The sequence below is a fragment of the Synechococcus sp. RS9902 genome (genome assembly GCF_014279635.1).
In the GTDB taxonomy this organism is placed as follows: Bacteria; Cyanobacteriota; Cyanobacteriia; order PCC-6307; family Cyanobiaceae; genus Parasynechococcus.
In genome coordinates, this window is record NZ_CP047949.1 from 1,428,838 (window position 1) to 1,484,207 (window position 55,370).

Consider the following 55,370-nt stretch of genomic DNA (forward strand, 5'->3'; position numbering starts at 1 on the left):
CGCCACAGCCCTGCAGGAACTGGGCCGGTGGCTCACCTACGAAGCCCTGCGGGACTGGCTGCCCCATCGCCGCGAGATGGTGCCCGGACTCCATGGGGACACCGAAGGCACCCTCGTTGAAGCATCGGTACCGCTGATCGCCATTCCAGTGCTGCCAGCAGGCCTCGAGCTTTGGCAGGGAGGACGATCCGTCCTTCCCGATTCCTGCCTCTGCCTGGGGTCATGCCCACAGGAGATCGAAGCCAACGCCGGGGTGATTCTGTTTGTTGATCAGATCAGTGATGGTGAGGCCTCCCTCAAACTTCTGCAGGAGCTCCAGAGCAAGGGTGTGGATGGACGGCGGCTGCGGCTGATCACTGCCCTGTGCGCCAGCCCTGGACTGAAGCTGTTGGGTGAAGCGATTCCAGACCTAACGCTGCACACCGCCTGCATTGACGAAGGCGTGGGGGAGCAGGGTGAGATTCGTCCGGGAATCGGTGACCCTGTGCGACGGCTGAACCTCAGATCTTGAGGGCATGACTAACCTTCAGGCAGGTTGATCGCACCCATGGCCCAGCAGCACGACACGGGCTCAGGCACCCTGGCAACTCTGGTCACCGGAGCAGTGCTCGGTGCTGCAGGCCTGGCCTGGTGGCTCCTCAATGAAGCCGACAGGCGCAGGCGTTACGGGGCGCAGAAGTCGATGTTGCACGCACCGCGGATGCAGGACGGTTCCGAAGTGCTGGACAGCGCAGGCAACGGACACCTCGAGGAGCGGGTGGAAAAACTCAACGCGGAGATCGCCCGGGTTCGCGCCCAACTCGAGGGACTCGGTAGCGAAGGATGAGCGCTCGGTAGGTTAGCTTGATTGCCACTGGTCCGCTCCGTTCCATGCTTCGCTCCGACGCCGTCACCAAGGGGATTCAGCGGTCTCCCAACCGCGCCATGTTGCGGGCCGTGGGCTTTGGAGACAGCGATTTCGGCAAGCCCATCCTGGGCATCGCCAACGGCTACAGCACCATCACCCCCTGCAATGTGGGGCTGAACGACCTGGCCAAACGAGCTGAGGAAGCGGCCCGGCAGGCCGGAGGCATGCCACAGATGTTCGGAACCATCACCGTGAGTGATGGAATCTCCATGGGAACCGAAGGGATGAAGTACTCCCTGGTGAGCCGTGAAGTGATCGCTGACGCCATCGAAACGGCCTGCAATGGCCAGAGCATGGATGGGGTGCTGGCCGTTGGTGGCTGCGACAAGAACATGCCCGGCGCCATGCTCGCGATGGCACGGATGAACATCCCTTCAGTGTTCGTCTACGGCGGCACGATCAAGCCGGGCAAGCTGGGCGGCTGTGATCTCACGGTGGTGAGCGCTTTTGAAGCGGTCGGCCAACTGACCAGCGGCAAGATCGACGAAGAGCAGCTCACCGCAGTTGAGAAAAATGCCTGCCCTGGGGCTGGCAGTTGCGGCGGAATGTTCACCGCCAACACCATGAGTGCCGCCATCGAAACGATGGGTCTCAGCCTCCCCTACAGCTCCACGATGGCTGCCGAGGACGAGGAAAAGGCCGACAGTGCGGCTCGCTCCGCCGAGGTGCTGGTGGAGGCAGTGAAAGCCAACATCCGCCCCCTGGATCTGCTCACCAAGGAAGCCTTTGAGAACGCCATCAGCGTGATCATGGCGGTGGGTGGCTCCACCAATGCGGTGCTGCACCTGCTGGCCATTGCCCGCACCGCCGGCGTTGCTCTGAGCATCGATGACTTCGAACGGATTCGTCAGCGGGTGCCGGTGATCTGTGATCTCAAGCCCAGCGGCCGCTACGTGACCGTTGATCTGCACAACGCCGGCGGCATTCCCCAGGTGATGAAGCTGCTGCTGGATGCAGGCTTGCTGCACGGCGACTGCCGAACGGTGGAGGGCAAAAGCCTGAAGGAGTTGCTCGCCGATGTGCCCTCGGAGCCGCCCTCCGGGCAGGACGTGATCCGCCCCCTGAGCAATCCGCTTTACGCCAAAGGGCACCTCGCCATCCTCAAGGGCAACCTCGCCAGCGAGGGAAGCGTGGCGAAGATCAGCGGTGTGAAGACCCCTGTTCTCACCGGCCCGGCGCGGGTGTTTGAAAGCGAGGAAGACTGCCTTGCCGCCATCCTCGACAAAAAGATCCAGGCCGGGGATGTGGTGGTGGTCCGCAACGAGGGTCCCGTCGGTGGACCGGGCATGCGGGAGATGCTGGCTCCCACCTCAGCGATCGTTGGTCAGGGCCTTGGGGACAAGGTCGCCCTGATCACCGATGGCCGCTTCAGCGGCGGCACCTATGGCCTGGTGGTGGGTCACGTGGCTCCTGAAGCCGCCGTTGGCGGAACGATCGGGCTGGTTCAAGAAGGCGACAGCATCACGGTTGATGCTGATCAGCTGCTGCTCCAACTCAACGTGGATGACGCGGAACTGGATCGCCGCCGGGCGGGATGGAGCAAGCCGGAACCCCGTTACCACAACGGAATTCTCGGCAAGTACGCGCGGCTCGTCTCCAGCTCAAGCCGGGGTGCGACCACCGACCACGCCGATTGAATTCGGCGCAATCAAACAGCCGGTTGCACCAGAGCCCGTAGGCGCCGACCCAATGCTTCAAGCGGGGCGGCATCCTGCGGTGCCGCACAGCGCTGCCCCGATGCGCCATCCATCCAGACCGGATGGCGCCCGTGCCAGAGCATCGGACGTTCCGGTTGGTCCCACCAGCTCAGCATCAGATTGATCTCATCGCCACTCCGATAGATCTCCAGTTCAAGATCCTGATCGGAGCAACGCTGGCCGTCACCATCACGGCATTCAATCCGCACGTGCAGATCGTCGATCTGTTCTGGAGCCGAAGGATCGATCAGAACAACAGCATGGCTCCAGGGCTTGAGGCAAACGTCAGCCGCCTTGGCAATCAACACCAAAAGGTCCATGGACTCAGGGCAAGGCGCGGATTGAACGGATCAGCACCCGGATGGACCCAGCGCGAAACCCCGGATTGAGATCCCCAGCATCGCCGAATTTCGAGTGCAACACCTGAATGCGGGTGATGCCACTGGGATCGAAGCGCAGCGGTAAGCCAACGGGCTTGGCACGCACCGTGGGTCTGAGGTCGGCGAATGGCACCACAACAGGGGTCACACCGGACGGTTTGGTCGCAACATCCACCACCCAGCGGAGACCACCGGGAATCAGTTCCGTGAGTCCCATGGCTCCATCCCGGCAACCAAGGGCAATCTTCAGGGTGCGTCCCTCACCCTCAACATCCAGCTGAAGTGCTGAATAAGGGGACAGATCGAGCGGGGGCTGCAGGCGAGGGGAGCGGCAGCTCACGAAACCACCGCCGGTCTCCACCAGCTCCCCGTCCAGCACGAGTCCGTCGGGGGTCACGCGGCAACCGGCACGGGATCGGCCGCCCATGATCGTGTCGTTCAGGCTGGCCCAGTCAGCAAAGTCGCTGCCCTGGAAAAGGATCTGTTCAGAGGCCGGCGGCTGCATCCTGATCAGCAAGGATCAGCACATCACTAGCAGGTTGAACCAGCCGAGCGGGAGTGCGATCGTAGGATTCGGAGGGATCAACCAGTCTCCGGAGGGCCTCCTGTTTACCGGCCCCACTGACGAGGAAGATCACCTGACGAGCGGCACTGAGCACAGGAGCCGTCATGGTGATGCGATCCAACCCCTTGCCGCGCCCGATGGTCGTCCAGCGATCCGACACCGCTGGAGCCTCGGTGCCGGGGAACAGGGATGCGGTGTGGCCGTCATCCCCCAGGCCCAGCAGCATCACATCGAACACCGGTGGTGCTCCTGAGCACAGCTGAGAAAGCTGGTCAGCAAAAGCCTGGGCACTGGCCTCAGGGCTCTCCAGTTCCACGGTGGGCACGGGATGAAAAGCGGCTGAAGCTCCAGGCCCTGGGGCGAGAAGGGTGCGGCGCAGCATGCCGGCGTTGCTGGACGCATCGTCGGCAGCCACCCAGCGCTCGTCACCCAGAACGACGTCCACCCGGTCCCAGGGCAAACGTTCCTGACCGAGCAGGGAGTAGGCGCTGGCGGGCGTGCTCCCACCGGAGAGAGCGATCTGGCAGCGGTCCCGTTGATCCAAGGCCAGATCAATTTGGGCGGCAACAGTTTCACAGACCTGACGGGCGAGGTCCTGAGGATCCTTCGCCCGCTCGATGCGGTAGTTGGTCATCGCTCAACCGCTCAGCTGAGCCATTCGGTGTGGAACGTCCCCTCCTTGTCGACCCTTTGGTAGGTGTGGGAGCCGAAGCAATCCCGCATCGCCTGAACCAGGTTCTGAGGAAGGCGACCGGAGCGGTAGCTGTTGATGTAGTCGAGGGTGCTGCTGAAGCAGGGAACGGGAATACCTGCCTCGGCGGCACCGGCCACCACTTGAGCCAGTCCGGGAAGCCGTCGGTTGATCTGTTCAGCGAACCAGGGATCAACCATCAGGTTAGGCAGCTGGGGATCCGCGTGGAAAGCATCCTGAATGCGCTTCAGCAGACGGGCCCGAATGATGCAGCCACCCTTCCAGATCTGAGCGATCGACGGCATGTGGAGTTCATAGTCGAGATCCTGGGAGGCGATTCGCAGAAGCTCCATGCCCTGGGCATAACTGGCGATGCAGCTCAGCACCGTGGCATCCATCAGCGGAGCCATGGCATCGTCAGGCGTTCCCAGGTCAATGTCCTTGATGGTTGGTCCTTTGAGGATCGATTCGGCCGCCACGCGTTGGGGCTTCATCGAGCTCATCACCCTTGCATTGAGAGAGGCATAGATGGTGGGAACAGAGGCACCCATCTGCAGTGCCGTCACCACGGTCCAGAGGCCCGTGCCCTTCTGGCCAGCCTGATCGGTGATTTTTTCCACCAGATCAGTGCCATCGACGGGATCCTTGGTGCGGAGACACACCTCGGTGATTTCCACCAGATACGACGACAACTCTTCTGTGGCGTTCCATTGACCGAGAACGTCGGCCATCTGCACACCGGTCATTCCCTTGACCCGCTTCATCAGGTCGTAGCCCTCGGCAAGGATCTGCTCAATGCCGTATTCGATCCCGTTGTGGACGGTTTTCACCAGGTGTCCTGACCCGCCGGGACCGATGTAGGTCACGCAAGGTCCGTCTTCGACCTGAGCCGCCATCTTGTTCACAAGGCCCTCGATGGCCTCGTAGGAGGTCTTGGTTCCTCCGGGCATCATGCTCGGCCCCTCCAGGGCACCTTTGGCGCCACCGGACACACCCATACCGATGAAACCGAAGCTCTTGCTCTCGAGTTGCTTCACCCGACGTTCGGTGTCGTGGTAATCGGAGTTGCCTCCATCAATCAGCAGATCGCCTTCTTCGAGATAGGGGGAGAGCTGATCAACAACAGCATCCACTGCAGGCCCCGCCTTCACCATCATCAAAATCCGGCGGGGGCGCTCCAACTTGCCAACGAAATCTTCGAGGTCAGTGGCGCCCTGAATGTTCTTGTCCTTGCCACGCCCCTGGAGGAAGTCTTCGGTTTTGGCGTAGGTGCGGTTGTAGACAACGCTGGAGAAACCGTTGCGTTCCGCATTCAGGACGAGGTTCTCGCCCATCACGCCAAGACCGATGAGGCCGAAGTGAGACTTGGACATGGCCTGAAGGACCACTGAGGACTGATCTCAGTGTGTTGATCTCGGTTGGTCTCGACCGCAAATCAACCAATAAATGTCAGGAATGAGCCATCGGCAGCAAGACGTCGGCTCATTCCTTAAAACGGTTGCTGCCCTCAGATCACCGTTCCATCAGCGATGGTGGCGTTTTTCTGCACCACCACAATGCCGTTGCGGATGTAGAAGCCCTGATCGGAACGGTCGGCTTCTTCCACGTTGTCCTTATTGATGATCGAGACACCCGAACCAATGCGGGTGTTCTTATCGAGGATGGCGCGTTTCACGGTGGTGCCCTTGCCCACGCCGAGCGGAATGCCTCCGCGCTCTTTCAAGACAGCGCGTTCATCTGGAGATTCGAAGAAGTCGGCCCCCATCACCAGCGTGTCCTGAAGCACGCAGTCACTTTCAATGCGACTGCGCACCCCGAGAACACAGTGGTGGATGCTGCAGGACTTCAGGATCGAGCCTTCGCCAACAATCGAGTTGGTGATCTGGGCGTCAACCAGCTTGCTAGGGGGCAGATAGCGAGGACGGGTGTAGATGGGGAATTTCTCGTCGTAGAAGCTGAAGGGGGGCGTGGGTTGTTGGGTCAGCGCGAGGTTGGCTTCATAGAACGCACCGATGGTGCCGATGTCTTCCCAGTAGTCGTCGAACACATAGCTCTGAAGCTTGTCGCCCCGCGCGAGAGCCTCGGGAATGATCTCCTTGCCGAAATCCTTATGCCCGGGATGCTTGTCGAGCAGATCAAAGAGGGTCTGACGGCTGAAGACGTAAATGCCCATCGAGGCCAGATAGGGCCTTTCCTTGGCTGAATCGGCACTGAGGCCGAAGCGAGAGGTGTCGACAGCCATCTCCAGCAGCGAATCACCCTTGGGCTTCTCGCGGAACTCCTTGATCGAGCCGTTTTCATCGGTCCGCATCAGACCGAAAGCCTCTGCCTGCTTGGGATCAACGGGAAGGGCAGCAACGGTGAGATCAGCACCTGAGCGGCGGTGGTGCTCGATGAAGAGGCTGTAATCCATCCGGTAGAGCTGGTCGCCGGAAAGGATCAGGTATTCATCAACATCCCATTCCTGGAACAACCACTGGTACTTGCGTACAGCGTCTGCAGTGCCTTCAAACCAAGTGGGACTGTCGGGGGTTTGCTGAGCTGCAAGCACCTCAACAAAACCGCCACCAAAGGAATTACTGAGGTTGTAGGTCTGACTGAGGTGACGGTTCAGTGACGCACTGTTGAACTGCGTCATCACGTACATCTTGTTGATGTCGGAGTTGATGCAGTTGCTAATCGGAATATCAATCAGTCGATATTTGCCTGCCAGAGGGACGGCCGGCTTGGCGCGCATTTTTGTGAGCGGATACAGGCGCGTGCCTGCACCGCCGCCCAGAATGATGGCCAAGACCCGCTTCATGCCGCTGTCCCAAATCGGCGTTGCCGCAAGAACTTACCGGAGTTTTTGGCTTCGCAACCGTCTTTCGGAAGAATCAGTCGAGATTACTGGGATTCAGATCGCGACTGAATCGCTCAAGAGCTCAAGAAGCTTCCAAATCGAACAGTCGTTCGACAATTCGGAGGGCCTGTTGGCGATCCTGACGGGTCTGGGGAGCCCGCAGCTGGGTCACCGGCGTGTGGAGTATTTTGTTAATAATTCCTTTGCTCAACGCTTCGACAACCTTGCGTTCCCGGGCTGAGAAATCAGGGCCCATTCGGCTGAGGGCTTTCTGGAGTTCCTCCGAACGGATCGACTCCATCGACGAGCGCAGCTGGTTGATGGTCGGCACAGCCTCAAGGCTGTCCCACCACTCGAGGAACTGCTGCGCTTCTTGCTGAAGCAACTGCTCAGCCTCGCGGGCCATGGCCTGACGGGCTTCCTGGTTACGGGCAACGACCTCTTGCAGGTCGTCCACATCGTGGGATTCAACGCCGTCCACATCGGCAGCATCCGCAGCGATGTTGCGCGGCACACCGATATCAATCAAGCGCAGCTTGCTGCGCCGGTTCAGAGGAGCCAGACGTGCGGCATCAATGATCGGATCATCGGCGGCGGTGCTGGTGAACATCAGCGAGCAGGTGCTCAGGTACTGATCCAGATCCGTAAGGGGCCTGCACTGAACAGGAAGATCAGGGAAATCAGCCGACAGCTGCTCGGCCCGTTCAACGGTGCGGTTGAGCAGAACAACACCCGAGGCACCTTTGGCCTGAAGGTGCTGGAGCAACAGACGACTCATGCGCCCTGCACCAACAACGGCGATCTGCTCGCTTTCCAGGGTGACCAGTTGATCTAGACCTCGGGATTGACCGAGCTTGAGCTGGGCGAGCTCAACGGCAGCTGAGCTGATCGAAACAGCACCCGTTCCGAGGTTGGTTTCACTGCGAACCCGTTTGCCGGTGGAAACAGCCTGGGTGAGCAATCGGTTCAGGATCGGACCCAGGGATTTGTGCTCCTGGCCGAGCCGCATCATTTTTTTCACCTGGGAGAGAATTTGACCTTCCCCCAGCACAAGGCTGTCGAGACCTGCTGCCACCCGCATTAGGTGGTCGACAGCGTCTTCGTGGTGGTAACTAAACAGGTGGGGCGTCAGCTCCCCTGTCTCAAGACCGGAGTGACTGCTGAGGAAGTCGCTGACAGCAGACACGCCGAGGTCCGGATTGCGGACCAGGGTGTAAATCTCAAGGCGGTTACAGGTGCTGAGTATCGATGCCTCGAGCACCTGCTCATTGCCGCGGAGGGATTGAAGGGACGTCTCCATGGTCTGCTCAGGGATGCTGAGCCGTTCCCGGATCTCCACCGGTGCCGTCCGATGACTGAGGCCGACGACGGAGATATGCATGAAGACGTTCCTCTCAACCAGTTGATGACGATCAGCTCAGAGCGATGCTCTGGGCGCCGTCTTTGATGTGCACGGTGTTGGTGAAGCGACAGGTGTTGTCCAGGTTGCTGATCACCAGGCTGCTTGTGCGGGTGCAGTCCTTTTCGAACTTAACGCCATCAAAGAGCAGACCATCCGTGATGCCGCTGCCAGCGAAACAAACATGCTCGCCGCAGGCCAGCTCCTCAGCCTCATAGACCTTGTCGGGATCGGCGATGCCCATCTCAGCGAGACGCGCCAGGTTGCCCTCTTTGGTCATGTCAGCCCACTCGGAGGTCTGAGCAATCGCAGGGTCATACACCAGTTGGCCCTGGAAGTGACCACCAAGAGCGCGCATGGCAGCGGCGGAGATCACACCTTCAGGGGCAGCACCGATGCCCATCAGGCAGTGGGTTCCGGTACCAGCGAAACCGCAGGCGATGGCGGCCTGAACGTCTCCATCGGAGATGGGCTGGATGCGAGCGCCGGTGGCACGGATCTCAGCGATCAGGTTCTTGTGACGAGCGCGATCCATCACCACGATGTTCAGCTCGTCGACGGGGAGACTCAGGCACTCGCTGAGGATCTTGATGTTTTCAGTGGCTGATTTGCGGATGTCCACCTTGCCCTTGGCTGCCGGAGGAGCAGCCAGCTTCTTCATGTAGAAGTCGGGGGCGTTGAACAGACCGCCACGGTCGGAAGCGGCGAGAACAGCCATGGAGCCGCGCTGGTTAAAGGCGCAGAGGTTGGTGCCTTCGCAAGGGTCAACAGCAAAGTCAACGCCGGGGCCGGTGCCGGTGCCGACCTCTTCTCCGATGTAGAGCATCGGAGCTTCATCACGTTCCCCCTCTCCGATCACGATGCGGCCCTGCATCTGGATTTGGTTCATGCGCTTGCGCATGGCATCGACGGCCAATGCATCGGCTTCATCCTTCAGGCCTTTGCCGGAGAGCGAGGCGGAAGCGATGGCGGCCTGCTCGACGATCTCGAGAATTTCCTGAATGAGGGTCTGATCCACGGGACTCCGGATGAGGTGGGACGGGTTGGCGAGATCTCCTGGACGGGCAGTTGGCCGTCGCCGCAGTGGATCTCGACGTCTGAGCGCGGCTCACTGTATCAGTGGTTGCAGGAGTCCCTAAAATCTCCCGGCACTCCGCGCTCCTCATCCATGAGCACCAAGCCCCTGGTGATCTCGCCGTCGATCCTGTCGGCTGACTTCGCACGCCTCGGCGAAGAAGTGAAAGCCGTGGACGAAGCCGGTGCGGATTGGATCCATGTGGATGTGATGGACGGCCGCTTTGTTCCGAACATCACCATTGGACCGCTGATTGTTGAGGCGCTGCGGCCGGTGACCCAGAAGCCCCTGGACGTTCACCTGATGATCGTTGAGCCGGAGAAGTACGTCCCCGACTTCGCCAAAGCCGGTGCCGACATCATTTCCGTGCAGGTTGAAGCCTGCCCTCATCTGCACCGCAACCTGGCTCAGATCAAGGACCTAGGCAAAAAAGCAGGAGCAGTTCTGAACCCATCAACACCGATCGACACCCTCGAGTACTGCCTCGAGCTCTGCGATCTGGTGCTGATCATGAGCGTGAACCCCGGTTTCGGGGGGCAAAGCTTCATTGAAAACCAGGTTCAGAAAATTCGCGACCTGCGCCGCATGTGCGACGAAAAGGGTCTCGATCCCTGGATCGAAGTGGATGGCGGCATCAAAGCAGGCAATGCCTGGAAGGTGATCGAAGCAGGTGCCAACGCGATTGTGTCCGGCTCCGGTGTGTTCAACCAGCCCGATTACGCCGAAGCGATCAAGGGCATCCGCAACAGCAGCAGCAAGGAAGCCGTCCTTGCCTGATCAGCAGACCATCAGCTGAACACCAAAAGCCTGGCAGCCATGCCGGGCTTTTTTTATGAGCACTTCAAGCAAGAACCCAGCGCTTGAACAGTTTCATCATCTCCAAAGATTTGGTAGCCACAGTGATGCGAACAGGCCTCCGATAATCAATGGATGAATGATGACGTCAAATTGGTTGCCGCCTTCCTGGCGCTGAATGCTGGTGTGATCGCATTGGCTTTTGCCGGATATCTCAAAGGGAGCATGAATATCGGTTCAGTCCTTCAACATCTTGCTCAATAGTTCCGTTGACTTTGCGCATCGGGCAGGCCCAGGTTCTCTTCCCTGCCGCTTAGTTGAAATACGGATGATCAAAGCAGCTCCTCTGGAGGAGACTGGGAGAGTCGAAGTCGGAGGCGTCCAATGCGTGACGACGGTCCAACTGAGCAAGATCTAGAAGCTGCCTGACTGGTCTGACAAGCCATACAGCCAGAGGCTTCGTTCAGCTTCAAAGAACGCCAACAAGGTTTAGGCCATCCCTTTGCAGGGGTGGCCTTCCTTTTTGCCCGTTGGCTTGATGCATGTCCTGAGAAGCCAACAACAACTTGGAAGGGCATCACGCCAATCAGTGACTTGGATCACAAAACAAGACTGAAGATCATGGAATTATTAAGTAACGCGATGGACCACAGGTCACGGCGCGAGATTCACGCATAACCGGGAGAACAGCATGAGCAGACGAGGCATCCATCCACTGCTTCGGGGTCTTGATCGGCCTAAGCGGGTCGCACCTTCAAGACGAGCTGTCTTGCTGTCTGGCCTGGAATCAGCGCAGCGGAAGCGTTATCTGCGCTCTGAAGCAGAAAAGAGCGAAACCTCCCAACAAACGAACCGGCATCGCTCATCTCAGTGAGGAATGCTCCTGCAGGCCCTGATTTGTTCGTTCCTACTGCAGAGGAGAGGGTTGTGATCACAACCCAGAGTTGATTGGTGTGGGGGGAGAGTCCAAGTGGACCTCGATCCCCCCTGAGTGGTGGGGAGAGTCCGTAAGGCCTCGATCCCCTGGTGGCGGCCGCTTGCGCTGCCAGACCCACATCTCCACCATGGTTTCCTTCCACAGCTGCAGGCATGCAGCTCAAGAATCTCTTCCACTAAGGGTGGGCCATCTTCACAAACTGAACTCAGGCGAAACATCCCTGGAATGGGGGATCTGGACCAAAGGATCAATCCCTCATCTGGGGGATTGATTCGAAGAGAAAAAACTCCTTACGATAAAACCAACAAAAGCAATAAGCTCATGCCCAGATGCATCCTGTCATAGATCCAACTGAAGTTGACAGACCCTTTCTTATTCGGGAAGGCAAAATGAATCACAGAGCAACCCGTTCATTGTGAAAAAAGTTTTTTCCGGGCTTTTCACAGGAGTCGCGTTGATGACGCTCTTGAGTGAACCAGCCCTAGCCAACAAGACATATTCAAGGGCGAAGACTTGCTACCAGAATCAATATGTTGAGACTTACAATCCCGGCACCAGAGAAAAGCCTGGCTACGTCAGCAGTCGAGAAGAGAGGGTCGAACGGCCCTGCCCCAAGACCCTGCATTTCCATGGGCGCAAAAGCCACAAGCACAAGGAGGGGCATCACGCCCACAACCATTCAGCTCATCCACCGACAACGTCAGGAGGACGAAAGGTTATGGCGACTCCCGCAGCAGAGGACGACATTCTTGTTTGGAAGGAACCCTCGCTGGCGGCGTTCTAGGTGGAGCCTTGGGAGGCGCGCTTGCCAAAAAGGACAACTGGATCTGGTCGATTCCTGCCGGGGCTGTTGGCGGTGCCCTTGTTGGATGTCAGGTCGATGGCGGTTGAGCCTCTATCGAGTTCACACAAAGTGCTGTTTAGAAAAACCAGCCGTAGCTGTGCAAACCAATGCCCAGCAGATTCACCCCGATGTAACAAACAGCGATCACCACAAGGCCAACAACAGCCACAAGAGCTGGGCGTCGGCCCTGCCAACCGCGACTGAGGCGTGTGTGCAGATAAGCCGCATACACCAGCCAGCAGATCAAGGCCCAGGTTTCCTTGGGATCCCAGCTCCAGTAGCTGCCCCAGGCTTCATTCGCCCAAACAGCACCACTCACGATGCCCACCGTAAGCATCAAGAACCCAACGGTGATGGTGCGATAACTGAGGCTGTCGAGTTGCTCATTGGTGCTCAGCTGAACCGATTGCAGCTGAACAGAACCACCATTCGCGATCGAGGCCGCCTGACGATATCCACCACTGCCGATGGAACTACTCCGCAGTTCCAGGGATTGGCCGCGATCGGTGACCAACACCGCCAAGGAGAGCAGGGATCCCACCAGCAGTGCGGCGTAACTCACCATGATCACGCTCACATGCATGACCAGCCAGCTTGAGCGCAGGGCAGGAACCAAAGGAGCCGCTGACTGCAATTGATCGGGCAAGGCAAAGCTGGCGAAGGCAATACAACCAAGGCCCATGGGGGTGGCCGCAGCCGCCACGATGGGAGAAGGCCAGGCCCGTTCCACCAGCAGCTGGGTGAGGGTGCAAGCCCAGGCGAGAAAGCACAGGGATTCGTAGAGGTTGCTGATCGGGAAGTGGCCGGATTGCCACCAACGCAAAATCAGCTGAGCCGTGAACAGAAGGTTGGCGACGGCCACCAGCAGTCGCACCAAGCCAGCACGGGACTGGCTGGACACCGCCCAGAAAGCCATGGGCATGGCCAGCAGCAGCAACACAAAGCCAGCGAAACCAAGACTGGTGACCAGCTCAAAAGGCGTGTTCAGCACACCATTTCCAGAAGACACGGGGATTCTGCCTCGGCCAATCAGCGACTGGCCTGTTTCAGCAACAGACCACCCGCCCCGAGGAACAACATCACAGGCAGCCAGGCCGCCAGAACCGGTGGAAGGGTTCCCTTCACCCCGAGGGAACTGAAGCTGAAACCAATCACGTAATAGACAGCGATGATGCCGAGGGTGAGCACAAATGAGAAGCTTCGGCTGCTTCGGTAACTGGGCTGAGCGCCGAGGGTGGCTCCAAACAAGCCAAACACCAGACAGGCCATCGGTACTGTGAACTTCTCCTGGATCCGCACACGGATTTTGCGGGCTTCCTTGATGCTGCCGGCCTCTTCGTAGAGCCTCTGGGCCTGCAAGGCTTCAGCAACAGTCATGTTGATGGCGTCTTTCTCAATGCGCGCCAAGCTCACCGGACCGGAACCAAGGGGATAGACGTAGCGATCGAAATCGGCCTTGGTTGAGCTGCCGTTGGCGGCCAAGGTCAGAATCTGGCCATCCAGAAAGTCCCAGCTGGCTTGGGCCTCATTCCAGATGGCCCGATCCGCACGCAACATCTGGGTGAAACCGGATCGGGTGAAATCCAGAACCGTCACATCCACCATTTCACCGTTCTGAAACTTGCGCGAATAGAAGAGTTGATTCAGCCCCTTACCGTCCTCTTCGCCGTCGGAATCGAAGCGGGTCCCGAAACGGGGATAAATGATGTCGCGTCCTGTCTCACTGGCGAGGGAACGCCCCAATGAACGCTTGAGGGTGACCTCTGCATAGCGTTGGCTGCGGGGCACCACCACGTCGTTGAGAACGAAGGTGAACAGCGTCATCACCATCGAAAGGGCGAGGGCCGCGCTGATCATCCGAACTGTGGTGATCCCAAGGCTGCGCAGGGCGGTGAGTTCACTGTTCGCCGAAAGGCGGGTGAACACGAACAGGGATGCCATCAGCGTTCCGATCGGCACAGAGAAGGCCAACCAACGCGGAATGCTGAACAGCAGCACCTGAACCGCGATCGTGATCGGCAGGTTCTTGTCGACCATCTGCCGCACCAGTTCAAACATCACGCCACCCGTGAGCAGCAACAGGGTGAACAGGGCAATGAAGAACAGAAGCGGACCAAGCAGCTCCTTGAGCAACCAACGATCCAAAAGATCCAGCCGCATCCAGGTGGCCCGTTTGAGACGATCCAAAATCACAGTTGGAATCCCTCCCCGAGGTAATAACGACGCACCTGTGGATCAGCTGCCACCTCCTCGGAACGTCCTGCGGCCAACACCGCACCATCGTTGAGGATGTAAGCCCGATCAGTGGTGGCCAGGGTTTCGCGCACGTTGTGATCGGTGATCAGAATCCCCATGCCCCGGGAGCGCAACCCCTCGATCAGCAGCTGCAGATCCGCCACCGCAAGGGGGTCGACGCCGGCAAAGGGTTCATCCAAAAGCAGATACGTCGGTCCGTTGGCACCCGATGCCAGTGCCCTGGCCACTTCGCAACGGCGACGTTCACCCCCAGAGAGTTGGAAACCAAGTCGGTTGATGAACGCGCTGAGGTGAAAGTCCTCAATCAGCTGCTGGCGCCGATCCCGACGCTGCTCGGAGCTGAGATCGGTCTGTTCAAGAGCGATATCCAGATTTTCACGCACCGTGAGATTGCGAAACACACTCGCTTCCTGGGGCAGGTAACCCACACCAAGCCGGGCTCGCTCCGGCATGGGCAGATGGGTGACCCGCTCACCGTTCACCGTCACCTCGCCCTGATCAGGGGAGAGCAAACCGATCACCAGATTGAAGGTGGTGGTTTTTCCAGCTCCATTGGGACCGAGCAGGCCGACCACCTCGCCGGGGGCAAGCTTCAGATCCAAGCCCTTCACCAACTGGCGGCCCCCAAGGGTGATGGAGACATTCGACAGTTCCAGGGTCATGGAGTCAACGGGTTGGTCTCGGCCTGAACGTCGAGCACGGGTTGGCTGGGAGTGAGCGACCACTGACTGAACACCTGCTGGCCGGGAACAGGGCTGGCAATCGCGCGACCTTCATCCAGGAGATAAGTAAACCGATCAGCGCGGAGCTGGTTGCCATCAGCCTGGATCACATCAACATCACCACTCAGCACAATCCGATCTTCCTCCGTGAAGTACTGGGCTTGTCGGCTGGTGGCCACCAAACCACGACCGGCGTGCACCAAGCGAACGTTGCCACTGGCGGTGATCACACCCGTTCCGTTGTCGGCCGATTGCAGGTCGGACTCAATCGTGATGACGCCAGCGTCAGCTGTTTGCTGAGCCTGGGCCGACAACAGGGGCCAAAGGGCGGCCAGAAGGGGCAGAGCTAAAAGAAGCCCCCGAGAACGGAGCATTGCTTTCACTGCCACACCACCTGCCCAAGTTCGTCGAGATTACCGGCGCTTCAGCGCATGGACTCAAGAACGGGGACAGTGCATGACTCGGGATCCCCATCCTGCTGAAGCGCCTCAAGCCGCTGTTGCGCAGCACGGCACAGAGACGCAAGATCCAGGCCAAGATCCGGGGTTCCAGGACGTTTGAGACGACCCAGAGCTTCACCAAAAAGAATCGTGGCACCGCGCCGGTTGCCCCGTTGCAGGTGCAACTGCGCTACCGCCACCTGCAGGATCCCCTGAAGGCTGCGCCGTTCCGGATCAGCTGTTTCATGCCAGAGCTCCTCAAACAGATCATGAGCGGCGTACCACTCACCTGCATTGAAGAGCTCCACACCCTGCTGAAAGCGAGGGTCCCCCTGAGGCATCAGCGCTTGGACTTGGCCGGCTTCTTGCCGGGAAGTTTGCGCAGACGGATCGACTCGGGCGTGACTTCGAGCATCTCATCTGGACCGATGTATTCCAGCGCGCGCTCCAGCGTCATCTGCACCGGTGCTTGCAGCGTGTCCAGTTCCTCAGCGCCCGCGGAACGCATGTTGGTGAGCTGCTTGGTCTTGCAGACGTTGATCTCGAGGTCCTGAGGCCGGTTGTATTCCCCGATGATCATTCCCTTGTAGACCTTGGTGCCCGGGCTGATGAAGAACTGGCCGCGATCCTCGGCGTTCTTGAGGGCATAGAACGTTGCTGTTCCCTCTTCGAAGGCGATCAGCACACCGTTCCGGCGAGTGTCGAATTCACCCATCATCGGCCGGTATTCATAAAAGGAGTGGCTCATGATTCCTTCGCCGCGGGTAGCCCGGATGAATTCACCGCGGAAACCGATCAGACCGCGGGAGGGAACGATGAACTCCAGCTGGGTGCGGCCATCAGCGCTGGTTTCCATGTTCTGCATCTCGCCCTTGCGGGTGCCCAGTTTTTCGATGCAGCTGCCCACCGCAGGTTCAGGCACATCCATCACCAGAGTTTCCACCGGCTCGCAGGGGGTGCCATCGATGGTGCGGTAAATCACCTGCGGCTGGGACACCTGGAACTCATAGCCCTCACGGCGCATGGTCTCGATCAGGATGCCGAGGTGCAGCTCACCGCGACCACTCACCGCAAAACGGTCCGGTGAATCGGTGTCTTCCACACGCAGGGCAACGTTGGTGAGCAACTCACGCTGCAGGCGGTCACGCACCTGACGGCTGGTGACGAACTTGCCTTCCTTGCCCGCAAAGGGTGAATCGTTGACGACGAAGGTCATCTGCAGGGTGGGCTCATCCACCTTGATCAGCGGCAGAGCGGTGGGCTCATCGGGGCAGGCGATGGTTTCGCCGATGTTGACGTCATCAAAGCCAGCCACGGCCACCAGATCACCGGCAGACGCCTCTTCGATCTCGACGCGCTGCAGACCCTCGAAGCCCAGCAGCTTGCTGATGCGGCCCTTTTTGATGCTGCCGTCGTCCTTGATCAGTGCAGCGTTCTGACCCTGTTTGATTTTTCCGTTGTGAACGCGGCCAATGATGATCCGGCCAAGGAAGTCGGAATAGTCAAGGGTGGTGATTTGCAGCTGGAGGGGCTTCTCCGGATCACCAACCGGGGGCGGAACGTGGCGCAGGATGGCATCGAACAGCGGACGCATGTTGTCGCTGTCGGTCTTCATGTCGGGCTTGGCGAAGCCTCCAAGACCGCTACCGAACAGGTAGGGGAAATCGCACTGATCATCGTCAGCACCGAGCTCGATGAACAGATCGAGCACCTTGTCGACGGCGGTCTCGGGATCCACCCGGGCTCGGTCGATCTTGTTGACGAACACGATCGGACGCAGGCCCTGCTCGAGGGCCTTCTTCAGCACAAAACGGGTCTGGGGCATCGGCCCCTCGTTGGCATCCACGATCAGCAGACAACCGTCCACCATGCCCAGCACCCGCTCCACTTCTCCACCGAAATCGGCGTGACCAGGGGTGTCAACGATGTTGATCCGGGTGTCGTTGTAGGTGACAGCCGTGTTTTTCGACAGGATCGTGATGCCCCGCTCACGCTCCAGGTCGTTGGAGTCCATCACACAGGTGGGGACGGCCTCGTTGTCACGGAAAATTCCTGATTGCGCCAACAGCGAATCGACCAGAGTCGTCTTGCCGTGGTCAACGTGGGCGATGATCGCGATGTTGCGGATCGCCTTGTTGTTGGCGCTCATGCGGGCTGACCGTAAGAATTTGTGAAGAACGCCAAAGGCGCAGTGCGACAGGTTATCTCAACGTGAGAATCGACTGGTGCGCTCCGGACCCTTGCTGCGCAGGCTGCCGCGGGTGACGCCCAGCTGGTGGTGGATCTGCTCCTGAGACCAGACCTCCTGGGTGGCCATCCGACCCGCCAGAGCCTCGGCATAAAGGCTGACGCGCCGTTGCGTCGCAGCGGCATCCTCATCGAGAAGTTCGAGCCGAATCCTGCGCACGCCTGCCCGCAGCAGCGACGGAAGCGCTTCAACGCCCGATTGCGCCGTCCCATTGAAAAGGGTGTTCCGACAACCCAGATCAGCCCGCAGGGGATGTTCAACGCCACTGCGGTCCCGCAGGGTGACGTGGTGCTTCTCACAGGGACGACCGCAATCGGTGTGGTCCTTGCCGTCCGAGAGGAATGCACAGAACAGGCAATGCTCCATGTGGAACAACGGCATGTGCTGATGCAGGGTGACCTCCAGCAGCGCTGGATCAACGGCGGCGGCCAGATCCAGCAGTTGCTGAAGGTTGAGGTCGTAACTGGCCGTGAGTCGCTGCAGCGTCCAATGGTCGCGATACCAGTGGAAACTCAGGGGGTTTGCGGTGTTGAGGGAAAAGTCACCAATGCAGGGGGCCAGCGGCGTCAGCACCTCCAGCTGATCGGCATTTCGCACCAGGAAACCGTCAGGACGGGCCCGAATCAGTGGCTCAAGCGACCAGCGTTCATCAGGCCGTGTAATCCGTGCCCCGGCCAGCCATACACCCTCCGGCCAGCAGCCTCGACCAATCGCCACCGCTTCCCGCAGCTCCCGAGGCTGCTCGAGATCCGCCACCACCGAGCGAATCGGCAGGTCCGTGCCGGAGAGATCCACCAAGGTCTGCAGCTGCTCCAGGCTGCGCACCAGCACCACCAAGCCTGGCTTGGTCTCGCTGAGGGGAGCGACAGCTGGTGGGCACATCTGAGCCAGCAGCTCCGTTGGGTCTGCCGTTTTGGTGGCTGCAGGGACAGGCCCTGAATCGGTGCTGCAATCCCCTGTGGCCTCCAACTGCTCCAGCAGAGCCCTGCGCATGCGATTCAGTTCCGCCACGGGCAGAAAAAGATCGCCCTCCAGATCGATCTCCAGATGCTGAAGCGACCAACCGGTTCCCCCCAGGCGTCCCAATTGCTGCTCAAGCCGTTCCCGGTCAAGGGGGCGCTGCGAAGCACTCTGCAGCGGCATGGTGCTGCAGAGCTTCAGCTCAAATCCCTGGGGCTCCAGCACCTGCAACTCCAGCGGTGCATCCAGCCGACCGGACACCCGCAGCGCCAGATCCTGGGACCGAGCCTCCACCGTGCGACGGGCGGCACGCTGCCAACGGGACTGCCAATCGGGATCACTGGTGAGCCAGACCGAGGCGCCAGGTCTTAAGCCGGAGCCATCCACACGATCGGGCCCCAGGCGCAGCTTCCAGCGTTCGTCGCCCATCCGCTCACACACCATGATCCGGCCACCGATCTCCCGAGGCGGCTGCAGAGGGTCGGACGACAGCTGTTCCAGCACGAGGCCCTGCCCGGGATGCAGCTGTTCCCGACTGCGCAGATGCAACCAACCACCCCGCTCCACCCGCAGCAACTGCCCCAGCAGCGGGCCCCGCTTCTTGCTCCAGCGGCCATGCACCAGTCGGCGATGGTTCACCCCTTCAAGCCAACCGGTGGAAAGGCCTCGGGAAAAGGCCAGCTCAAGCTGACGTTGCACCTGCGGCGCCGAAGCGGGGGTTTGATCCAGGCGCTGGCGATAGGCGTCGGTGACGGCAGCCACGTAGGCAGCATCCTTCAGACGACCTTCGATCTTGAGGCTGGCCACACCGATGCGCTGCAACTCCGGCAGCAGCTCCCAGGCCGCGAGATCCTGGGGTGAGAGGAGGTAGCGCTGGTCTTCAAGGGGGTGGGGTTGACCATCCACCACCATTTCGTAGGGCAGGCGACAGGCCTGGGCACACTCACCTCGATTGGCACTGCGCTGCCCGAGGGATTCACTGGTCAGACATTGACCGGAATAGGCGACGCAAAGGGCGCCATGCACAAACACCTCCAACGGCATCGCAAGGTTCCGCTGAACCAGTTGTGTCTGCAGGCGCTCGAGATCACGCAGGGCCAGCTCACGGGCCAGCACCACCCGCTGGCAACCGAGCGCCGCAGCCTGGGCAATCCCCGCGGCACTTGTGATCGACATCTGGGTTGAGCCATGCACACAGAGGTTCGGCACCAGCCGCTGGGCCAGGCGACAGAGCCCCACGTCCTGGACGATCACCGCATCCACACCGGCTCGATCTGCAGCGATCAGCAACTGAGCCGCTGCCTCCAGTTCATCGCTGAACACCAACACGTTGAAGGTGAGGAATCCCTTCACCCCCCGCTGATGCAGCCACTGCATCACCTCAGGAAGGTCTTGCAGTCGGAAATTCTCGGCCCGCTGGCGGGCGTTGAAGGCATCAACGCCGAAATACACCGCATCGGCACCGGAGGCAGCGGCCGCCTTCATCGCAGCCCAGTCGCCGGCAGGTGACAGCAGTTCGGGAACGGTCAAGGGTCGCGCCTGGAGAACCGACTGGCCGGCTCGAACAAACGCAGTGCATCCGCATTGCCCTGGTAGCGCCAATGCCAGGGCTCGTACATCACACCCTGTTTGTTGCCCTCAGGGAAGGACAACACGAAGTGATATCTCGCCGCATGATCCTGCAACCAGCGAAAGGCGGCGGTGTCTTGAAAGCTCTGGGAGAGGTTGGTCTCAGGGAAACGGCCATCGCCCAGATCAACGGCGTAACCCGTGCTGTGCTCGGAGTACCCCGGTGGAGCTGACACCTGGGCTCGCTCTTCGGCGGTCTGGTTCCGTTCGGAGGCCACATCAAAGAAGATCGATTCCTGGAGGGCCAGAGAGCGGAATCCACTGAGCAGACGCAGATCGATCCCGTCAGCCAAGGCGGAACGCATCATCGTGTCGAGGGCCTCGGCGGCTTTCACATTCAGCTCAATCCCCGGTTCAAAGACAATGAGTTGATCAGCATCGGCCTCTTCGTAGGGAAAGTGGCCCAGGAGACGGCCATCGGCGTCGGGTCGTTCGCGAAAGCCTGAAATCTCAAGCCTCTGCGTGGGCTGGCGCCGAGACAGCAGCGTGGGAACCAGCATCACCGCAGCCAGGCTTCCGGCACAGACGAGAACGAGCCCGAACAGCACTCCAGCGACGCCATTTCCCTTGCGTTGACGCGGCTGCCGTGTTCGTCGAGCGACCGGAATGTCCTCCCGCTCGGTGCGTCGCGCAGAGGAGGCCCGAACCAAGGCGCTGATGCGTGTTGTTTCGATCGTAAAGGCAGCAGCCAGCTCAACCCACAATGGTTGTTGTGACAGTGATAGCTTCACAAAACAATCCAGCGGAGACGGGCTGAGATGTTGCGAGTTGCGGTGATCGGCGGTGGCCCCAGCGGCTCCTGTGCTGCAGAAATTCTGGCCAAGGCGGGAATTGAAACTTGGCTGTTCGAGCGCAAACTCGATAACGCCAAACCCTGTGGTGGAGCTATTCCGCTCTGCATGGTCGAAGAGTTCGACCTGCCCGACGAAATCATCGACCGCAAGGTCCGCAACATGAAGATGATCTCCCCTTCCAACCGGGAGGTGGACATCAAGCTGGACCCCCTGGGTTACGACGAAAACGCCTACATCGGCATGTGCCGTCGTGAGGTGTTCGATGCCTTCCTCCGCAACAGGGCGGCCGATCTCGGCACAACCCTGATCAACGGCCTAGTGCAGAAGATCGACACCGGTGCAGACCGTCAGGGCCCTTACACCATCCATTACGCCGACTACAGCGGTGGCGGCCCCACCGGTGAACAGAAGACCCTGGCCGTGGATCTGATCATCGGTGCCGATGGCGCCAACTCCCGGGTGGCGAAAGCCATGGATGCCGGCGATTACAATGTGGCTATCGCCTTCCAGGAACGGATCAAGCTTCCTGCTGAGGAGATGACCTACTACGAAGATCTGGCTGAGATGTACGTCGGAACAGACGTTTCTCCCGACTTCTATGCCTGGGTGTTCCCCAAATACGACCACGTGGCCGTGGGAACGGGAACAATGCAGCAGAACCAGAGCCTGATCAAGGGTCTGCAAAGGGGCATTCGTGAACGGGCCAACAAGCGCCTGTTCCAGGGCGAAGTGATCAAGGTGGAAGCCCATCCGATTCCTGAGCACCCCCGTCCGCGTCGGGTTGTAGGCCGTATGGCCTTGGTGGGCGATGCAGCGGGCTACGTCACAAAGAGCTCCGGGGAAGGCATTTATTTCGCTGCCAAGAGCGGCCGGATGTGTGCCGAAGCGATTGTGGAAATCTCCAACAACGGTGCCTCCATCCCCACCGAAAAGCAGATCAAGTCGACCTATCTCAAGCGCTGGGACCGCAAATACGGTGCCACCTACACGGTGCTCGACATCCTGCAGCGAATCTTCTATCGCAACGACGCTGCCCGGGAAGCCTTCGTCGAGATGTGCGACGACAAGGACGTGCAGAAGCTGACGTTTGACAGCTACCTGTACAAACGGGTGGTGATGATGAACCCCTGGCAGCAGATCAAGCTCACCCTCCGCACCCTGGGCAGCCTGATCCGAGGCGAGGCTCTGGCTCCATCCGTCTACAACCCTGTTCCTTCGGCCGTTGGCCGTTCCGACGGTGATTTCCTGGCGGAGGAAGCGGCCCAGCAGATCAAGGCTCAGGCTGGCGAATCCAAGGAAGAGAACTCCAAAGGTTCCGAGTCGAAGGAAAAGGCCGGCGTTTCCTGAGGGAGGCCTGCCCTCAACATCACTTCAACATCAATGACAATGCTGCTGGTTAGTTGCGCGACTCGATCGCCTTGCCAGCGGCGTCCTTGATCCGATCAATCCCCTGCTCAATGGTCTTGGCGGGGGAGGTTTCTTTCTTGGTCGTCGACCAGACGTTGATGGCGTAAACGGCGGCAGAAGCCAAGATCAGCGCCGCAATCACGCTGCCCAGACCATTGCCTCCCTGGCGTATTACCACAGGCTGCTGGGTGGTGGTCGTCTGTTGATCAGACATTGCGGCTCAAGCGGCTGGCCCCTGCTTAGCCGCAGAGGCCAGGGCTGCCTTCATTTGGATTGAATCGATTCAAATTCGGCCAAGACCGAAGCCTGATTGCGCAGGACCGCCAACAGGTTGAGGCGATTGAGCCTCAGCGCGGCATCGTCGACCATCACCATCACGCTGGTGTCACCATCAAAGAAGGCCTGGAGCGCCGGGGTTGCCGCGACGAGGGCATCGGCAAGGGCCTGATACGACCGCTGCTGAGCCAATGGCTGCAGCTGCTCCAGAGCTGCGAACAGATCCTTTTCACTAGCGGACTCGAACCGTTCGGGCTCAACCACATCGCCGGCCACAAGCTGATCGCGTGCCAGATCACCTTTTTCGGCAAGCTTCGCTGCCCGCTGCACCACTGCCTGGACGGCATCCAGCTGACCGCTGTCCCGAAGGTCACGCAACAGTTGAATCCGCTGTTTTACATCCAGGGGATCACTGAGCAGACGCTGGCTGGAGACGGCATCACCAGCCACAGCCTGCACCAGATCAGGCGCAAAACCGTCGTCTTCCAGTTGAGACACGATCCGCTGCCGCATCAGCTGACAGAGGTCGTTATGCAGTTGGCTGGCATCCACCGCAAAGGCCGGGAACAGAGCAGCCCACTCCTCCACGGCGTGGCTGAGTAAGGCCATGAGGTCTAGGTGCCAGGCCATGCCCCAGAGAATCTGCACAACACCATTGCCGGCCCGCCGCAGGGCATAGGGGTCGGAGGATCCGGTTGGTCGCTCTCCCTTCGCAAAGATGCTGAGCAGCAGCTCGAGCCGTTCCGCCAAGGCCACAACGGCTCCCGCGGAGGTTGCGGGCAGAGCATCACCGGCTCCCCGGGGCAGATAGTGCTCCACCACAGCGAGAGCAACATCGCGGGGTTCTCCCTCCTCCAGCAGGTATTTGCCCCCCATCAGGCCCTGAAGTTCAGGGAACTCACCCACCATCTGGCTAACCAGATCGTTCTTGCAGAAATGAGCGGCACGCTGGGCCGCATCCACCACGCTCTGACCCAGACCGAGTTGCTTCAACAGCAGGCCCGTGAGCCGCTCGATTCGCTCGGAGCGGTCCAGAAGACTTCCCAGGCCTTCGGCGAAGGTGACACGGTCGAGGGCTTCACGCCGGGATTCGCTGGACTGACGCCGGTCAACATCGAGGAAAAATTCAGCATCCGCCAGCCGAGCTCCAAGCACGCGTTCATTGCCGCGAACAATCAAGGACGACGCCGGGGCCAGGCCATTGCCCACCAAAAGGAACTGGGGCCGAAGCACAGCCTCAGCGGTGAGTCGGAGCGGATCAGCCTCCAGACCAGGCACCTGCAGCGGCACATAACGCTGGTGGGCCTGCATCACCGTGCTGATCACCTCCGGAGGAAGCTGCAGGAACCGCTCAGCAATGGTTCCCTCGAGAATCCTGGGGTCTTCAACCAGGTCCACCAGTTCCTCAAACAGCGACTCCGGACAGTCGGGAGTTCCGTTGGCGGCCTGTGCCGACTGGTCCAGGCTGGTGCGAATTCGTTTGGCCCGCTCCGCACGATCGACAACAACGCCAACGGCGGCAAGGGTCTCTCCAAACTGCTCCGCTGATGCGATGGAGAGGGGCTCGTCACCATGGAGACGGTGAGCACGGCTGAAACGATCGCTGCGGACCTCAGGGTCAGCGCCGCCCAGCACCACCGGGATCACCTCTGAACCCTTTAGCGCCAGCAGCCAGCGGATGGGGCGGCTGAAGCGCTGGGCTCCGGTGCCCCAGCGCATGAACCGCCGACCCTGCAACGCATCAATCCATTGGGGGATCAGCCCCTGGAGCAGTTCAACGCAGGCTTGACCGGGGGTGAGCACGGTTGCGAAGACACAAGGCCCCTTGGGAGTGTCACGCTCCTCAAGTGCTGAGGGATCAACCCCGCAGCGCTTGGCGAAACCGATCGCCGCTGGCCCTGGGATGCCGTCCTTGAAAGCCTGAGCCACGGGAGGGCCCTTGCGGTCTTCCTCAAGATCGGGTTGGCGGTCCTCCAGATCAGCAATGGAGACCACCAGACGCCGGGGGGTGCCGAACACCGACACCTCTCCATGGCCAAGCCTTGCCTCACGCAGATCACGGCTCACCCGTTGCTGCAGCTGGTCAAGCGCTTGCCTGACGAAATCGGCAGGAAGCTCCTCGGTGCCGATTTCCAGAAGAAAGGTTGCCGTCACGCCAAGGTCAGAGCCGGAAGCAACTTTATTGGAAGCCGTTTCGCTACGTTCAAATCAAGAAATCCTTTTCGGGGTGGGGGAAGGCTCCTTGGCAGTGGCGGAAACAGGAACTCAATCGCTGTCCAAGGCGGAGCAGCGCAAGCTGGACAGCGACCATTTGCGCGACCCGTTGTTGAGCGAGCTCAGCAATGACGATGTGCGCTTCACGGAAGATGCCGTTCAACTGCTGAAGTTTCACGGCAGCTACCAACAGCACCACCGCGAACTGCGCAAGACGGACAAGGTTCGCAGCTGGCAGATGATGCTGCGGCTGCGCAGTCCGGGCGGACGCATCCCTGCCCGACTGTTCCTCGCACTCGATGACCTCTCCAACCGCCTTGGGGACGGAACTCTGCGGGCCACGACCCGTCAGGCCTTCCAGATGCACGGCATCGCCAAAGCCGACCTGAAAGAGGTGATCGGCACCATCGTTCGCAACATGGGCTCGACCCTGGCGGCCTGCGGGGACATCAACCGCAATGTGATGGCACCACCAGCTCCTTTTGAGAAAGGCGGCTATCCCGTGGCACGGCGCCTGGCCGATGAAATTGCTGATCTGCTCAGCCCCGAGGCGGCCGAGGGGGCCTATCTGGACCTCTGGGTGGATGGTGACCTGAGTTATCGCTTCAAGCCCAGCCGAGCCGTTCAGAAGGCCAGAAAGCGCCAGAGCGAGGGCGGCGTTTTTTCCGGCAGCACTGAGGAACCTCTCTACGGGGACACCTACCTACCCCGGAAATTCAAGGTGGCCGTCACCGTGCCGGGGGACAACTCTGTTGACCTGCTCACCCAGGACATCGGCCTGGTGGCCTTCACCGACCCCTCCGGCGATCTGCGGGGCTGCAACGTCTACGTGGGCGGTGGCATGGGCCGCACCCACAACAAGGAGGAGACCTTCGCCCGCACGGCGGATCCTTTGGGTTACGTCGATGCTGCCGACGTTCTGGATGTGGTTCAGGCGATCCTGGCGCTGCAACGGGATCACGGTGATCGGGAGGTGCGCAAGCACGCCCGCATGAAGTATCTGCTGCACGACAAGGGAATCCAGTGGTTCCGCGACACCCTGTGCGCGACCTACTTCAAGGGAAGCCTCAAGGGGCTGCGCAATGAGCCCAAGGCCAAGCTTTTGGACTATCTCGGCTGGCATCGTCAGAAGGCCGGGATGTGGTTCGTGGGACTTCCCCTGCTCTGTGGCCGCCTGAACGGAGATCTCAAGGCAGGGCTGAGGGAGCTTGTGGAGACCTACCAGCTGGAGATTCGCCTCACCGCCAATCAAGACCTGCTGCTGTGCAACATCGGCACCTCCCAGCGAGCCAGCATTCGAACCCAGCTGGAAGCCCTCGGGTTTGAGGTGCCTGAAGCTCCAGCACCTCTCGCCAGGCATGCGATCGCCTGCCCAGCTCTACCCACCTGCGGGCTCGCCATCACCGAATCTGAGCGCGTCCTTCCGGATGTTCTGGATCGCCTCGATGCCCAGCTGCGACGGCTCGAGATTGAGAAGTCACTGCTGGTGCGGATGACCGGCTGCCCCAACGGCTGTGCCCGCCCTTACATGGCGGAGCTGGGCTTGGTGGGCAACGGTGTTAACCAGTACCAGCTGTGGCTCGGCGGCACCCCCAATCTCCAGCGTCTGGCGCGCCCTTACCTGGAAAAACTGCCCTTGGATGATCTGGAGACAACCCTTGAACCGCTCCTCCTCAGCTGGAAAGCCGCCGGTGGACGTCGCAGCTTCGGGGACCACATCGAGAAGCTTGGTGATCAGGAAGTCAGCGCGCTGTTGACGGCCTCGGCGTAGACCGCCACAGCTGCACCTTTTCGCCAGGCCCAGAGCTGATCGCCGAACGAGTAGTGCCACCACTCGTTCGGATGCTGGGCAAAGCCGGCTGATCCCATCACTTCAGCCAGCAACTGCCGGCGTTGATGCCAGCGTCGAGCTTCGGAATCCTCCCAACCGGCGTAGTGCTGCGGTTCAGACACCGCACCAATGGCATCAATCTCTCCCCCCATGGCCAGCGGCGTTCCATCGCTGCTGCTGAGGGTGAGGTCGACAGCCGCACCGGTGCTGTGAGGAGGCGGGGTCGCAGGATCCCGACTGGGAGCAGCCCAGAAGCGCCCCACATCGGCCACCACCTGATCGAAGGCGTGCCCTGAGCGTGCTTCCACGCCGCGTTCACGGCAGAGTTCCGCAATGCTGTGATCCACCATGAAGGCCTGCACGGCGATCGGCCGCCAGGCATCAAAAATGCTCAAGCGCAGGCGGGGATCGTGCTCGACCAGCTGCTGCTGAGCATCAAGCAGGCGCTGAACGACCCCCAGGCGCAATTGAAAGGGATTCCCCGACGTCCCATAGGGCGCCCCCAGCGCCATGTACGGGTGAGGTTCCATCCGCAACAAAGCGGGAGGCAGCGCTTGCAAAGGCTCGCCGCAATCTTCGATCGGAATTGGACTCCAGGGGCGCATCGAATCGCAGCAACGGGATGGATCAGTTCAAGGGGGTGCCACCGCTGAGGCGACGCTCCTGGGCCTCCAGGGTCTCGCGCAGCAACGGGTGCTGCTCAAGCGCAGGACCGTTGTTCAACAGCTCCTGGGCGGCTGTTCGTGCGTCCTCCAGCACAGCACCATCATCGGCAAGGCTGGCCAGGGCCAGATCAGGCAGGCCCGATTGTCGGGTTCCCAGCACCTGGCCAGGCCCCCGCAAGCGCAGATCCATCTCGGCGATCTCGAAGCCATCGGTTGAGCGCACCAGCACATCCAGACGCTGGCGGGCCAGGGGATTGGAGCTGCCATTGATCAACAGGCAATGGGAGGCAGCGGCGCCACGGCCAACGCGCCCCCGCAACTGATGCAGCTGCGCCAGGCCGAAACGTTCGGCATGGTCGATCACCATCACGCTGGCTTCGGGCACATCCACCCCCACTTCCACCACCGTGGTCGACACCAGCACCTGAGTCGTGCCAGCAGCGAAATCGGTCAGCACCGCCTGCTTTTCAGCACTGGAGAGACGCCCATGCAGCAAACCAACGGCCAGATCTGGGAACACCTCCGCGGCCAATTCAGCGTGAACTTCAACGGCTGAGCGAAGCTCGAGCTTTTCAGACTCGTCCACCAGAGGCAGAACGACATAGGCCCGCTGGCCCAGCTGCACCTCCTCACGGATCAACTCATAGGCCTTCTCGCGCTTTGCGGCCGTGAGCATGCGGGTGCGAATCGGTGTTCGCCCTGGCGGCAATTCATCGATCTGGCTGACATCCAGATCCCCATGCATCGAGAGCGCCAGGGTCCGAGGGATCGGTGTTGCCGTCATGGTGAGCAGATGGGGCTGCAAGCCCTTGTTGAGCAGGCGATCCCGTTGATGCACACCGAAACGGTGCTGTTCATCCACCACCACCAGCCCCAGGCGGTTGAAAACGACAGGGTCTTCGAGCAAGGCATGGGTGCCCACCAGCACCTTCAGCGAACCATTGGCCAGGTCATCCAGCAGCTCCCGGCGGCGGGGCCGCGGCGTGGATCCGGTCAACAAGGCGACGCTCACATGGAGCTGCGGCAGCCACTGACAGAGGTTGCGGTAGTGCTGCTCGGCCAACACCTCTGTGGGGGCCATCAGGGCCCCCTGCCAGCCCGAGGCAATGGTGCTGAGCAACGCTGCGATAGCAACCACCGTTTTGCCTGAGCCCACGTCACCCTGCACCAGACGGGCCATGGGTTCGCTGCGCGCCAGATCGGCTTCGATCTCCTGAAACACCCGTTGTTGGGCTGCGGTGAAACGGAAGGGCAGCAGATCCATGAACTCCCCCACAAGCCCGCTGGAACTTGATTGCAGATCCAGGTCCGGTCCCGTCCGGGAGCGCAGCGCCTGGCGTCGGCGCAACAGACCGAGCTGCAGGAGCAGAAACTCATCGAACACCAGCCGGCGGCGTCCCTGATCGAGGCTTTCGCGGTTCTTGGGCGCATGCAGAGCCTGCAGGGCCTCCGACAGTGCCGGCAGCTGGAATTGCCGCTGCACCGCGGCGGGGAGAGGATCAGGCCACGATGCCGCGAGGGGCAGGACCTGATCGATCAGGCTGCGGAACCGATCCGCGCCAACCCCCTCGGTGAGGGGATACACCGGGAGAAGCCGGCCGATGCTCGGGGATTTGACCGGAGAGGAGGGGCTGTCAAGCACCTCGATCAACGGATCCTGAAAGGTGATGCCGTAGGGGCCGTCTTTCACCAGACCACTGACGGCCACGGTGGCACCAACGGGGTAGAGACGCTGCTGGCCTTTGAGGTAAGCCGGAGAACTGAAGCGTTTGCCCGCCAGGAAACGGCTCACCTTCAGGCGACCGGTCGGGTCCTGCAGCTGGAGCTCAATGATCGCGAGGTTGGCGTTCCGTGGGCTGACGAATCCGTTGCAACGGCGAATCGTGGCGACGATCGTGGCTGTTTCCCCCGACACCAGCGCCTCAATGCGGCGCATCGCGGAGTAATCGACATGATCACGGGGGTAATAGCGGAGCAGGTCACGCACCAGAAGCAGGCCGATCGAAGCCAGCCGTGCCGCGAATTTCGGACCCACGCCACGGATCTGGGTGATGGGACTGTCGAGCTGCAGTGGTGAGCTTGCGCGCTGCTGGGGAGACGCCTGAACCTTCAGGCGTGGCGGTGCCATCGGAGCCGAGGGTTCCAGGCGATGGCGCAGCTCATGCAGCCACTGACGGGCATCGGTGACCAAGCGACGGCGGGCAGGATCAGCGAGGTCCGGATAGTCGGCAAAGCCGGAGCTGAGCTTGGACATGCGCTCACTGACCCCCTGGGGGAAGGGAACGGCCGGAGGCGCTGCGAGTTGCTGCTGCAGAAAGGCGTGAAAGCGCTGCTGGCGACCCTGCAGATTCTGAAAACCACGGTCGGCCTCCAACCCCAGCGAGCGCTGCATGGGAAGCATCCAGGTGAGGAGCAGCGACAGCTGCTCGCTGGTCAGTCCCCGCTCAGCTGCTGCGTTGAATCCGATGGGGTCTGCCAATTGGTCCGGGCCTCACGATCCAGGGAGCGACGCTGCCAATGACGCTGCTGCCGCACCATTGTGAGCAGAGCATGGTGGTGAGCGCGCAATCGTTTGCGGCACTGACGCAGACGTGGGCTGTCGAACTCCAGATCGTTGCTGCGTAAGAGCACACTAAGCACGTCCATGCCCTGGTCGAGCTCACCGACGGCCAGAGGGAGGCGCAGGCGAAGCACGTTCGTGGCGGTTGGCTGCGTTTCGACCTGTCCCTTCAGGACAGCATCCAGAAGGCTGATGGGAAGGAGGGTCTGGGCCAGGCCTGACCGCAGCATCTGCACATTCACCGCATGGGACAGGTTGCGAAGGCGTCGCTCAAGCGCCTGATCCATGGCCTGGATCCAGTGCAACAGCGCATCCGGTTCATTCGGGAGAAAGTGGTCGTTGCCGTCCACCGAAGGATCAAGAACAGCACCGGGATCAAGGGGCTGTTGGGCCTGCTGCATCGCATCACCGGCCAGCTCGAAAAGTGAGCGGAGCACGTCCAAATCGCCCGGGGATTGGTTTTCTGCCGGTTCAGGGACCGGTTCTTGGACGGGATCCTGGGCAGCGGTTCCCGGGGGGGATTCAAGCGGTGAAGCCAAGCTCAACTGAATGGATCCGCTCGGTTCATCCCGTGGGAGCTCAGACGTGGGTGGCTCGGGTTCAGGCGCACTCTCCTGGGTCTGGCGACTGAGCTTCTGCAGCATGCTTCTGCTGGCATGGGCCTGCTGGCGCCGTTGCTCTTGCTGCATCTGCCGCACCAGCTGCATCAGCTGCTCAACTGTGAGCAGAACGCTGCAGCGGTCGATCAGGTCTGTGACCGCTGCATGGAAATTCTGACGGGTCGACTCCGGCAGCCGACCAAAACGGGAGGGATCAACCTCACCGAGAAGATTGAACAGGGCCTGACGGGTGGCTCCTTCCAGCAGTTCCCGCAGCACCTGAAGATAGAGAGCCTGCTCCCTGTACAGGGCGATGGCCCGCAGCCGGCACAACCGTTGAAGGCGTGCCAGCTGTTCTGACGGGTCGTAAGCAGGCCTGACGTCCGGGTCGGACAAGGGAATCAGCCGGCGTTCTGCATGGACGCCACTTCAGCAGCGAAATCGTTCTCTTCCACCTCGATGCCCTCGCCCAGGGTGTAACGGGTGAAGCGACGAACTTTCACGTTCTCGCCGATCTTGCCAGCGGTTTGCTTGACGAGGTCAGCAACGGTGATGGAGCTGTCCTTGATGAAGGGCTGCTCCATGAGGGCGAGTTCCTTGAGGCGCTTGCCGATGCGGCCCTCAACGATCTTTTCCTTCATCTGCTCAGGCTTGCCCTCGAGATCGTCACGACCCATCTCGATCGCCTTTTCCCGCTCACGGATCTCGTCGGGAATCTCGTCGGTGGTGACGTACTCAACGTTGGGGCATGCCGCTACCTGCATGGAGACATCACGCAGCAGCGACTGGAACATGTCGCCGCGGGCCACGAAGTCGGTTTCACAGTTCACCTCAACCAGCACACCCACGCGGGCACCGGTGTGGATGTAGCTGCCGATGGCACCCTCGGCGGCGGTGCGGCCGGATTTCTTTTCAGCGCTGGCGATGCCTTTCTGGCGAAGCCACTCAACGGCCTTGTTGGCATCGCCTTCCGTGGCGGCCAGGGCCTTTTTGCAATCCATCATCCCCGCGCCGGTCTTGTCGCGCAGTTCTTTGACAAGCTTGGCGGATACGGCAGCAGCCATCGGTCGGAGCAGTGAGAAGGGAAATTGAATCGCCGCCGATTCCCTGATTGGAATCAGCGGCGTGAACTTAGCGGTGAGAGGAGATCAGCCTTCGCTGTCGCCACCACGCTGATCGTTGGAACCGTGGCGGCCCTCATTGATCGCATCGGCCAGACGGCCCAGGATCAGTTGCACAGAACGAACGGCGTCATCGTTGCAGGGAATCGGCACCTCACAGAGGTCCGGGTCACAGTTGGTGTCCAACATGGAAACCAGGGGGATGTCGAGCTTGCGGGCTTCGAGCACCGCATTCGACTCACGACGCTGGTCCACCAGGACCACAACATCGGGAAGGCGACGCATGTTCTTGAGGCCACCCAGATACTTCTGAAGACGCTCGAGTTCGCGACGCAGCACCGCACCTTCCTTCTTGGGGCGCATGGCGATGGCACCGCTGGACTCCATCCGCTCCAGATCCTTGAGACGGTCGATCCGCGCCTTCATGGTGGTCCAGTTGGTGAGCATGCCGCCCAACCAGCGCTGGTTCACGTAGGAGGCTCCGCAGCGGGCGGCTTCCAGCGCCACAACTTCAGAGGCTTGCTTCTTGGTGCCAACGAAGAGGAAACGCTTGCCGCTGCGTGCCGCAGAACGGGTCCACTTGTAGGCGTTGTTCATGCAGACGGCGGTCTGCACAAGGTCGATGATGTGAACGCCATTGCGCGCGCAATAGATGTAGCGCGACATCTTGGGGTTCCAACGACGGGTCTGGTGCCCAAAGTGGGCACCAGCCTCCATCATCTCGGCGAGGGTGACGACAGCCATGGTTTGAGGGTTTCGGGTTCGCCTCCACCTGCCAGGGACCTGAACAACCAGCAGGAGCTGGTCTCACGGTGCACCCGAAACGGGCAGGTGTGCGGAGTGAAAGGACCTATAGAAGGTATCAAAACGTTGATCAGCGAAGCCCTGCCGCTCTGGCTTCACGGAACAGAGCACGCACACCGATGCGATTGAGGGGCAAACGAAGCAGCTCCATCGCCGTTCCGGGATAGCCATGCCGGATCAGCCAACGGAGCAGCGGGCGAAGGCTGGAGGGATTGATCAGACCACCGAGGTTGAGCACTTCCCAAAGGATGCGATGGAACCAGGTGAACTGGATGATCAACCGCACCCGCCTGGTGGGATGTTTGCGGTAGAAGACAAGCCCCATACGGGCCCGTTCACCCTCCACTTCCACAAGTCGCGGGATCTGGTCGAGGCTGAGGGCGGGGTGCCAGTGATAACCGACAGCGTCCGGGCACTTCACCAACTCAACCCCCATCCGCCGCAGACGCTCACCCAGTTCCAGGTCCTCCCAGCCATAGAGGCGGAAACCGGTGTCAAACAGGCCTGAGCGCTCCAGCACCTCCCGATCGATGGCCACATTGCCGGTGGCAAAGTAAGCCCAGGACAAGTCTCGTAATTTGTGGCGCTCCGAGCAGGGTGCTTCGAAGTTGGCGGTGTTGATGACAGCGCCGTAGGTGAAGCAGAGCCGATCACCGCGCCGTTGCCAGCACCGCTGCAACGCCCGTGCATGGGTGGCCAGAAAGGTTTCTGTGACCACCAGATCGCTGTCGATGAAGACGATCACATCGCCACGGGCGTGATCCACACCGCGGTTTCGGCCCTCGGCAGGACCACCGTGCTCCTGCTCGATCAGGCGCACATGGGGAAAACGCTGGGACTGCTCGCTCAGCCATGACGGCGTTCCATCGGTGGAACCGTCGTCAACCACAACAACCTCGTAGTCCTGAAGAGCTCCAGCAAGCTGCTGATCTTCCAGTGCCGAGAGGCATTTCTCGAGGATCGGGCGTCGGTTGTAGGTCGGAATAACGACGCTGACGAACATCGCGACGGCCGATGCAAATGGCCACCCACCCTACGAACAACAAAAAGGGGCCCGCAGGCCCCCTTTTTGATGCATGGTCTGATCCGTTGATCAGTCGGCGGCACCACCGTTGTTGGCGGTTCCGGTCACACCGTTACCAGCGCCTTCACCACGGCCATCGTTCCGCATCTTGCGCTTCTTGAACTTGCGCGCGTAGGCGCGGTTCCGCTCCTGCTTTTCTTTCTTCAGGTTTCTGCGCTTGGCCATGCGGAACTGCGGGCTCTGATGTCAACTTTCATCGTACTAAACAGCATTCTTTAATCGCCCGTCCTCCATCTGAAGCAGGCGATCGGCCACATCAACGATGCGTGGGTCATGGGTCACCATCAGCACCGCGCAGGATTGTTCACGGGCGAGTCGGCGAAGCAGCTCCACCACCTCCCGGCCCGTACGGCTGTCCAGGGCAGCGGTGGGCTCGTCAGCCAGGAGAATGCGGGGGTTTGCGGCAAGGGCACGGGCAATGGCGACCCGCTGCTTCTGTCCTCCGGACAAGTCATGGGGAACTTTGGCCATGTGGTCCTCCAGGCCGACGGCACGGAGCCACTGACGGGCCTCATCCCGGCGCGCCCTGTAACTGAGATCAGGCAGAAGATCGGCTCCCATCTGCACGTTCTGTTCAGCCGTGAGGCAGCGCAGAAGGTTGTGCCCCTGAAAAATCATTCCAATGCGCCGGCGCACCTGCTGGCGGCGCCGACGGCCTGCACCATGCAGGGACTCACCAAGCACCGACACCTCACCCTGCTGAACCGTCCGCAAGGCGCCGATCAAGGTGAGCAGTGTCGTCTTGCCACAGCCCGAAGGACCGGTCAGCAACACCACTTCGCCCGGCTCGATGCTGAAGCTGATGTTTTGAAGAACCGCGCGGCGCATCTCCCCTTGGCCGAAAGCGTGGGAGAGGTTGTCGACAACAACAGCTGACATCAAAAGATCTCCGCAGGGTCTGCATCGATGAGACGACGCATGGCCAAGAACGACGACAACATGCACATCACCAGGATCATCACCAGAACGGTCAACGCCCGGGACAGATCCATGCCGACGGGCAGCTTGGTGGCGTCACGAACGAACCAGTACAGCCCCTGACCGGCCATGTAGGCGGGGACATACCCCATCACCGCCAGATAGAAGCCCTCACGAACCACCACTCCCAACAGATGGCTGAGGCGATAGCCCATGGCCATCAAAGTGGCGTACTCCGGCAGGTGATCACTCACATCGGTGTACAGCACCTGATACACGATCACGCAGCCCACCACGAAGCCCATGGCGGCGCCGAGCGTGAAGATGAAACCGATGGAGGTGCTGCTCTTCCAGTAGTTCTGCTCGAAATCGATGAAGCCCTGCTTGGTCAGCACTGAAACATCCTTGGGCAGTCGCTGTCTCAATCGGGACACCACCTGCTCAGGATCCGCGCCGGGCTTCAACCGCACCAGACCCACTTCGATCGCCCCAGGCGGCTTCTGAGGCATCAGATCGAGGAACGTCTCCGTGCTCGTGAGCAGGTTGCCGTCGGCACCGAAGCTGGTGCCAAGGCTCACCAGACCCGCCACCCGGACGCGGTTGCCAGCGATCTCGGTTTCCACCACCCGGCCATCGCGATACCAATCGGCAATGGGTCCGAATTCAGGACGTGACAGCTGATCGAAGAGGATCCGCCCCTTCTGCTTGAGAGCATCAGTTTTCTCAGCCAGGGAGGGATCGACAAAAAAGGGATCGTCGGGATTGAAACCCAAGGCCAGGATCGACCGGTTGCGCCGCGTTTCCGGGTTCCGCCACAGCATCAGCCCCCAATGCACCGGGGTCACCCCATCGACGTCTGGATCAGCCAGGGTCTGAACCAGCCGCCGCCTTGGAAAGGCCTCCATGCTCACGGAGCTGGCGGAGCGGGGACTGATCAGAACAACATCAGCATCGAACAGCCGGTGCGCTGTGACGCTGGCGTCAAAGAGGCCATCCCGGAATCCAAGCTGCATGAACATCAGAATTCCCGCGAAACTGATGCCAGCAAGCGCCACCAGCAAGCGAACGGGCTGGCGCGTCAGCAACAGCCAGGAGAGGGGAATCCGACGTCCCCGCCAGAACCGGTTCATGGATCGAAGCGGGCGATCACCTTCAAACCCGCCAGACGACTGACCTTGGCGGCATCTTCAGGGTTAAGCACCACATCAACCACCACTACGCGGGCGTCGGCATCGCCGGTGGGATCGGTGGAGAGAACAGACCGTTGTTCCACCTGCGGACTGATGCGCAGGACGCGTCCGACGAGTTCACCTCGGAAACCACCGTTCTCGCTGATAAGGCGCACGGACTGGTCGAGGCGGATCAGGGAGATGTCGGATTCGTAGACCTCGATGCTGGCCTGCATCGCCTGATTGGCCCCCACATCCATCACCCCCTCTGCACCAGGGCGCTCGCCTGCACGGGCATGCAGCTTGAGCACAACACCATCAAGGGGCGAGATCAGCTGACTGAGCACGAGGTCGGCCTGAAGCCCTTTGCGCTCCGCCAGGGCCTGATCCCGCTGTCCCTGAAGACGAACCAGCTCTTCACGCTTGTTGTCCACCAGAGTCAATTCGGCCGCACCCCAATCGGCGGCTCTGCTGAAGCGCTCTACCTCAAGGGCCTGAAGCTGTATCTCCTGGTCGAGGCTGCGCAGCTGCGCATCGACGCGCTCCAGATCAGCGAGGAGTCCATCCCGATGATCGAAGGACGCCAACACCTGGCCGGTCTTGATCAGATCACCCTCATTCACATTGAGGGCTGCCACCCGGGGTGTCCCCGCCATCCCCGCATTGGGAGCCGCCAGATTGCGGATGTCCCCGGCGGGCTCCAGTTGCCCCAGGGCCGCGACCGCTTCGGGACGAACCGTGAGTTCAGGCGTCGGTTCAACCGGCTTGGGTTCGGGCGTCGGCCGCAGCAACCAGCCGCCGATGACCGCAATGACCAAACTTCCAGCCAGAACAGACCAGCGCTTGGGGGTCATCAGAGTTCCGGAGGGTTGTCGAACAGAAGCATGTCGATGTAGCGATCGGCCCAGGCTGAATCGAAGGCCTTCTCGAGCACGCGGCGGGTCTTGTCGTTGCGTTTCTGCTGAAGGCAATAGTTCAACTGACCCTCGTACCGGCGGACTGTAGTGAGAGCCGTGGACGGTTCGGGAGTCGCCTCGATCACGCTGGTGGCCATCACCTGCAGGTAGTGGCGCACCAGTTGCTGAAAGGCTGTTTCCTCGTCAGCACCATCGGGGCGGATGAAGCACACCTTGTTCGAGAAGATGGCTGATCCCCAGGCCGGCAGCTGCCGAACCTGACGGAACGCCGGCCATGGCCTGGCCTCAAGCCGCTGGATCAGCTGCTCCGGCAAGTCATCGGAGGTGGGGGACAGATCGACGATCGCGGCGGAGATGCCTGCAGGGCCGGCCACGATGTCGGCCCCGAAGATCGGCAAGTCGTAGTGGGGATCGGGGAACCAGACGCTGTGGAGGATCTGCAGGCCGTTGCCGAGTCGCGCAACCTCCAAATGAAGTTTGCGAAGGCCGATGCAGCGAAAAAGCTCGTTGCCGATCGATAGGCCCTCGCCATCGAGTTGCCCCTGGATGAAGCGCAGATCCTCATCGCAGGGGAGGATCTCCAATCCGGGCAATCCCGCCCAGGCACTACGGATCGACGCCGCCAAGGCCTGCACGAGGGGATGCTGTCCTGGCGGTGGCGCCAGCGGCTTGGGCTGCATCGAAGGGGCAGGCACAGAATGGAACTTTGCCACGCAGTTCTGAACCTTCCGTTCTCCGGTCCCCCACTGGACCATTGGACCCTCCCCAACGGAGTGCGCTGCGTGACGGCGGACATGCCGGATGCGCCCCTGACCTGTCTCGATCTCTGGTGCCGTGCCGGCAGTGCCAGTGAGCAGCCAGGGGAAGAGGGCATGGCCCATTTCCTAGAGCACATGGTTTTCAAGGGAAGTGAGCGGCTGGCCGCAGGGGCATTCGATGAAGCCATCGAAGCTCTGGGGGGCAGCAGCAATGCCGCCACAGGCTTTGATGACGTTCACTTCCACGTGCTGACACCCCCGGATCGAGCCCGCGAAGCGTTGGATCTGTTGTTGGAACTGGTGTTGCAGCCAAGCCTCGAGCCTGACGGGTTCAACACGGAACGGGGGGTGGTGCTTGAAGAGATCGCTCAATACGCCGATCAACCCAATGAGCAGGTGCTGCAACTGCTGTTGAGCAAGGGCTGTGACCAGCACCCCTACGGCCGCCCCATCCTGGGTACGCCCCACAGCCTGGAGGCCATGACGCCCGAGGCCATGCGGGCGTTTCATCAGCGGCAGTACCGCGGTTCCAACTGCTGTCTGGCGATGGCCGGGCCTTCGTCAGCGGAGCTTCGCAGTGCCCTGGGTTCCTCGGCTCTGGCGGACCTCCTGGATGCGCCTGAGCCCTCATCACCGTCATCGCCCCTGAGCGTGCGTCCTGGACGCGAAAGCGTTGTTGTGGACCGGCTCGAATCCGCCCGACTGCTGATGCTCTGGGAAGCTCCACGGGCCCAGGATCAAAAAGGCGTGATGGCCGCTGATCTCGCCACAACCCTGCTGGGGGAAGGACGACGCAGTCGTCTCGTGAACCGCTTGAGGGAGGAACTGCAGATCGTTGAAAGCGTGTCGATGGACCTCTCGGTTCTGGAGCAGGGAAGCCTCATCACGCTGGAGGTGATCTGTCCAGACGAGCATCTGGAGGCTGTGGAAGACGAGGTGAACCGGCAGCTGCGCGCCATGGCGGAAGAGCTCGTCAGCGATCAGGAGCTGAAACGGGGCCAGCAGCTGGTGAGCAACGGACTGCGCTACGCCTTGGAATCGACGGGGCAGGTGTCTGGGCTCAGCGCCAGCCAGACCCTCTGGGACCGGCAGCAGGATCTGCTCCATCCTCTTGCTTTACTGCCGCCATGGACGGCCGAGCGGCTTCGCTCAGACCTGTTCCCAACGCTTCAACCCGAACAGGCGTTTGTGCTGACCGCCCAGGCAAAGACGAAAGACGGATGAGCAACCCCGAACTGCTGATCGAACCGGTCTCAAGCCCGGGGATTCTGGCCGCGAAACTGCTGCTTCCTTTCGGCAGCGCCGACGACCCTGCAGGAACACGGGGTGCCCATGACCTGCTGGCATCTCTGCTCAGCCGCGGCTGTGGACGACACAACCACGTTGACCTGGCGGACCTTGTTGAGGGATGCGGAGCAGGTCTGCGCTGCGATGCCCAAGAGGATGCGCTCGTGCTGAGCCTGCGCTGCACGGTGGAAGACGCGGAGCAGCTCCTGCCCCTGCTGGCCCAGATGGTTCGTTCCCCCCGGCTTGAGCCTGGTCAGGTGGCCCTTGAACGTTCGCTCACGATTCAGGCCTTGCAACGGCAGCGGGAGGATCCCTTCCATTGCGCCACGACCGGATGGCGGCAGCTGACCTATGGCAACGGGGGCTACGGCCACGACCCGATGGGCATCGCTGAAGAGCTGGATGATCTGGATCGGGAGGCACTTCTCCCCCTGGCCGAGCGGCTACCGAGGGCATCGAGCGTTCTCGCCCTGGCAGGCAGCGTCCCACCGCAAATCATCGACACGATTGGCTCCCTTGAGGACTTTCGCGACTGGCCAGAAGGGATCGTCAACGATCGCTCAGGCCGCCGTCCCTACGCCGAAGCGGTAGGAACCGAAACGATCCAGCTCGAAGCGATGGACACCGAACAGGTGGTTCTGATGCTTGGGCAGGCGACGCTGGGGCATGGACACCCGGATGAACTGGCGTTGCGACTGTTGCAGTGCCATCTGGGCGTGGGGATGTCGAGCCTGCTGTTCCAGCGCCTGCGGGAAGACCATGGCGTGGCCTACGACGTGGCCGCGCACTTCCCTGCCTTGGCAGGACCGGCGCCCTTTGTGCTGATGGCCTCGAGCGTGGAGGAGCGCTCAGAGCTCGCGCTGGACTTGCTGCTGAACATCTGGGACGAGCTGAGTGAGCAACCCCTCAGTGAGGCCGCACTCGAGCTCGCACGGGCCAAGTACATCGGTCAGCTCGCCCAGGGCCTGCAGACCTGCTCCCAACGGGCAGAGCGACGGGTTCAGCTGAAGGCCCAAGGGCTCCCTGACGATCATGACCAGCGCTGTGTGCGGGCTCTTGCGGAACTGACACCGACGGATGTGCTCCATGCCGCCCAACGTTGGCTGAGGGAACCACGACTCAGCCTGTGCGGAACCTCCGCTGCACTGAAGCAGCTTGAACGGCGCTGGGATCGGCGGGACGCTTCTTAGTCCACCTCAGCGGCATCCACCGGATCCAGCCGATCGAGGGGGATCAGAAACGTGCCCCGGCGAAAACGCACAGCAACCGTGTCCATCGGATGAAGTGCAACCACCTCGCCCACTTCACCGGCGGCCACCAGATCCGGCGGTCGCAGCATCGGCATCGGATCCGCCGACTTGAGGTACTGAAGCTGCTGCGACAGGCGCAGCTGATCACCAATCGATACCGACATCTGAACTGGGCAGGATCTGCATTGTCGAGCAGGATGGGCCGAGTTGAGTGAGTGATGTGAGGGCTCTCGCCTCCTGGTGTGGTGCCCTGGCGGGTCTGCTGGCCATCCTCATCGGTGGTCTTGTGCCGGCCGCGTTGTTCCTGCCTGCTCCCGAGCCGATCCTTCTCCCCCTGCCGGTCACGTGGCAGGTGCCAGCGCTGCTTCTCTGCGCCATGGTCAGTGGCCCGCGTGCCGGCGTGATGGCCGCTGTTGGCTATCTGAGCCTGGGATTGTTCAGCCTGCCGGTGTTCCATGGCGGTGGAGGGCTGAACTACATGATTGAACCGGGTTTCGGCTATCTCGCGGGCTTCGTGCCCGCAGCCTGGCTCACCGGTCGACTCGCGCAGCAGGACGGCATGGATGACCTGCCCAGACAGTCGCTCTGTGCCCTGGCAGGGCTGCTCGTTCTCCAGATCTGCGGGGTGCTGAATCTCGCCCTCGGGGCACTGCTGGGGCGATGGAGCCTTGGTTTCCCCGAGCTGCTGATGCAGTTTTCAATCGGTCCGCTACCGGCTCAGATGCTGCTCTGCATCGGTGCAGGATTGCTTTCAATTGTGCTGCGTCGGTTGTTGATCATCGAGCCATGACGAGACCACTTCCACGTCGCTCAACCCTGCTGATTGCCCTGGTGATCGTGGTGGTGGATCAGCTGAGTAAGGCGGCGGCCTCGAGCGCTTTGCGAGAGGGTCAATCCCTACCCCTGCTGCCACATCTGCTCTCGCTGCAATTGGTGCACAACACCGGCGCGGCCTTCAGTGTTCTGCAGGGCTCCACTGCGCTGCTTGGGCTGCTCAGCTTGGGGGTGGGCATCGGGCTGATCCTCTGGATCTGGCGTGAACGGGTGCTGCCGTTCTGGCAGGCCCTCGCCGCAGCAGCGCTTCTAGGCGGAACGGTGGGCAATGGGATCGACCGTTGGCGTCTCGGCCACGTGGTGGATTTTCTGGCCCTCGAACCGATCGATTTCCCGATCTTCAACGGGGCGGATGTCGCCATCAATCTCGCCGTGCTCTGCTTTGCCATCGACCTCTGGACCCGCCGGGGGGCCAGGAGCCTCCGTGACAACAGCCGTGGCTGACCCAAACTTGCCCTGAGGCTGGTGTGACGCAGGCATGAAACGCCAAACCCGGTTGCTGATCGGTCTCACCGTTGCCTTTATGGCACTCGTGCTGATCGGCGCTGCCGTTCAGACCATCCGCAGCCTGCTGTGGGATCTGAGTTACTTCCTGCCTCCCTGGTTGCTCACGCCGGTGCTGCTGCTGGGGTTCGCGCTGGTGGCCGCCCTGGCGGTGCAGGTGGGTTGGCCGATGTGGAAACGCCTGAAATCACGCCCAACCCAACACCCAAGCCAAGCCACCCCGGCTCCACAGAACCGGCGGGATGCCGCGACCACCAGCCTCGGCCATGTGGATCGTCTGATCGAACGCATTCAGGACGACATCAGTCGCCGCAGCCTTCAGAACGAACGCGACCGGGTCGCCGAGGAACTGAAGCGAGGCGATCTGGTGGTTGTGGTGTTCGGCACTGGATCCAGTGGCAAGACATCACTGATCCGTGCCCTGCTCAATGAAATGGTCGGCGATGTGGGAGCGCCCATGGGCGTGACCAAAACCAGCCGCGCCTACCGGCTGCGTTTGAAAGGCCTGGAGCGTGGTCTTCAGCTCGTGGACACCCCAGGAATCCTGGAAGCCGGAGACGAAGGACTCAGCCGGGAGGAAACAGCCCGTCGTCGGGCGGTTCGTGCCGATCTGTTGATCGTGGTGGTGGATGGGGACCTCAGAGCCTCGGAATACGCCGTCGTGAACTCGCTCGCCGGGCTCGGCAAACGGCTGCTCCTGGTGCTGAACAAGCGGGATTTACGCGGAGTTGACGAGGAGAAAAGGCTCCTGCAGGTGCTTCGCTCCCGTTGCCAGGGACAGCTCAACGCTGCTGATGTGGTGGCCTGCAGCGCCTCTCCTCAATCGATTCCTCGACCCGGCCGTCGCCCGCTGCAGCCGCTGCCTGACGTCAGCGATCTGCTGCAGCGCCTCGCCGTTGTGCTGCACGCCGAGGGGGAGGAATTGATTGCCGACAACATCCTTCTGCAGTGCCGATCCCTCGACAGCCGCGGGCGTGACCTGTTGAACGACCAGCGGTCTCGGGAAGCCAAACGCTGCATTGACCGCTACAGCTGGATGGGAGCGGGGATTGTCGCTGCCAATCCGCTGCCCGGGGTGGATCTGTTGAGCACCGCAGCGGTGAATGCCCAGATGATCCTGGAGATGGCCAAGATCTATGGGGTCGAGATGTCCCGTGATCGCGCCAAGGATCTGGCCCTGTCCCTTGGACAGACCCTGGGCAAGTTGGGCATCGTCAAAGGTGCCATGAGCTTGCTGGGCACCAGCCTGAGCCTGAGCTTGCCCACTCTGGTGCTGGGGCAGGTGCTCCAGGGGGTGGTGACCGCATGGCTCACCCGAATCGCCGGAAGCAGTTTCATGCGCTATTTCGAACAGGACCAAGACTGGGGTGACGGTGGCATGCAGACCGTGGTTCAACAGGCCTTTGAGCTCAACCGACGGGAACTCTCACTGCAGCGCTTTCTGGCCAGTGCCATGCGGCAAGTGGTTGAACCGCTTCAGCAATCGGCGGCGGGACGTCTTCCCCCCCGGCCAGGGCCTCAGCAGGAGGGGGAAGCATCGGCCCCCGGGCATCCAGAACGGTGATCAGAAGCAGATAGAGCACACCAATGGCCACGGAGATCGCCCCGGTGACGATGGCAACCCAGCGTGAACCCTGCTGCTGTTCCGGCATCGGAGCGTCTCGAACGATGGCGATTGTGAACGATCAGGCTGGAGCCAGCGATTTATTCAGTCGTCCCGACAGGTCGCTGAGGTGCTGAGCCGTGGTGTGGGGGTTTCCAAAAACCGCCTTGATGCAGAAACGGTCGCCGTAAAAGGGTCGCGACAGCATGTAGCCGTGAGACAGCAGCATTTGCCGGGTGTCTTCACTCCAACGGCCTGCTGCAGCAGCGTCTCCATGTTTGGGATGAAAGGCCAGCAGGTGCAGGTCACCCGCCAGCAACGTGAACTTCTCCGGGTCCAATTGGGCTGCGAAGGCGGTTCGCCGTTGCAAAGCTCCGCTGAGCGTTGCTTCGATGCCCGCCTCGCCCAACTGGCGTAGGCCCAGCCAAAGCTTGAGGATCTCTGCAGGTCGGGTGCCCTGCAAGCCGATCTCACCTCCGTGATCCATCCCCCTGGGCGCCTCCATGTAGGGCAATCCTGTTGAAAAGGCCTGACGCAGATGGGTTCGATCCCGAAGCAACAGCAGGGATGACGCCTTGGTGATGCCCAGCAATTTCTGGGGATTGAGCGTGATCGAATTGGCAGATTCCATGCCATCCATCAGAGAGGCATGGCGGGCCGTGAGGGCGAACACACCGCCGATGGCCGCATCAACGTGCAACCAGACCCCAGCATCACGGCAGAGGGTTGCCAGATCTGATAAAGAATCAATGGCTCCGCGCACCGTGGTGCCGGCCGTGGCCACCACCGCCAGACAAGGCCGCCCCGCCGCTTGCAGAGCTCTCAAACGCTTGGCCAAAGCCTCGAGGCAAAGGCCACCATCCGCGGCCACGGGAAGCGTCTGAAGTGCATCATCCGCCAGCCCCATCACCTTTGCCGCCTTGTTGATCGAGACGTGAGCGTCTTGGCTAAACAGCAGCACAGGATCCCGATGGCTGGCCTTCAACGCCGCCCGTGCGGCCACCAGGGCCATGAGATTGCTCAGGGTCCCGCCGCTGGCCAGCACCCCTCCGGAACCGGCGGGCAGGCCAATCCTGTGGCAGAACCAGCGGCAGAGGTCATGCTCCAGGCCGGTCAGACCAGGCGAAAGCTCCTCGGCCAGGAGGTTGTTGTTGAGACCTGCACAGACCAATTCCGCCGCAATGGACGCAGTAAGCGGGGGCGGATCGAGATGGGCCAGAGCACCGGGATGGGACGGCTGATACGCCCCATCCATCACCTGCTGAAGATCACTGAGCAGCGATTCAACGCTGGCCCCATCAAGCCCTGGTGCCACGTCAGGCAAGGGCCGCATGACGGGGACCGGGCTTGATCGATCAGCGGAGCCGATCCAACGGCAGAGCAGATCCGAACTGCGATGCAGGAAGTTCTTCAGCACCGGGTCTTCGGCCGAGGGGATGGCGAACGGAGCTAGCCGATCCGGTGGGTGCTGAGACTCGGAAAAGGCTTGCAACGGAGACCCGTGAACTGCACCGATCTTCGCGTCTCGTGGGATGGTGCTCAAAGGACAACGTGGAACAGCAGTGGATCAGCGGGATGAGTTCACTCGCTGGATGGATGTTCTGCTCCAGCGCGCGGAGGAAGCTGGAGCAGAAGGAGAAGTTCCGGTGGCCGCAGTGATCCTGGATGGACAGGGCCGGGCCATCGGCCATGGGCGCAACCGGCGCCAGAACGACAGGGATCCCCTCGGGCATGCCGAACTGGTGGCCTTGCAACAGGCAGCGATCGTTCAGAACGACTGGAGATTCAACAACTGCACCCTGATCGTGACCCTCGAACCCTGCCCCATGTGTGCGGGAGCCTTGGTGCAGGCCCGCATGGGAACTGTGATTTTTGCGGCATCAGATCCCAAGCGCGGTGGCCTGGGGGGAAGCCTTGACCTCTCCACCCATTCAAGTGCCCATCACCACATGAACGTGATTCAGGGCTTGCGCGAACCCGAGGCGAGGGAGCAGCTGGAACGCTGGTTCAGGCGGCGGCGGCGATGGAACCGCTGAAGCGAGGCAGCTCTGTCTCAAACAGGTTGAGCAGACGGTTCACGTTTTCAGGGGTGGAGTTGTAGCCCATCAGGCCGATGCGCCAGATTTTGCCGGCCAGGCTGCCGAGTCCACCACCAACTTCAATGCCGTGGTTGTTGAGCAGGTGCTGACTGAAGGCCTTGCCATCCACACCTTCAGGGATGCGAACTGTGGTGAGGGTGGGCAGTCGCCGCTCGGCCGGCACATGCATCGAAAGGCCGAGACTTTCCAGCCCGTTCCAGAGCATCTCCGCATTGCTGCGATGGCGTGCCCAGGCCTGGTCGAGACCTTCTTCAGCAAGGAGACGCAGGGCCTCACGCATGCCGAAATTCATGTTGACCGGCGCGGTGTGGTGATAGACGCGGTCGCTGCCCCAGTATTGGTTCAACAAGGAGACGTCCAGATACCAGTTGGGCACCTTGCCCTGACGGGCTGTCATCTTGGCCTCAGCACGGGGGCCCATGGTGAAGGGTCCGAGACCGGGAGGGCAGCTCAGGCCCTTCTGGCTGCAGCTGTAGGCAAGATCGACTTTCCACTCATCGATGTAGAGCGGAACGCCCCCCAGAGAGGTGACGGTGTCGAGCAGCAGAAGGCAATCATGCTTCCGGCAGAGGTCGCCAATGGCCTCCATGGGTTGGCAGACACCCGTTGAGGTTTCGGCATGAACCATCGCCAGGATGGCGGGCTTGTGCTCAATCAGGGCAGCTTCAAGCTCATCGAGGGAAAACCACTCACCCCAGGGCTTTTCAATGGTTTTCACCTCAGCGCGATAGCGGCCGGCCATGTCAGCCAGTCGCAGGCCGAAATATCCCTTCACCGCCACCAGAACGGTGTCTCCAGGCTCGACGGTGTTGGCGATGGTTGCCTCCATGGCAGCACTGCCGGTGCCGCTCATCGGAAGCGTGAGGCGGTTATCCGTTTGCCAGGCGTAACGCAGCAGTTCCTGCACTTCGCCCATCAGATCCACATAGAGAGGATCAAGGTGACCAATCGGGGTTCGCGACAGAGCCTTAAGAACTGTTGGATGGGCGTTGGAGGGGCCTGGTCCAAGCAGGAGGCGGTCGGGTGTGCCGATCGGTGCAAAGGCTTTGCGGTGACGATCGTCAACAGAAAGGAGTGAGTTCGTCGTCGCCAAAGCCCTGTTGATTGGTTCGAGTATTGAGCCTACGCAGTCACGCCCCTTGGAAGGGGTGAGGGAGGCTTGATTGCAATCTGTTCAGATCTTGCGTTGAGCGTGCTGGATCAGCGCTGGCGCACATTGGTTTCACCCAGGCCCTTGGCCAGGTGATCAAACGGCTGAAGAACGGTGGCGAGCTGATCGGATGCAGCACCGTTGGCCAGAAGCATCTCGGAAACAACCTCTCCCAGCAGAACGATGCTGCGGACCGTTGGGCCGGTGGGAACGCCGAGACTCTTGTAGGTGTCGTCGAGTCCGTTCAGCACACGCTCATTGAGGATCGTGGAGTCACCTGCCACCAGGGCGTAGCTGGCGTAACGCAGGAAATAGTCCATATCCCGCAGGCAGGCGGCGAGCCGACGGGTGGTGTAGGCGTTGCCGCCAGGCAGCAACAGGTCGGGTTCATCCCGGAACAGGCGCTGGCTGGCCTCACGCACAATCTCGGCCGAGGATCCGTTGATCAGCTCTACGGCCTGAATCCGCAGCGCGGATTCATCCAGATACACATTGATGCTGTCGATCGCCGGGCGGTCGAAATAGCGACCCAGCTGGTCGTAACGACCGATCAGACCGCTGATTGCATCGCGCATGTCCCTGAATCTCCAGAGGATCCCCAGCGGAAGCTAACACCGTTGAGGCGGGCAGATCCTTTGGCATGCCTGCATTTCAGCCAAGTTGACAGAAACGGTTACGCAGTCGCCTTCCAGCAGCCGAAACGTACCCCTTGATACAAAATGGTGTCTTGTGGCTGTATACGGTCACATGACTGCACAATTCAGTCGAGCAGTCCCTTCTTATGTCGAAATCCCCCCAGGACGTCCTGCGCCAGATCAAGGACGAAGGCATCGAACTGATCGACCTCAAATTCACCGATCTGCACGGCAAGTGGCAGCACCTGACGGTGTGCACCGATCTGCTGGAGGAAGAATCCTTCACTGAGGGCCTGGCTTTTGACGGCTCATCCATCCGCGGCTGGAAAGGCATCCAGGCCTCCGACATGGCCATGGTGCCGGACGCCAACACGGCCTGGGTGGACCCCTTCTACCGGCACAAAACCCTGAGCATGATCTGCTCGATTCAGGAGCCACGCACCGGCCAGCCCTACGAGCGCTGCCCCCGCGCCCTGGCCCAACGGGCACTGAATCATCTGGCCAGCACCGGACTGGCCGACATGGCCTTCTTCGGACCTGAGCCGGAGTTCTTCCTCTTCGACGACGTCCGCTACAACTCGGCTGAAGGGGGTTCCTTCTACAGCGTCGACACGATCGAAGCGGGCTGGAACACCGGACGGATCGAAGAAGGCGGCAACCTCGCCTACAAGATTCAGGAAAAGGAGGGCTACTTCCCTGTCGCTCCCAACGACACCGCCCAGGACATCCGCTCCGAGATGCTCCTGCTGATGGGTCAGCTGGGCATTCCCACCGAGAAGCACCACCACGAGGTGGCAGGCGCGGGTCAGCACGAACTCGGCATGAAATTTGCTGAGCTGATCCAGGCCGCCGACAACGTGATGACGTACAAGTACGTAGTGCGCAACGTGGCCAAGAAGTACGGCAAAACGGCCACCTTCATGCCCAAGCCGGTCTTCAACGACAACGGCTCCGGCATGCACGTGCACCAGAGCCTCTGGAAAGGCGGTCAGCCCCTGTTCTTCGGCGAAGGCACCTACGCCAACCTCTCGCAGACGGCCCGCTGGTACATCGGTGGCATCCTCAAGCACGCCCCCGCCTTCCTGGCCTTCACCAACCCCACCACCAACAGCTACAAGCGTCTGGTGCCCGGTTTCGAAGCCCCGGTGAACCTCGTCTACTCCGAGGGCAACCGATCTGCCGCCGTGCGGATCCCGCTCACCGGCCCGAGCCCGAAGGCCAAGCGCCTCGAGTTCCGCTCCGGCGATGCCCTCGCCAACCCTTATCTGGCCTTCAGCGCCATGATGATGGCTGGTCTTGACGGCATCAAGAACCAGATCGATCCCGGCGATGGCGAAGATCGCGACCTGTTCGAACTTCCGGCTGAAGAGCTCTCGAAGATCGCCACGGTTCCCGCATCTCTCAACGGTGCCCTGGAAGCGTTGAATGCCGATCGCGGCTTCCTCACCGCCGGCGGTGTGTTCAGCGACGACTTCATCGACAACTGGATCGACCTGAAGTACGAGGAGGTGCAGCAGCTGCGACAGCGGCCTCACCCCCACGAATTCACCATGTACTACGACGCTTGATCAGCGTCCGTGCATCCCACGACCCGCCTCCAAGGAGGCGGGTTTTTTTGTGGACTGCTGGCCACGCGATTGTGCGCCTCATTCGTTGGAATGGGGTCGTTGTCTGAATCCGCGATGGCGTCAACGCCCCTGAGCAAGCTTGCGTACCAAACGCTTCAGCAAGGCAAAAGCATCGCGGGCCTGGCCCACAAGGAGCTGAGCACCAAGCTGATGGAGCTGTTGGCGCCGGATGCGGTGCCGAAAACGGAGCCCGTGTCCGCCGAAGTTCTTGGAGAGCTGCAGCTGGATATGAGGAAACTCCAGGAACAGGACTGGCAGGACGCCGAACTGGGGATCTACCCCGAGCAGTTGTTGTTTGATGCACCCTGGCTCGACTGGGTCAGCCGCTACCCGCAGGTTTGGATGGATCTTCCCTCCACCTGGGATCGACGCCGCGAGCGCAATGTGCGGGATCTGCCTAAGGAAACTGAAAAAGCGCTCTACCCCGAGTACTACCTCCAGAATTTTCACCATCAAACCGACGGCTACTTGAGTGACCATTCTGCTGGTCTTTACGACCTGCAGGTGGAGATCCTCTTCAATGGCACCGCCGATGCCATGCGACGCAGGGTTTTGGCTCCCCTGAAACGCGGCTTGAAGCACTTCGCAGACCGTGCTCCGGGTTCCCTCAAGATTCTCGATGTGGCTACCGGCACTGGCCGGACCCTGCAGCAGATCCGCGCTGCCGTTCCCCACGCGCAACTGATCGGAACCGATCTCTCCGAGTCGTACCTGCGTCAAGCCAACCGCTGGCTGAATGACGGCGATGCATCGCTGGTTCAGCTGATCCGTGCCAACGGGGAATCACTGCCCTTGGCTGATGAATCGGTTCAGGCCGTCACCAGTGTGTTCCTGCTGCACGAACTTCCGGCGGATGCCCGCCAGAACGTGCTCAACGACGCCTGGCGGGTGCTTGAACCCGGTGGTGTGTTCGTGCTTGCCGACTCTGTGCAGATGGCCGATTCAGCCAAGTTCGCCTCCGTGATGGAGAACTTCCGGCGCGTCTTCCATGAGCCTTACTACCGCGACTACATCGGCGACGACATCGACGCCCGCCTCTCAGCTGCAGGGTTCGAAGGCATCACCGCGGAAACCCACTTCATGACGCGGGTCTGGTCGGCACGCAAACCCATCGCAGAGGCCAGCTGAGGGGATTCCCTGACAGCATCCCTTGCACGAACGGCTGCGAGCCATAGGGTGTGCTGAATCCCGAAGGGAACGTCATGACCAATCCCTTCCGGCTGCGTTGGCTTCAGGGCTGGACATTCCAGGTGGTGCTGATGGAAGGCCATGTGCAGGTCGAAGCCCATGGGTTCGGTATCTGCCTGCGCACGGCCGTGATGCCTGGGGAAAGTCCTCAGGCTGCAGCCGATCGTTTGGTGTTGTCTGAAGATCGCCGCAGGCGAGCCCTGCACAATGCCTGGCTTCGCGGTCAGGACATGGCACTGCCCGCGGGGGTTACACCCACGAAGGAATCGGCACCGGCCTCGAATTCGCTGGTGGTGGTTGGCTAGGCCCATCGCCAACTGGTGGGCTGATCTCCTGGTGCCTTTACAGCTGTGCCAGCAGCCAGGCCACAGCAAAGCCAGCTCCTCCGAAGCGTAAGGCTCTCCAGAAGCGCTCCCCAGACACGGGGGAGAAGGCCCAGCCCACAGGCCGTTGCGTGATCAGATTCGCAGCAAGTTTGCGGCGCTGCACCCATCGCCGCGCCGCAACACCCGACCGGGCATTGTCCTGACATTGCCCTTGCAACACCAGCCGAGAAGCATGGTGCAACCAACGCAGTTCATGAACGCGTCGTTGGCCTTTGCGCTGTTCCACGCCGTTGCACCCACATCACCCGAAACTAGATCGATCTGCTGATTCAGGGATGACTTCACCCGACGCCCCATGGCCCGACTCCGCCACAGCCAAGGCGGAAGAACTGCACCAGTTGCTCCGCATCGGCGATCGCGACTGGCATCAGCTGAAGAGCAACCGACAGCGGCGTGGAGCCGAGTTACTGGCTGCAGCGATGGTGCAACTGCTCCGCCACGGGGACAGCTCCGACGTGGAGAATCTGACCCAGCAGGCGCTCGGGTGGTTCAAAGGAGAGCTGAAAGATCCGGGCTGTCCGCGTCACTGACGGGCCGACGGCAGGCCAGCTGCAGACGATTCCCCCGGCGGCTCCACCGCACATCATCAAAACATTGATGGATCAGAAACAACCCACGCCCGCTGGGAGCATCGAGAGCCGGCGGCAGGGTGGCTGTGCGGGACTGTTGTGGGAGGCCGCAACCCTCATCCTGAACCTGCCAGACCAACCAATTGGGAGTGAGGATGCGGCGAACTCGGAGCTTCTTGGCGGGGTTCTCGGCATTGCCATGGCGAACGGCATTGACCAGGGCTTCATGCAACCCCAGCTCAATCCGCTGACTGGTATGAACACAACCGACGGGCTCGGTCAGCAGCTCCAACAGAGGAGCCAGCTGCAGGGTCGACGGCAAGGTGAACTCAGCCCAGCGAAACCTCTTGGACGGCACAGTGGGGCCCGTTGACGTCGGTCTTTCGAACTTACCGTTGATGGGAAGCCCCGTCAGGATCTGCGGGCCACAAGCGCCGGATGATTCAACAGGGAATCCATCAGGCGAACGCCTCGGAGCTGATTGATCAACGGCATGTGCCCCTCTGGAGCCTCGATCGACCAGGTGAAGGCACCGGGATAACGCGTCCAGACGCCATCGCATTTCCAGCCAATCCGGGGCCAAAGGCGTTCGTAACGCCCATCGAGAGCTGACAGCAACTGGGACTGGGCTGTGAAGCCGAAGCGACCTTGGGAATAGACCGTCCAGAGGCGATCAAGAGTGACCAGATCAACGCCTGACATCGGCGCAACTTCTGTGAAGTAGACGTAGCCCCGTTTCACGGCGGCATCACCGGCTAATTCACGCAGGCACTGGCTGGTGACGCGGTCCGCCTCTTCAAAGTTCTGATCGAGCAGCTCCTGCTGCAGCGGCCCATAATCCAGGCCAACCCCGGAATCAGTGGTCAACCAGCCTCGATCGGACGACGCGATGAGAGCGGTGACTGCATCGGGATGGTGTCGCTGCAACACCTGCAAGATCCACCCCGCAGCCCAGTCATCACCGGCGGGGTCAAAGCCAGCAAGAAGGTCTGGGCCCACCGCAGCCAACTCGTCGGCGCGGGTTTCGATCTGCTTGATCAGCGGACGTCGCTGGCGAGGTGTTCCCTTCGCGAAACGATCCAGCAGCTGATCAACGCTGAGTTTGGTGGCGGGTGTGGAACCGGAGAGCATGAGTCGCAACCGGCCCCAACTGGCTCGGTGTTGGCCACTATGTCAGGCATGGGCGAAACAGGTTCAATCGAAATCCAGCAGCTTCGCGAGCTGAAAGGTCCACTGGTGGACGTTCGCAGCCCCAGCGAATTTGAAAAGGGGCACTGGCCCGGCGCCATCAACGTGCCGCTGTTCAACGATGAGGAACGTGCCGCAGTGGGCACCGCCTACAAGCAGCAGGGACGCACACCAGCGATTCACCTGGGGCTTGAACTCACCGGCCCCAAGCTCAGCAGCCTGGCCCGCCAATTGGACAACCTGCGGCAGCAGGGGGAACCACGGATCTACTGCTGGCGGGGCGGAATGCGATCGGCCAGCGTGGCCTGGCTTGCCCAGCAGATCGATCTGAAGCCGAGGCTCCTTCAGGGGGGCTACAAGAGCTATCGGCGCTGGGCCCAAAGCCGCTTTGAGCAGATCTGGCCCCTTCGCGTGATGGGAGGCCGAACGGGAACAGGGAAAACCGATCTGCTGTTGGCCATGGCCGCGCGCGGTGCAGCCGTGGTTGATCTGGAAGGGCTGGCCAACCACCGCGGCAGCAGTTTCGGCGGTCTGGGTCTGCCGGATCAACCCAGCACCGAGCACTACGAAAACCAATTGGCTGAGGCCCTGGATCAACACCAACGCCGTGGGGCCTCAGCCATCTGGTTTGAAGCGGAAAGCATCCAGGTGGGCCGCTGCCGCATTCCCAAGGCCCTTTTCGATCAGATGCAAGAGGCCCCTGTGCTGGAGATTCAGCGTGACCTCGGGGAACGGGTGAACCAATTGGTGCAGGTGTACGGCCACCAGGGGGGAGCCGCTCTGGCTGAGGCGACCGAACGGATCAGCCGTCGCCTGGGGCCCCAGCGCACCAAGGAAGCCCTGGAAGCGATTGCCAGGGAAGACTGGGCCACCGCCTGCCGCGCCACGCTCGATTACTACGACCGCTGTTACGACCATGAACTGGCGCGATCGCCCAAACGCGACACGATCGATCTCTCAGGGCTCAGCGCTGATCAAGCCGCCGAGACCTTGATCGACGGCGGGTTTGTTGAAATCCCCGATTAAGATCGCCCCCATCGACGGTTCGAGAACGGCATGAGCAAAGCGGCGATTCAGTTCTTTCGGGGAGTCAACGAGCCGGTGGTGCCCGACATCCGTCTGACCCGCAGCCGCGACGGCCGCACCGGTCAAGCCACCTTCCGTTTCGAGCAGCCTGCTGCGATTGCTCCCGAAACCATGGGTGACATCACCGGAATGTGGATGGTGGATGAAGAAGGCGAAATGGTCACCCGCGAAGTGAATGGCAAATTCGTGAACGGCACCGCCAGTGCCCTTGAAGCCGTTTACTCATGGAAGTCCGAGCAGGACTTCGAGCGGTTCATGCGCTTCGCCCAGCGCTACGCCGATGCCAATGGCTTGGGTTATTCACAAAGCCAGGATTCCAATCAGACTGAAGGGGCCGACGACCAACAAGCTTGAGACTGCCCCAGTGGCTGTTACTGACAGCCTTCATTGCGGCCATCGTCCTGTTGTGGTCGCTGCGTGAGCTGCTGCTGCTGATCTTTGCAGCAGTTGTTCTTGCCATGGCTCTTTGCACCCTGGTCGGCATCCTCCGCGAGCGGCGGCCGATGCAAAGGCCCCTGGCCCTGTTGCTCTGCATCGTTGGGTTGTTGTTGTTAGTTGCCGGTGCGGCTGGTGTTGTTGTCCCCCCGTTTCTCGAGGAATTCTCACTGCTGTTGCAGAAGCTGCCCGAAGCGGGTCAGACCCTGGTGCGGCTGGGACTCGGTTGGATCGACAGCATCAGTGAGGCCATTTATGGGGCCGATGCATTCCCCGACCTGGATCAACTGGGCCTGAACGGTCCACGCCAACTTGTGCCCGACAGTTCATCCCTCGCCGCTGGTGTGGGCAGTGGCTTGCTGGGTCTGCTCGGTTTGGCGGGCAACCTCGGCAACGGCGTCCTGCGGATGTTGTTCGTGGTGGCGGTGGCTCTGATGATCAGCATTCAGCCCCAGGCCTATCGGAATGTTGGCCTGCAGTTGATTCCCTCCTTCTACCGACGCCGGGGGCGTCGCATCCTGGATCAGTGCGGTGCTGCCTTGAGCAGCTGGATGGTGGGTGTGCTGATCAGCTCCCTGGCCGTGTTTGTGCTTTGCAGCATTGCGTTAACGCTGTTGGGCGTGAAGCTCGTTCTGGCCAATGCACTTCTTGCAGGGCTGTTGAACGTGATCCCCAATGTGGGGCCAACCATGAGCACGATCTTCCCGATGGCGGTGGCTCTGTTGGATGCCCCCTGGAAGGCCGCTGCGGTGCTGGGTGCCTACGTGGTGATCCAGAACATCGAGAGTTACGTGATCACACCATCGGTGATGCACCACCAGGTAAAGCTGCTGCCCGGATTGACTCTGGCGGCTCAGTTCCTGTTCACACTCCTGTTTGGTCCCCTCGGCCTGCTGATGGCGCTGCCTTTGGCGGTGGTGCTGCAGGTGATCATCCGTGAAGTCGTGATCCACGATGTGTTGGATCGCTGGAAACGCCTGGAGCCGGTTCGATGAGCGCCGGCACGTTTCTCATTGCACTCACCTTGGTGGTGCTGGTGCTGTTGCTCTGGCACCTGCGTTGGGTGCTGCTGGTGCTCTTTGGCGCCGTGGTGGTGGCCGTAGCCCTGGATGTGCTGATTGTTCATGTTCAGAAGCGAACCCCACTGGAGCGCCCCCAGGCCCTGGCGGCCGTACTGGGGATTTTGCTCTTGGCCGGGGGGCTGCTGGGGCAACTGCTGGTGCCGGAACTGATCAGCCAGTTTCAGCAACTGGGACGGGATCTGCCGCAGTTGGTCAGCAAGGTGTCCGAACTGCTCAGCAGTGAGCCACGCCTTGCGCAGCTGAATGACGCTTTGGGGGAGGGCCTCAATCTGAAAGGACTTCAGCCATTGCTTGGGTTCGCAGGAGGTGCAGCGAACTCGCTGATTCAACTGTTCTTGATGGTGCTGCTCGCGATCCTGCTGGCCTTGGATCCAAGTGCCCACCGGCGCATGGTGGTGGCCATGACGCCCCGACCAGCGCGGGAGCGGATGGAGCACCTGCTCAATGAGTGCAGGCAAGCGCTGGGGGGGTGGCTCAGTGGCATGACCCTCTCCGCCACCACCGTGTTCCTGCTCACCTGGGGGGGATTGTTTCTGCTGAAGGCCCCCCTGGCCCTGTTGAGCGCCCTTGTGTGTGGGCTGCTCACGTTCGTGCCGACCATCGGGCCTACGGCGGCAACGCTGCTCCCAACGGGATTGGCCCTGCTGCAGTCGCCGCAATTGATGCTGTCAGTTCTGGTGTTCCGGCTGGTGCTGCAGAACCTGGAGGCATTTCTGCTCACACCACTGCTGCTGCGCAAAACCGTGAATCTGCTGCCAACGGTGGCCCTAACGGCTCAGCTCAGCCTTGGCGCCCTTCTCGGGCTTCCAGGCGTGCTGCTGGCCCTTCCTTTGGTGGTGGTGCTTCAGGTGTTGATGCAGCGGGTGGTGGTGCAGCAAATCATGGACCACTGGGCCTGACAACAACCTTGAAAGATGTAACCCAACGAACATCCTGTAGCAG

Annotated in this window: 57 protein-coding genes (1 of these 57 running past the window's edge); 22 read left to right on the forward strand and 35 right to left on the reverse strand. The window is 61.1% G+C overall.

What is annotated here, in order from left to right; all coding sequences use genetic code 11:
• The 3 genes in view from SynRS9902_RS07860 to ilvD are tightly spaced (at most 44 nt apart) and all read left to right on the forward strand, a layout consistent with a single transcriptional unit that may run on beyond the window.
• On the forward strand, positions 1–511 hold the 3' portion of the coding sequence (locus tag SynRS9902_RS07860) for a uracil phosphoribosyltransferase (protein ID WP_186508711.1). It extends 95 nt beyond the left edge of the window; the window shows 511 of its 606 coding nt (coding positions 96–606); its start codon lies off the left edge, out of view; it ends in the stop codon at positions 509–511.
• A gap of 36 nt (positions 512–547) precedes the next feature.
• Positions 548–826, forward strand: coding sequence for a hypothetical protein (locus SynRS9902_RS07865; protein WP_114989086.1), 279 nt, complete (start codon positions 548–550; stop codon positions 824–826).
• Positions 827–870: 44 nt separating this feature from the next.
• Positions 871–2,544 (forward strand): dihydroxy-acid dehydratase, encoded by a 1,674-nt coding sequence (ilvD, locus tag SynRS9902_RS07870; protein ID WP_186508712.1) that lies wholly within the window; start codon positions 871–873, stop codon positions 2,542–2,544.
• 11 nt (positions 2,545–2,555) lie between these two features.
• On the opposite strand, the gene SynRS9902_RS07875 is transcribed toward ilvD, so the two are convergent.
• The 7 genes from SynRS9902_RS07875 to glpX form a co-directional block, all read right to left on the reverse strand.
• The gene (locus SynRS9902_RS07875) at positions 2,556–2,924 is read right to left on the reverse strand and encodes a hypothetical protein (protein WP_114989084.1); all 369 of its coding nucleotides are present in this window, start codon (positions 2,922–2,924) and stop codon (positions 2,556–2,558) included.
• A 4-nt stretch (positions 2,925–2,928) separates the two neighbouring features.
• Positions 2,929–3,489: a CIA30 family protein gene (locus SynRS9902_RS07880; RefSeq protein ID WP_186508713.1), complete on the reverse strand. Its 561-nt coding sequence runs from the start codon at positions 3,487–3,489 to the stop codon at positions 2,929–2,931.
• On the reverse strand, positions 3,470–4,183 hold the full coding sequence (pgl, locus tag SynRS9902_RS07885; protein ID WP_186508714.1) for a 6-phosphogluconolactonase: 714 nt from the start codon (positions 4,181–4,183) through the stop codon (positions 3,470–3,472). Before pgl ends, SynRS9902_RS07880 begins: the two co-directional genes overlap by 20 nt.
• 11 nt (positions 4,184–4,194) lie before the next feature.
• Positions 4,195–5,613 (reverse strand): NADP-dependent phosphogluconate dehydrogenase, encoded by a 1,419-nt coding sequence (gene gndA / locus SynRS9902_RS07890; RefSeq protein WP_186508715.1) that lies wholly within the window; start codon positions 5,611–5,613, stop codon positions 4,195–4,197.
• 134 nt (positions 5,614–5,747) lie between these two features.
• Positions 5,748–7,043, reverse strand: coding sequence for a glucose-1-phosphate adenylyltransferase (locus SynRS9902_RS07895; RefSeq protein ID WP_114989080.1), 1,296 nt, complete (start codon positions 7,041–7,043; stop codon positions 5,748–5,750).
• A gap of 121 nt (positions 7,044–7,164) precedes the next feature.
• Positions 7,165–8,463: a glutamyl-tRNA reductase gene (locus tag SynRS9902_RS07900; RefSeq protein ID WP_114989079.1), complete on the reverse strand. Its 1,299-nt coding sequence runs from the start codon at positions 8,461–8,463 to the stop codon at positions 7,165–7,167.
• Positions 8,464–8,494: 31 nt separating this feature from the next.
• On the reverse strand, positions 8,495–9,499 hold the full coding sequence (glpX, locus tag SynRS9902_RS07905; protein WP_186508716.1) for a class II fructose-bisphosphatase: 1,005 nt from the start codon (positions 9,497–9,499) through the stop codon (positions 8,495–8,497).
• A gap of 150 nt (positions 9,500–9,649) precedes the next feature.
• Here glpX and rpe point away from each other — a divergent pair, with 150 nt between their 5' ends.
• The 3 genes from rpe to SynRS9902_RS13515 all read left to right on the forward strand — a co-directional run bounded on the left by rpe (position 9,650) and on the right by SynRS9902_RS13515 (position 12,179).
• Positions 9,650–10,333: a ribulose-phosphate 3-epimerase gene (gene rpe, locus SynRS9902_RS07910; protein ID WP_115008971.1), complete on the forward strand. Its 684-nt coding sequence runs from the start codon at positions 9,650–9,652 to the stop codon at positions 10,331–10,333.
• Positions 10,334–10,486: 153 nt separating this feature from the next.
• Complete coding sequence (locus tag SynRS9902_RS13670) at positions 10,487–10,615, forward strand: hypothetical protein (RefSeq protein ID WP_255446072.1); 129 nt, start codon at positions 10,487–10,489, stop codon at positions 10,613–10,615.
• 1,426 nt (positions 10,616–12,041) lie between these two features.
• A complete protein-coding gene (locus tag SynRS9902_RS13515; RefSeq protein ID WP_255446073.1) occupies positions 12,042–12,179 on the forward strand; it encodes a glycine zipper 2TM domain-containing protein in 138 nt (45 codons plus the stop codon).
• Between the two features lie 29 nt (positions 12,180–12,208).
• Here the strand turns inward: SynRS9902_RS13515 and ccsB are convergent, their stop codons facing one another.
• Genes ccsB through SynRS9902_RS07955 form a run of 8 tightly spaced genes read right to left on the reverse strand, consistent with a single transcriptional unit; the run spans position 12,209 to position 21,037 of the window.
• Positions 12,209–13,123, reverse strand: coding sequence for a c-type cytochrome biogenesis protein CcsB (gene ccsB / locus SynRS9902_RS07920; RefSeq protein ID WP_114989075.1), 915 nt, complete (start codon positions 13,121–13,123; stop codon positions 12,209–12,211).
• Between the two features lie 38 nt (positions 13,124–13,161).
• Entirely contained in the window at positions 13,162–14,322 is a 1,161-nt protein-coding gene (locus tag SynRS9902_RS07925) for an LptF/LptG family permease (RefSeq protein ID WP_255446273.1), read from the reverse strand.
• Complete coding sequence (lptB, locus tag SynRS9902_RS07930) at positions 14,322–15,050, reverse strand: LPS export ABC transporter ATP-binding protein (protein ID WP_186495496.1); 729 nt, start codon at positions 15,048–15,050, stop codon at positions 14,322–14,324. The genes SynRS9902_RS07925 and lptB overlap by 1 nt, the downstream gene beginning before the upstream one ends.
• Positions 15,047–15,484 carry an LptA/OstA family protein gene (locus SynRS9902_RS07935; RefSeq protein WP_186508717.1) on the reverse strand — a complete coding sequence of 146 codons (438 nt, stop codon included), beginning with the start codon at positions 15,482–15,484 and terminating at the stop codon, positions 15,047–15,049. The genes lptB and SynRS9902_RS07935 overlap by 4 nt, the downstream gene beginning before the upstream one ends.
• A gap of 50 nt (positions 15,485–15,534) precedes the next feature.
• Complete coding sequence (locus SynRS9902_RS07940; protein WP_186508718.1) at positions 15,535–15,891, reverse strand: DUF309 domain-containing protein; 357 nt, start codon at positions 15,889–15,891, stop codon at positions 15,535–15,537.
• A complete protein-coding gene (typA, locus tag SynRS9902_RS07945) occupies positions 15,891–17,699 on the reverse strand; it encodes a translational GTPase TypA (protein ID WP_114989070.1) in 1,809 nt (602 codons plus the stop codon). The genes SynRS9902_RS07940 and typA overlap by 1 nt, the downstream gene beginning before the upstream one ends.
• 57 nt (positions 17,700–17,756) lie before the next feature.
• Positions 17,757–20,288, reverse strand: coding sequence for a U32 family peptidase (locus SynRS9902_RS07950; RefSeq protein WP_186508719.1), 2,532 nt, complete (start codon positions 20,286–20,288; stop codon positions 17,757–17,759).
• Positions 20,285–21,037, reverse strand: a complete 753-nt coding sequence (locus tag SynRS9902_RS07955) for a M15 family metallopeptidase (RefSeq protein WP_186508720.1) — start codon at positions 21,035–21,037, stop codon at positions 20,285–20,287. The genes SynRS9902_RS07950 and SynRS9902_RS07955 overlap by 4 nt, the downstream gene beginning before the upstream one ends.
• Before the next feature lie 108 nt (positions 21,038–21,145).
• Here SynRS9902_RS07955 and chlP point away from each other — a divergent pair, with 108 nt between their 5' ends.
• Entirely contained in the window at positions 21,146–22,528 is a 1,383-nt protein-coding gene (chlP, locus tag SynRS9902_RS07960; protein WP_186508721.1) for a geranylgeranyl reductase, read from the forward strand.
• Between the two features lie 49 nt (positions 22,529–22,577).
• On the opposite strand, the gene SynRS9902_RS07965 is transcribed toward chlP, so the two are convergent.
• Positions 22,578–22,802, reverse strand: a complete 225-nt coding sequence (locus tag SynRS9902_RS07965; protein ID WP_186508722.1) for a hypothetical protein — start codon at positions 22,800–22,802, stop codon at positions 22,578–22,580.
• 50 nt (positions 22,803–22,852) lie between these two features.
• The gene (gene glyS, locus SynRS9902_RS07970) at positions 22,853–25,018 is read right to left on the reverse strand and encodes a glycine--tRNA ligase subunit beta (protein ID WP_186508723.1); all 2,166 of its coding nucleotides are present in this window, start codon (positions 25,016–25,018) and stop codon (positions 22,853–22,855) included.
• 88 nt (positions 25,019–25,106) lie between these two features.
• Between glyS and SynRS9902_RS07975 the strand changes: the two genes are divergently transcribed.
• Entirely contained in the window at positions 25,107–26,849 is a 1,743-nt protein-coding gene (locus SynRS9902_RS07975) for an NADPH-dependent assimilatory sulfite reductase hemoprotein subunit (RefSeq protein ID WP_186510579.1), read from the forward strand.
• Here the strand turns inward: SynRS9902_RS07975 and SynRS9902_RS07980 are convergent.
• The 11 genes from SynRS9902_RS07980 to SynRS9902_RS08030 form a co-directional block, all read right to left on the reverse strand.
• Positions 26,813–27,514, reverse strand: a complete 702-nt coding sequence (locus SynRS9902_RS07980) for a M15 family metallopeptidase (RefSeq protein ID WP_186508724.1) — start codon at positions 27,512–27,514, stop codon at positions 26,813–26,815. The two genes, SynRS9902_RS07975 and SynRS9902_RS07980, sit on opposite strands and share 37 nt — an antisense overlap.
• A gap of 22 nt (positions 27,515–27,536) precedes the next feature.
• Positions 27,537–30,053, reverse strand: a complete 2,517-nt coding sequence (gene recG, locus SynRS9902_RS07985) for an ATP-dependent DNA helicase RecG (RefSeq protein ID WP_186508725.1) — start codon at positions 30,051–30,053, stop codon at positions 27,537–27,539.
• Positions 30,008–31,129, reverse strand: a complete 1,122-nt coding sequence (locus SynRS9902_RS07990) for a hypothetical protein (protein WP_186508726.1) — start codon at positions 31,127–31,129, stop codon at positions 30,008–30,010. Before SynRS9902_RS07990 ends, recG begins: the two co-directional genes overlap by 46 nt.
• 5 nt (positions 31,130–31,134) lie before the next feature.
• Positions 31,135–31,797, reverse strand: a complete 663-nt coding sequence (gene tsf, locus SynRS9902_RS07995; RefSeq protein WP_038555235.1) for a translation elongation factor Ts — start codon at positions 31,795–31,797, stop codon at positions 31,135–31,137.
• Positions 31,798–31,881: 84 nt separating this feature from the next.
• Positions 31,882–32,598, reverse strand: coding sequence for a 30S ribosomal protein S2 (rpsB, locus tag SynRS9902_RS08000; protein ID WP_006850376.1), 717 nt, complete (start codon positions 32,596–32,598; stop codon positions 31,882–31,884).
• A 130-nt stretch (positions 32,599–32,728) separates the two neighbouring features.
• Positions 32,729–33,661, reverse strand: coding sequence for a glycosyltransferase family 2 protein (locus tag SynRS9902_RS08005; RefSeq protein WP_186508727.1), 933 nt, complete (start codon positions 33,659–33,661; stop codon positions 32,729–32,731).
• A 90-nt stretch (positions 33,662–33,751) separates the two neighbouring features.
• On the reverse strand, positions 33,752–33,907 hold the full coding sequence (locus SynRS9902_RS08010) for a hypothetical protein (protein WP_006850288.1): 156 nt from the start codon (positions 33,905–33,907) through the stop codon (positions 33,752–33,754).
• 36 nt (positions 33,908–33,943) lie between these two features.
• Positions 33,944–34,621 carry a DevA family ABC transporter ATP-binding protein gene (locus tag SynRS9902_RS08015; RefSeq protein ID WP_186508728.1) on the reverse strand — a complete coding sequence of 226 codons (678 nt, stop codon included), beginning with the start codon at positions 34,619–34,621 and terminating at the stop codon, positions 33,944–33,946.
• On the reverse strand, positions 34,621–35,790 hold the full coding sequence (gene devC, locus SynRS9902_RS08020; RefSeq protein ID WP_186508729.1) for an ABC transporter permease DevC: 1,170 nt from the start codon (positions 35,788–35,790) through the stop codon (positions 34,621–34,623). Before devC ends, SynRS9902_RS08015 begins: the two co-directional genes overlap by 1 nt.
• Positions 35,787–36,683 carry an HlyD family efflux transporter periplasmic adaptor subunit gene (locus SynRS9902_RS08025; protein ID WP_186508730.1) on the reverse strand — a complete coding sequence of 299 codons (897 nt, stop codon included), beginning with the start codon at positions 36,681–36,683 and terminating at the stop codon, positions 35,787–35,789. Before SynRS9902_RS08025 ends, devC begins: the two co-directional genes overlap by 4 nt.
• A complete protein-coding gene (locus SynRS9902_RS08030) occupies positions 36,683–37,426 on the reverse strand; it encodes a phycocyanobilin:ferredoxin oxidoreductase (protein WP_186508731.1) in 744 nt (247 codons plus the stop codon). The genes SynRS9902_RS08025 and SynRS9902_RS08030 overlap by 1 nt, the downstream gene beginning before the upstream one ends.
• An 18-nt stretch (positions 37,427–37,444) precedes the next feature.
• Between SynRS9902_RS08030 and SynRS9902_RS08035 the strand changes: the two genes are divergently transcribed.
• Together SynRS9902_RS08035 and SynRS9902_RS08040 are read left to right on the forward strand one after the other, a co-directional pair.
• The gene (locus tag SynRS9902_RS08035; protein ID WP_186508732.1) at positions 37,445–38,728 is read left to right on the forward strand and encodes a pitrilysin family protein; all 1,284 of its coding nucleotides are present in this window, start codon (positions 37,445–37,447) and stop codon (positions 38,726–38,728) included.
• Positions 38,725–39,981, forward strand: coding sequence for a pitrilysin family protein (locus SynRS9902_RS08040; RefSeq protein WP_186508733.1), 1,257 nt, complete (start codon positions 38,725–38,727; stop codon positions 39,979–39,981). The genes SynRS9902_RS08035 and SynRS9902_RS08040 overlap by 4 nt, the downstream gene beginning before the upstream one ends.
• Here the strand turns inward: SynRS9902_RS08040 and SynRS9902_RS08045 are convergent.
• Positions 39,978–40,205, reverse strand: coding sequence for a DUF3148 domain-containing protein (locus tag SynRS9902_RS08045; protein WP_186508734.1), 228 nt, complete (start codon positions 40,203–40,205; stop codon positions 39,978–39,980). The two genes, SynRS9902_RS08040 and SynRS9902_RS08045, sit on opposite strands and share 4 nt — an antisense overlap.
• A gap of 56 nt (positions 40,206–40,261) precedes the next feature.
• On the opposite strand from SynRS9902_RS08045, the gene SynRS9902_RS08050 reads away from it, so the two are divergent.
• The 3 genes from SynRS9902_RS08050 to SynRS9902_RS08060 are packed head-to-tail and all read left to right on the forward strand — an operon-like array spanning position 40,262 to position 42,943.
• Positions 40,262–40,831, forward strand: coding sequence for a biotin transporter BioY (locus SynRS9902_RS08050; protein WP_186508735.1), 570 nt, complete (start codon positions 40,262–40,264; stop codon positions 40,829–40,831).
• Positions 40,828–41,319, forward strand: a complete 492-nt coding sequence (gene lspA, locus SynRS9902_RS08055; protein ID WP_186508736.1) for a signal peptidase II — start codon at positions 40,828–40,830, stop codon at positions 41,317–41,319. Before SynRS9902_RS08050 ends, lspA begins: the two co-directional genes overlap by 4 nt.
• Positions 41,320–41,353: 34 nt before the next feature.
• Positions 41,354–42,943 carry a YcjF family protein gene (locus SynRS9902_RS08060; RefSeq protein WP_186508737.1) on the forward strand — a complete coding sequence of 530 codons (1,590 nt, stop codon included), beginning with the start codon at positions 41,354–41,356 and terminating at the stop codon, positions 42,941–42,943.
• A gap of 121 nt (positions 42,944–43,064) precedes the next feature.
• Here the strand turns inward: SynRS9902_RS08060 and SynRS9902_RS08065 are convergent, their stop codons facing one another.
• Positions 43,065–44,474 carry an aminotransferase class V-fold PLP-dependent enzyme gene (locus SynRS9902_RS08065; RefSeq protein ID WP_186508738.1) on the reverse strand — a complete coding sequence of 470 codons (1,410 nt, stop codon included), beginning with the start codon at positions 44,472–44,474 and terminating at the stop codon, positions 43,065–43,067.
• A 40-nt stretch (positions 44,475–44,514) separates the two neighbouring features.
• On the opposite strand from SynRS9902_RS08065, the gene SynRS9902_RS08070 reads away from it, so the two are divergent.
• On the forward strand, positions 44,515–45,018 hold the full coding sequence (locus tag SynRS9902_RS08070) for a nucleoside deaminase (RefSeq protein WP_186508739.1): 504 nt from the start codon (positions 44,515–44,517) through the stop codon (positions 45,016–45,018).
• On the opposite strand, the gene SynRS9902_RS08075 is transcribed toward SynRS9902_RS08070, so the two are convergent.
• Complete coding sequence (locus SynRS9902_RS08075; protein WP_186508740.1) at positions 44,990–46,174, reverse strand: alanine--glyoxylate aminotransferase family protein; 1,185 nt, start codon at positions 46,172–46,174, stop codon at positions 44,990–44,992. The two genes, SynRS9902_RS08070 and SynRS9902_RS08075, sit on opposite strands and share 29 nt — an antisense overlap.
• 107 nt (positions 46,175–46,281) lie before the next feature.
• Entirely contained in the window at positions 46,282–46,806 is a 525-nt protein-coding gene (locus SynRS9902_RS08080; protein WP_115008950.1) for an allophycocyanin subunit beta, read from the reverse strand.
• A 206-nt stretch (positions 46,807–47,012) separates the two neighbouring features.
• Here SynRS9902_RS08080 and glnA point away from each other — a divergent pair, with 206 nt between their 5' ends.
• From glnA to SynRS9902_RS08095, 3 genes are all read left to right on the forward strand, one after another.
• The gene (gene glnA, locus SynRS9902_RS08085; RefSeq protein ID WP_114989052.1) at positions 47,013–48,434 is read left to right on the forward strand and encodes a type I glutamate--ammonia ligase; all 1,422 of its coding nucleotides are present in this window, start codon (positions 47,013–47,015) and stop codon (positions 48,432–48,434) included.
• A 114-nt stretch (positions 48,435–48,548) separates the two neighbouring features.
• Entirely contained in the window at positions 48,549–49,622 is a 1,074-nt protein-coding gene (locus SynRS9902_RS08090) for a class I SAM-dependent methyltransferase (RefSeq protein WP_186508741.1), read from the forward strand.
• A 74-nt stretch (positions 49,623–49,696) separates the two neighbouring features.
• Entirely contained in the window at positions 49,697–49,987 is a 291-nt protein-coding gene (locus SynRS9902_RS08095; protein ID WP_186508742.1) for a copper-binding protein, read from the forward strand.
• Positions 49,988–50,024: 37 nt separating this feature from the next.
• On the opposite strand, the gene SynRS9902_RS08100 is transcribed toward SynRS9902_RS08095, so the two are convergent.
• Positions 50,025–50,294 carry a hypothetical protein gene (locus SynRS9902_RS08100; protein WP_186508743.1) on the reverse strand — a complete coding sequence of 90 codons (270 nt, stop codon included), beginning with the start codon at positions 50,292–50,294 and terminating at the stop codon, positions 50,025–50,027.
• A gap of 49 nt (positions 50,295–50,343) precedes the next feature.
• Here SynRS9902_RS08100 and SynRS9902_RS08105 point away from each other — a divergent pair, with 49 nt between their 5' ends.
• The gene (locus SynRS9902_RS08105) at positions 50,344–50,598 is read left to right on the forward strand and encodes a DUF6439 family protein (RefSeq protein ID WP_186508744.1); all 255 of its coding nucleotides are present in this window, start codon (positions 50,344–50,346) and stop codon (positions 50,596–50,598) included.
• On the opposite strand, the gene SynRS9902_RS08110 is transcribed toward SynRS9902_RS08105, so the two are convergent.
• Both SynRS9902_RS08110 and SynRS9902_RS08115 read right to left on the reverse strand, forming a co-directional pair.
• Complete coding sequence (locus tag SynRS9902_RS08110; RefSeq protein WP_186508745.1) at positions 50,558–50,995, reverse strand: ATP-binding protein; 438 nt, start codon at positions 50,993–50,995, stop codon at positions 50,558–50,560. The two genes, SynRS9902_RS08105 and SynRS9902_RS08110, sit on opposite strands and share 41 nt — an antisense overlap.
• Positions 50,996–51,048: 53 nt before the next feature.
• Positions 51,049–51,768, reverse strand: coding sequence for a GUN4 domain-containing protein (locus SynRS9902_RS08115; RefSeq protein WP_186508746.1), 720 nt, complete (start codon positions 51,766–51,768; stop codon positions 51,049–51,051).
• 39 nt (positions 51,769–51,807) lie between these two features.
• Between SynRS9902_RS08115 and mnmH the strand changes: the two genes are divergently transcribed.
• From mnmH to SynRS9902_RS08135, 4 genes are read left to right on the forward strand one after another with little or no spacing between them, the layout of a single operon-like run.
• Complete coding sequence (mnmH, locus tag SynRS9902_RS08120; RefSeq protein ID WP_186510580.1) at positions 51,808–52,851, forward strand: tRNA 2-selenouridine(34) synthase MnmH; 1,044 nt, start codon at positions 51,808–51,810, stop codon at positions 52,849–52,851.
• Positions 52,852–52,881: 30 nt separating this feature from the next.
• The gene (psb28, locus tag SynRS9902_RS08125; protein WP_025362320.1) at positions 52,882–53,265 is read left to right on the forward strand and encodes a photosystem II reaction center protein Psb28; all 384 of its coding nucleotides are present in this window, start codon (positions 52,882–52,884) and stop codon (positions 53,263–53,265) included.
• Positions 53,262–54,341: an AI-2E family transporter gene (locus SynRS9902_RS08130; protein ID WP_186508747.1), complete on the forward strand. Its 1,080-nt coding sequence runs from the start codon at positions 53,262–53,264 to the stop codon at positions 54,339–54,341. Before psb28 ends, SynRS9902_RS08130 begins: the two co-directional genes overlap by 4 nt.
• On the forward strand, positions 54,338–55,327 hold the full coding sequence (locus tag SynRS9902_RS08135; protein WP_186508748.1) for an AI-2E family transporter: 990 nt from the start codon (positions 54,338–54,340) through the stop codon (positions 55,325–55,327). The genes SynRS9902_RS08130 and SynRS9902_RS08135 overlap by 4 nt, the downstream gene beginning before the upstream one ends.
• Positions 55,328–55,370 lie beyond the last annotated feature (43 nt).

What these genes read in the sequence shown, in the direction of transcription:
- SynRS9902_RS07865 (WP_114989086.1), top strand. Translation starts at nt 548, where the DNA reads ATGGCCCAGCAGCACGACACGGGCTCAGGCACCCTGGCAACTCTGGTC.
- ilvD (WP_186508712.1), top strand. Translation starts at nt 871, where the DNA reads ATGCTTCGCTCCGACGCCGTCACCAAGGGGATTCAGCGGTCTCCCAAC.
- SynRS9902_RS07875 (WP_114989084.1), bottom strand. Translation starts at nt 2,924, where the DNA reads ATGGACCTTTTGGTGTTGATTGCCAAGGCGGCTGACGTTTGCCTCAAG.
- SynRS9902_RS07880 (WP_186508713.1), bottom strand. Translation starts at nt 3,489, where the DNA reads ATGCAGCCGCCGGCCTCTGAACAGATCCTTTTCCAGGGCAGCGACTTT.
- pgl (WP_186508714.1), bottom strand. Translation starts at nt 4,183, where the DNA reads ATGACCAACTACCGCATCGAGCGGGCGAAGGATCCTCAGGACCTCGCC.
- gndA (WP_186508715.1), bottom strand. Translation starts at nt 5,613, where the DNA reads ATGTCCAAGTCTCACTTCGGCCTCATCGGTCTTGGCGTGATGGGCGAG.
- SynRS9902_RS07895 (WP_114989080.1), bottom strand. Translation starts at nt 7,043, where the DNA reads ATGAAGCGGGTCTTGGCCATCATTCTGGGCGGCGGTGCAGGCACGCGC.
- SynRS9902_RS07900 (WP_114989079.1), bottom strand. Translation starts at nt 8,463, where the DNA reads ATGCATATCTCCGTCGTCGGCCTCAGTCATCGGACGGCACCGGTGGAG.
- rpe (WP_115008971.1), top strand. Translation starts at nt 9,650, where the DNA reads ATGAGCACCAAGCCCCTGGTGATCTCGCCGTCGATCCTGTCGGCTGAC.
- SynRS9902_RS13670 (WP_255446072.1), top strand. Translation starts at nt 10,487, where the DNA reads ATGAATGATGACGTCAAATTGGTTGCCGCCTTCCTGGCGCTGAATGCT.
- lptB (WP_186495496.1), bottom strand. Translation starts at nt 15,050, where the DNA reads ATGACCCTGGAACTGTCGAATGTCTCCATCACCCTTGGGGGCCGCCAG.
- SynRS9902_RS07935 (WP_186508717.1), bottom strand. Translation starts at nt 15,484, where the DNA reads ATGCTCCGTTCTCGGGGGCTTCTTTTAGCTCTGCCCCTTCTGGCCGCC.
- SynRS9902_RS07940 (WP_186508718.1), bottom strand. Translation starts at nt 15,891, where the DNA reads ATGCCTCAGGGGGACCCTCGCTTTCAGCAGGGTGTGGAGCTCTTCAAT.
- typA (WP_114989070.1), bottom strand. Translation starts at nt 17,699, where the DNA reads ATGAGCGCCAACAACAAGGCGATCCGCAACATCGCGATCATCGCCCAC.
- chlP (WP_186508721.1), top strand. Translation starts at nt 21,146, where the DNA reads ATGTTGCGAGTTGCGGTGATCGGCGGTGGCCCCAGCGGCTCCTGTGCT.
- SynRS9902_RS07965 (WP_186508722.1), bottom strand. Translation starts at nt 22,802, where the DNA reads ATGTCTGATCAACAGACGACCACCACCCAGCAGCCTGTGGTAATACGC.
- SynRS9902_RS07980 (WP_186508724.1), bottom strand. Translation starts at nt 27,514, where the DNA reads ATGCGCCCCTGGAGTCCAATTCCGATCGAAGATTGCGGCGAGCCTTTG.
- tsf (WP_038555235.1), bottom strand. Translation starts at nt 31,797, where the DNA reads ATGGCTGCTGCCGTATCCGCCAAGCTTGTCAAAGAACTGCGCGACAAG.
- rpsB (WP_006850376.1), bottom strand. Translation starts at nt 32,598, where the DNA reads ATGGCTGTCGTCACCCTCGCCGAGATGATGGAGGCTGGTGCCCACTTT.
- SynRS9902_RS08005 (WP_186508727.1), bottom strand. Translation starts at nt 33,661, where the DNA reads ATGTTCGTCAGCGTCGTTATTCCGACCTACAACCGACGCCCGATCCTC.
- SynRS9902_RS08010 (WP_006850288.1), bottom strand. Translation starts at nt 33,907, where the DNA reads ATGGCCAAGCGCAGAAACCTGAAGAAAGAAAAGCAGGAGCGGAACCGC.
- SynRS9902_RS08015 (WP_186508728.1), bottom strand. Translation starts at nt 34,621, where the DNA reads ATGTCAGCTGTTGTTGTCGACAACCTCTCCCACGCTTTCGGCCAAGGG.
- devC (WP_186508729.1), bottom strand. Translation starts at nt 35,790, where the DNA reads ATGAACCGGTTCTGGCGGGGACGTCGGATTCCCCTCTCCTGGCTGTTG.
- SynRS9902_RS08025 (WP_186508730.1), bottom strand. Translation starts at nt 36,683, where the DNA reads ATGACCCCCAAGCGCTGGTCTGTTCTGGCTGGAAGTTTGGTCATTGCG.
- SynRS9902_RS08030 (WP_186508731.1), bottom strand. Translation starts at nt 37,426, where the DNA reads ATGCAGCCCAAGCCGCTGGCGCCACCGCCAGGACAGCATCCCCTCGTG.
- SynRS9902_RS08035 (WP_186508732.1), top strand. Translation starts at nt 37,445, where the DNA reads ATGGAACTTTGCCACGCAGTTCTGAACCTTCCGTTCTCCGGTCCCCCA.
- SynRS9902_RS08040 (WP_186508733.1), top strand. Translation starts at nt 38,725, where the DNA reads ATGAGCAACCCCGAACTGCTGATCGAACCGGTCTCAAGCCCGGGGATT.
- SynRS9902_RS08045 (WP_186508734.1), bottom strand. Translation starts at nt 40,205, where the DNA reads ATGTCGGTATCGATTGGTGATCAGCTGCGCCTGTCGCAGCAGCTTCAG.
- lspA (WP_186508736.1), top strand. Translation starts at nt 40,828, where the DNA reads ATGACGAGACCACTTCCACGTCGCTCAACCCTGCTGATTGCCCTGGTG.
- SynRS9902_RS08060 (WP_186508737.1), top strand. Translation starts at nt 41,354, where the DNA reads ATGAAACGCCAAACCCGGTTGCTGATCGGTCTCACCGTTGCCTTTATG.
- SynRS9902_RS08070 (WP_186508739.1), top strand. Translation starts at nt 44,515, where the DNA reads ATGGTGCTCAAAGGACAACGTGGAACAGCAGTGGATCAGCGGGATGAG.
- SynRS9902_RS08080 (WP_115008950.1), bottom strand. Translation starts at nt 46,806, where the DNA reads ATGCGCGATGCAATCAGCGGTCTGATCGGTCGTTACGACCAGCTGGGT.
- glnA (WP_114989052.1), top strand. Translation starts at nt 47,013, where the DNA reads ATGTCGAAATCCCCCCAGGACGTCCTGCGCCAGATCAAGGACGAAGGC.
- SynRS9902_RS08090 (WP_186508741.1), top strand. Translation starts at nt 48,549, where the DNA reads ATGGCGTCAACGCCCCTGAGCAAGCTTGCGTACCAAACGCTTCAGCAA.
- SynRS9902_RS08095 (WP_186508742.1), top strand. Translation starts at nt 49,697, where the DNA reads ATGACCAATCCCTTCCGGCTGCGTTGGCTTCAGGGCTGGACATTCCAG.
- SynRS9902_RS08105 (WP_186508744.1), top strand. Translation starts at nt 50,344, where the DNA reads ATGACTTCACCCGACGCCCCATGGCCCGACTCCGCCACAGCCAAGGCG.
- SynRS9902_RS08115 (WP_186508746.1), bottom strand. Translation starts at nt 51,768, where the DNA reads ATGCTCTCCGGTTCCACACCCGCCACCAAACTCAGCGTTGATCAGCTG.
- mnmH (WP_186510580.1), top strand. Translation starts at nt 51,808, where the DNA reads ATGTCAGGCATGGGCGAAACAGGTTCAATCGAAATCCAGCAGCTTCGC.
- psb28 (WP_025362320.1), top strand. Translation starts at nt 52,882, where the DNA reads ATGAGCAAAGCGGCGATTCAGTTCTTTCGGGGAGTCAACGAGCCGGTG.
- SynRS9902_RS08135 (WP_186508748.1), top strand. Translation starts at nt 54,338, where the DNA reads ATGAGCGCCGGCACGTTTCTCATTGCACTCACCTTGGTGGTGCTGGTG.